The following is a 55,802-nucleotide window of genomic DNA, read 5'->3' as shown; positions in this document are numbered from 1 at the left end:
GATCAGTCTCATCAGCCAACGGCTCCGCCAAGGCGGACTCCATTTGGCGCTCTAGGCTGGATACGTCAGTAGCGTAGCGGGTCACGTGGGAGGTAATGGAGTCAATTTTTTCCTGTCTCGTGCCTTCAAACAGTCTCACAAGCTCATCCATGAACCCATGAGGCAGGCCTCGTTGGCAGAAAGGACATTGATCGCCCTGAACAAAGGACCGACCCTTATCAACCCAGTCTCCATTCTTCAGCGTTTCAATGAGCGCAGAGAGGCTGCTGTCATTGGAGACCTCCACCGCCTCCTGCCAAACATCATCGGCCTCTATCAACGAGAAACCACTTGTGGAGAGTGAGTGGTTCGGCTTTGATTGCTCGTCACCGGAAACGTCAGTCAGCCGCTTGATCAGCTCACCTATGTCGTCCAACTCCTCGTCGGGCGAGACCTGCAGCTTCCGCAGATCTTCAAAGAACTTGGGTTTTCCGCGCCCATACCCTTTCAAGTAGCCCGCAAACTCGCCAGCATCATAGGCCTTATAGGCCTTCCACGTTTCGTCTTGTGCAGCAATCAGCGCCTTATCAAGGCGACCATCAATGGCCTCGATACCGACGCGAGCAGCTTCAATCGCTTCGTCCGCATCCCTGCTTATCTGCTCTTGCCGCTCTATTTCCTTTTGGGTTGCTCCATCCGTCTCGCCAATAGTAAAAATCCCTGGCATGCCATCCGCTTCGCCAATCACAGACTGGACGAACTCGTGGTTGTAGATATGAAACCTAAACCGACCTTCCCCTACCGTGGTGACCTGGCAGCCGGCGAATTTCGGGTCACCGACAGCCAGTCCGCGTATCACTTCACCGATTGCCGTCTTTCCGGCCCCGTTCTGGCCATAGAAGAACACAGGCTTTCGGCCCTCAGTCTCTAAAGAGATGCGTGTCGGCTGAGTTGGGTGAAAGCTCTTGTGGTTAAGGATCGATATCTCGCTAATCATTGCACTCCCCCCGAAGCTGTTGCGGAGAGTATGACGTTGACTGTCACCGAGCAGCTAGCCTGCGAAGAGCTACTAGCTAAGGCAGGATTGAAAACATGCCAACAATAAACCCACCTCGTTTAACTTTAATTCAGGTAGCAGAAAGAGGGATTAAAGCGTCTTGTTAGCTAAAATCCTGCAAACAGTACACAATTGACTGCGATAAATCGGCCTCAATTCGCTGCGAACCTTTGGCCCATAAGGCTTCTCACCAGATAACAGATTGGCGAGTCTGGGAAGCATCCCAGCGGCGATTCCTCAACGCCTAAGGACTCAGCCAACACTGCAAGTTTTTGCATCGACCCCATTGACGGATTTTCGTCCTGTCATATCCCTACTTCCATCTCCGATGGAAGTGACCCATGACCGCTCTACCCTCCGCAGCACTCAACGATTACATCGCATCGCCCTTCGGCCTCCTGCATTTGGAAGGCATCCACGTTGGGCGGTTCCACATCGACCGCGCCATCATCCGGGGACGGGAAGCGGCCATCAATCTCCAAGAATGTATTCTCGCCGCGCTCGACGAAACGGGACGAAAGAGCGGCCTTAAGAACAGCACACGCTATCCGGCCCAGCTCCCTATGGGCACCCCGTCGCGCCCTCTGGCCAAGGAGATCGAGGATCATCTGGAGGACATGCGTCGCCGCCAGCTTGACCCGAAGACCGTCCAGTCCACCGAGCGCACGTTGAAGCTGCTCCTGCTGACCTGCGGCAATATCTCCGCAGCTCGTGTGGACTACCACCACATCCAAGCGCTCTGGACGCTGCTGCGTTGGGCTCCGAGGAACCTGGTGTCGGATCCGCTGCTCAAGGATCTCACCTTCGACGAAGCCATCGCCATGGGGAAGGAGCAGGATGTGCCGCCGCTGGCGCCTGCCACCGAGGAGCGACACCGCCGGTTTTTGGTCGCCTTCTTCAACCACTTGGTCAACGGACAAGCCATCGACGTGTCACCGATGAAAGCCTTCCGGAAACCCAAAGAAGATCACACCATCGATCCCGACAAGGCCATCCGCCTCTTCGAGGACGCAGACCTGCAAGCCATTTTTGACCCCGCGACATTCATCCCCTGGGCAAAAAAACCGCAGTATTGGTGGGCACCGATGATCGGCCTATATACCGGAGCCAGGGTCAATGAAGTCTGCCAGCTGAAGCTGGCCGACATCATCGAGGAACGCGGGGTTTGGTGCATTGCTTTCCAGAAGACGTTGGACCAAGACTTGGCCGCAGACCCAAAGCGACGACGGCGCAGCAGGCAAAGCATGAAGGGCGCGGGCTGCATGCGCATCATCCCCATCGCTAAGCCGCTATTGGAGGCAGGCTTCCTCGAGTTCGTGGAGGACATGAAGGAGACGGGCCACCCCCGGCTGTTCCCGCTGCTCTCTGCTGGGGTGAACCGCACCACCGGGGAGACCAATGCGCGTTACAGCCAGCAGTTCGTGGTGGACTTCGGGCGCTACCTGAAGAGCCTGGGCTTCGCGAAAGGAATCGGCTTCCACGCCTTCCGCCACACCCTGGCTACCGAGCTTGATGTCAACGATGTTCCAGAGAAGGAGATTGCCCTGGTCACGGGCCACAGCACCGATCCCCGCGACCGGGTCCAGGTCTTGCGCCAGCACTACCTGCACAAGAAACCGCAGGTGACGCGAAGCAAGCAAATCAGCGCCTTGGAGCTGTATCAGCCCAACGTCGAGCTGCCGCGCTACCAGCGGGGGCAATTCCACGTATTGTTGTCCGACGCCAGCAAGTTCTATCCTTGATGAGATGGAAGAATCTTTGAAGGATGGCGACATGGCTGAAGATCCAATCTACCGCAATGCCCTCAACGCTATCCAAGTTGGCGTTGAGGACTTTAACGATGGCTCACCTGCGCGCCTCTCTTCCGCAGTGCGCAACCTAACCGCAGGCATCCTGCTGCTTTGCAAAGAAAAGCTTCGTCGATTATCACCCGACGATGAGATATTGATTTGGAAGCAACTGAAGCCACTACTTAACGATGACGGACATGTTGTCTTTGGGAAAGCAGGAAATACGACAGTGGACGTCAACGATATCCTTGAGCGGTTTAAATCCTGCAAGATTGATGTGGATGCCCAGCTCTTGCGGCAAATCACCGCCATTCGCAACAAGGTAGAGCATCACCACATTGATGATGTTGGTCAGATTCGAGGTGCTTTCGCTGATGGATTGCTGTTCCTCTCTCAATTCATGCCGACGCATTTAGGTGTCGATCCACAGGAAGAAATAGATGAGGACGCGTGGGCTTCACTGGTCGAAGAGAAGGAAATTGAAGATCATCTTCGAGCAGAGTGCCGATCATCCTATGAGAATATGGATGGACCGGAGGCACTCTTAGAAGCAGTTAAGAAAGAGGGGTGCCCCCAGTGTAGCTCGCAGCTTGTCAGACAGCTTGATCGTCAAAACACGAATCCGTTCGAAGCTCAGTGGGCTTGTAGAGCTTGCGGTCATAGCAGCTCAAATCAGGAGTGGCTTGGACGGATACTTCCCAATCACTTTGCCGGAGCAAGCTTTCTGGCCGTGAAGCATGGCGGGCCTGATCCGCTGGAAACATGCCCCGAATGCGATGAAGAGGCTTACGTTTATGAAGAGCAGATGTGCCTTGCTTGTGGCTACGAACATCAGGCTAGAGAGTGCTTGGTTTGCTCAGTGCCCCTTGGACTGGACGAATATGATGAGGTGATATGTTCATATCATCGGCATATTGCCGAAAAGGAGCGTGACCGTTGACATGTCCGGCTTCAAATTCGTTTCTAGCTTAGATATGTCATAAATAGCGTCTTGTGTGTCTTCTAAGCGCTGAGCGAGGCAGGAGCATTGATCTTGCGCTACGTCGAGCGATTGATGCTGCAAGGTAGGCTGTCCCGGTTTCGATTTGGTCGTGCGACAACGAGATGAGGTGAATAGACGGATCAGACTTTTGGCGCTGAACCGTTAGGCTTCCAAGAAGCGAAGCCATCTCATCATTTGCATCAAACCCTCCCCTCAATGCACGTCGCCACGCTGACGCCAAGAGGTCAGCTACTTGGACACCAGGAAAGTCATGTGATCGGACGAACTTCGAATCGCGGAACACGGCCCCCAGATTTACCGCTGACTCAATAGGTCGCCCAGCAGCTTCTTGAACGTAGCTTGGCACGTCCGCGGTGGCGTAGCGGAAATTCTTTTCGAAGTAAGAATAGTCAAACTCTTCAACGAAGATGCCAGGAGCCTCCAAAGATTTAGCTTGAATGAGCGGCGAGGCCATGTGAGACAGCGTCTGCTCAAAAAGGGGCCGCGCCGAGTTCTTCTCATCTATTCGCCACCTAAAACTTCCCAAAGTGGCCGGCAATCTTTGAGCATAGTAAAGCGTGGATGCTCGAAAGACCTGATCAATTAGATCAACCTGTACAACTAACTGCGCATACAGCTGAGGGGAAAGCCGCTCAAGCCGTCCGGACAAATCATCTATCAAGGCCCTTCCCTCTTCATAGAGCATCTTGGGCCTATTTACGCGGACACGCTGGACTTGGTCTGCCTGATGGCGAACGATACTCTCGGTGTCCTCGTGCCCTAGATCAATTCCTGAAACGAAGAGGACCGATTCGAACTCGCGAAGCTGAGCCAAGAAAACTTTAAATTCCGATTCCGGCACATCCTTCAGCTTGACTTCGTCACGATAGCCGCAGCCAAGACGCCGTTTGAGTGCCTTAAGTGCACCCTCGACCTGCTTTCGGCTTATCTCAGGCACCACGTAGGCAGCGACTACAGACCAGCTCCCAGAACTGCTCGAGGGAACAAAACTGCCTGACTCATCGACATAAATAAACATAAACGATCCCTGGTCAGACGAAGCACGGCCGCTCTGACAATAGCTAACGCTTGAACTTCTTTAGCCATGCTGTGGCCTTTCTCCGGTCTTCTGGCGTCATTTCTCCCAAAGCCAGTATTGCGTCAGCCATATCGCTGTCTTGGGCGACCAAGTAGGCCATTGGCACACCCAACGTGTCGGCCAGCTTCCCCAGCCCATCCAAGTCGATGCCACTGGTCTCGTTCTCGTATCGATTGACCCGGCTACTGGCCAACTTCTTATCGAGCCCCATCAGCACCCCCAACGCTCGCTGGCTTGGGATGCCTTGCAGTTCCCGAGCCTGTTTCAGGCGGGCAGCAAAGAGAGCTCGGGGAGAAGCCTTCGGCACGTGAACGGATGTTGAAAAGTTGGCCGGACAGCATGACTTGCTCCTCCACTGCATGGCAGACTCTTCATGAAATGTAGCACCCTCCAACAACACACGGGGATTTCATGAAGACCGCAAGGATTGCAGGCGCCGCCCTGCTCGCATTGACCGTGGCCGGCGTTGCCCAGGCCCAGGACACTCAGCCCCAAAAGCCCGGCTTCTTCCGCCAGCTTGGAAAGAGCCTCGCCGATTCGGGCAAGCAGATGGTCGGCATCCAGCCGAACGCCAGGGGCAAGCCTGGCAATCAAGGGACTGGCTCGATCTACGTGCCTCTCGGCGGCGCCGGGAAGCTGCCCGGGCTCTTCAAGGGCGACAACCACCAGCAGGCCCAGCTCGGGAAGCTTGAGTGGCCCCGGGTGGCGCTCACGTTTCAGGAATGGGGCGCCTCCCTGCCCTGCTGGACTGTGGAAGCGCGCATCTGGACCAGCCCCGCAGCTTCGACCACCGAGACCTTCCGCACCTGCTTCGATGCCGCTGTAGTGGAGACCGACGACCTGGGCGAGACGGCCGAGCTCAACACTGCGGCGCTGTGGAAAGGCCGGGATACGCTTAGCGGCATCCGGGTGGCACCCAGCAAGCCCAATACGGGCGCCCAGCGATCCACGGGCCCCAACCCGCCGAGCCAACCGTTCGTGGTCAATGTGAGCCGGCCCGGCGTGGCTGACCGCGCCGTCGATGTCGCCCTGCGCGTCGCCTGGGTCTCGGGATTGCTCCAGACCGCGGACCTGCATCCGGGACCCTCCGGCCTCCTGACGCCCTTCAAGGACACCAGGCTCTGGATCGCTGGCTTCAAGCCCGACGGGAACCGCGACAAGTAACTCCGCCTCCTCCTCCCCACTCCCTCTCGCTCTCAAAGGACAGACATGAAACACGCAACGATCGGCCTGGTCGCGATGACCATGGCCCTGGGCCTGACCGCCTGCGGCGGCAAGCCTTCGTCTGACAACGCCAAGGAAGCCTTTGTCCGACTGCTGAAAGAAAGCGGTGCGGGCCAAGTCACCAACGTCCAAAACTTCGAACTCACCGGCTGCGTGGAAGCGGAAAGCGTAGACGGCTACCGCTGCGACACGCGCGGCCAGGCCGTGCTCAACATCGAGGGCCGGCAGGTGCCCATCCCGGTCAGTAAAAATCTTCGCTATGCGAAGGCCGACGGCACGTGGAGGGCCTATGCCAAATGAAGACCCGACCCGATTCGATGGCAGGAACGTCCGCTGACACCGTGGGTGGGCTTGGTGGGGACGGCGCATTGTGCGCCGCTCCCAAGAAAGTCCTGACGCCGCACACGCGCTTCTTCCGGTGGTTCTCGCTCAGCTTGCTCTTCCTGGGCCCGTTCGGCTTCATCGTCGGGCCGTTGATGGCTTGGCGGGGACTGCGAAAGGCGGAACGGTTGTATCCGCAGGAGGCCTACGCGGCTCGGCAGCGCGACCAAGGCTTCTCTTGGGGTCAGTGGTGGGTCATGACGCCGCTGACTGTCATGGGGGCTTTCTGGGTCAGCTCGGTGCTCAGCGGGCTCCCCATGGTCATGCTGGTGTTGTGGCTGCAGCTGACTAGCTAACAAGACGTCTCAACGATGGAATTAAGGATGTCAGTCCAGCCGGCCCAATCGAAAGAGGAAGCAAGCTGTCGCTCCTAAACACTTATATGCAGCTGCGAAACCTGGCCGGATTTGGCCGGATTTGGCCGGATACTCGACAGAGAACACAACAGGTCAAGATGGGTAACCTTTCAAAATCAAAAACTTACTTGGATGACACGGGCGCCATACTGACACCGAATCGGCCAAATACGTGGCCGGATTTGGCCGGATTTGGCCGGATACTCAGATCGTTCTACCGGTTCGCTGGTAAATTGTCGCACGGGCACGACCTGATCGCTTGAGGAAGCCAGCTTCTTCCAAGCTCTTGAGATCGCGTCGAGCTTGTCGCTCGGAGACCTCGTAGTCCGCGATGTAGTCCGCGAGGCGAAGTGTGTCGCCTGGACGCAATTTCTCCATGACCAAGGCCTGCCGGGGACTTAGCTCCGCAGCCTCGGCATCTAGTGCCGAATAAAGAGTGAGAGTCACGCCCGAAGGACTATCCTGCCATTTGGGAGGCTTGGCGCCTAATTCTTCACAAGCAGCTATGATCTTCTGCGTTCCTCGCCCGACGCGCTCCATCAGACGTCTCAAGTATAGAACGTGAGCAATATCAGGATTTATAGGAATAGATGGATGAAGCTTTCCAAGGTCACCAACCTTGATCCCTCGCGGTAAGCGGCCCGAATTCCAAACCTCAATTCGACTGGGATAAATAGACACCGATAACCCACCAGAAAACGAAGAGTAGTCTCGGTGAGCTAGTGCATTGACTATCCCTTCACGCAGAGCTTCAATGGAATAATTGGCAATATCCTTACGGACATGCTCGCCTCGTGCAAAAAAAGCTTGAACGCGGACTTGCGCACCAACCAGATCCATCATTTCCATATATATTTTCACCAAAGGCCCTTCAAGCCATTGGTCGCTACTATACCTTACGCCAATTTTATCAGACTCAAATTGTATAACCCGCACTCTGCACTGAGGATGCCGGACGGGCGGACGTCGAGAATAAAGAACATCGCATGCGTTAGTTAGACTACCCCGTATCGTTAAGCCTAGCTGCTGCAAAACTGAATAAATATCATTCGGTTTCTCATAGGCAAAACGGCTCGTCTCTTCAGAATCCTCTACTGTGGATCCAATCTCAGAATTATCGAGGTCCTCTTCACCTAAGCCCATAGAAGGACGGCGTTCCCAGCGCTCAGCTTCAATAGACCGCACCTGAACCAACTTTCGAAGCCTTGCGGGATCGGCCACGACCGTGGCTTTACCGTATCGAAGAAACACACGCCCCTCGACTACGTAAGGAACATCTCGACCTTGAGGAACCTCGATCGAAATTATCGAAAGATCATGATGAACATCAACGCTAAGTGTAAAAAGTGCTGTTGGAGCAATCATTTCTTTTAGCTGCGACTCCAATCGACGACGCACGCTTTCAGGATCTTCTCCAACTCCAACAATTTCACCAGCCTGGTTTGCACCAACAAAAATAACCCCACCGCGCGCATTTAAAAAACCGCATACCGTGGCAGAGATTTCATCAATCTCCATCGGGTCTTCAATAAAATCTACGCCACTCTGTTTCCCTTTCATGATTTGAGATTGGACTGTCGCGGTGATCATGTAACCCCCCCACTAACAATCTCCATTACACGCCTTGAATCGCCAAGCTGCTCTTTGAGAAATCTCTCAACTTCTTGAAATCTGTAGAATTGTGCGGTTGCGTATCGAAGCGCGTCGGAATCACTTACAAACTTTTGAACCCAGTTCCCCTTGCGATCCACAAATTCAATCTCATTACGAATAGCGGCTTCATACATGTCTATCACTCGTAGGTCGTCCAGAACTTGGGATCCCTTAAAATTTAGCTCGGAGCGCTCTTTTGGGTTTTTGTGACCAAGACCGGCTAAAATTGTGCGCGCAAATATCACATGATCATGAGCCAGCAACCAACGAGGCTTATTTAGCTCAATCGCCTTAATGATCTCTTGGTGAGTAATAGAGATTTCACCTTTTACAACTCCAGATCCATATTTTGGCGTAATTAGAGCGAAGAAAAGATCACAATCCTCCACCGCCTTTAAACAGCTCTCAAAAGCATTTAAACTGGAATAAACAGGAAGAGTGCCTATGTGTGAGCACCATACGTTGTAGCCAAATTCGGTCAGGAGCGCATAAATGCGATCCAGCAGCTCCTCAAACCCATATACAGTCGAGCTGATCATGATAGTTGGCGGCTGCGTGCCCGTTGCCTTTTTGCTGGACTTTGACATAGCTAATACATGACTTCCGTTGTCCCACTCGGGGTCATCATCTCATAGTTCACATCCGCCCACTGCTGAGGTGGAGCCGGCCTCATGCAGCCCTCGCCCTGACCTTATCTAGCAGATGGAAACGGACGCAGACAAATGTCAAGCTTTAGATTTCCAGCGGAGGCAGAGGGTTGGCTACAATCAGTCAGTTTCCCTCTGAAATGCTGCTTAAGATAGATGCTCTAGCAAAACTGCTTCAGCTTGTAAGCGAGGAGCGAGAGCGTCAGTTAGGGTCTAGCGAGAAGTCCGGCAAGCCCGCCCCTCCCGATAGATGCAGGAACTCTCCAGCACGGTCTGTCCCGTGCCTTGGCTCCTAGCCCCTCGACGTTACCTAGATTTTGAATAGGGACTCGTGCAAAAGAGAGAAAGCATCTGTCCACTTTGAGGCTAGCGGTGAGCGTGCCAGACCCGCTACAATGGCGGACCACAAAGCAGGACACCTTCCTGGTTTGCGTGGCTGTAGGAGAGCCAGGACGTTCGAGCGGGATCAGTACCTCCCCCTCTCTCCGCCAGTTTCATGATTTGCGCAATGACACCAATGCCGCAAATCGCAGGGCCATGCCAATGGTCCACGTCTTATGGTGGCCCCGTCGGTCCCTCGCGACGCTAGATCGAAAATCCCGCCAGGGCTGGAAGGCAGCAACGGTATCGATTGATGCGGGCGCCGAGGTCAGCCGGCGGGGACACCACCCTCATTCTCAGAAGTCCGCCGCAGCGCCTGATTCGCAAGCGCGCATTACTGCGCTTGCGGCTCCGGATGCAGCCAGCCCGCATCGCCTTCCAGGTAATGTTCGTACTTCCAGATCGGCACGCGCGCCTTGACCTCATCGATGATGTAGCGGCATGCATCGAAGGCCGCGCCACGATGCGCCGCACTGACGCCGACCCACACCGCCATGTCGCCGATGCGCAGTTCGCCCACGCGGTGCACACAATGCGCGTGCACGATGGCGAATCGTTGCATTGCTTCGTCGAGAACGCGCTGCCCTTCAGCGTGCGCGAGCGCGGCGTAGGCTTCGTAGCGCAATCCAGCCACGCCGCGACCTTCGTTGTGATTACGCACCCAGCCTTCGAAACTGGCGAACGCACCGGCCTGCGGATGTTCCGCACCGGCGCGTAACTGATCGACCGGTAGCGGCACGTCGGAAAGCGCAAAGACCGCTGCAACCTGCTCGCTCATGCTCAACCTCCCGACACCGGCGGAATAAACACCACTTCGCTGCCATCGCGCAGCGCATCCTCCCAGCGCGCGAATGCACCATCCACGGCCACGCGCAACTGCGCGGGCGTCCAGCGCAGGCCGTGCCGCGCATCGAGCTCTGCATACAGGCTGCGCAAATCCTGCGCGCCGGTCTGCACGCGCTCGTCGGCAATGCCCGCGGCCTCGCGCAAGCTGGCGAAGTACAGCACCGTGACCGTGACCGTCATTGCGCCGCTCCGATATCGCGCTTGCCGCCGCGCTTGGACACCAACTTGGTCGGGCCGATGCGCATGCTGTGCGACAACGCCTTGCACATGTCATAGACCGTCAACGCAGCCACGCTAGCACCCGTGAGCGCTTCCATTTCCACGCCGGTGCGATGCACGCAGCGCACCGTGCAACGGATGTCCAGCACCTGCTCGCCTGCCCAGTCGATCTCGAAACGACATGCATCGATCGGTAGCGGATGACAAAACGGAATCAATTCGTGCGTGCGCTTGACCGCCATGGTGCCAGCGATCACCGCCGTCTCCACAATGCCGCCCTTGGCGCTCCGCAAGCCATTGGCGCGCAGCTGCCCGGCCACGGCAGCCGGAAAGTGCACGCGGCTTTCCGCGGTGGCGCTACGGGCGGTGACCGCCTTGCCCGAGACATCCACCATGGTGGGAAGCCCGGCATCGTCGAGGTGGGTCAAGCGTGCGGAACGGGATTTTGCAGGCATGGGAAACGACACAAAGACAGGCGATCAGGATGCGGCATTCTCGGTGAACGGGGTGCCTCGGTGGAACTGTAACTACCCTCCGTCAGCGTTCCTGTGCCACAGCGAGCTGCGCAAGGCCTGCCGCTCAACACCTTGACGGCGATCCATCGACCGATCACGCACTGCACCAGATCCCGCGCCAGCCGCATGCATTCGAAGCCATCGGCCTGGTCATCGGCAGCAACACCGGACGCGCTCAAGGCCACGATCACTTCGCTGCGCATGTAGCGACGGCCCGACGTACCGAACTCGACAAACGGCGGATCGAGCAGCGCGTCCAACACCTGCACATCGGCACGCAGCTGAGGATCGAGCAGACGCAGTTCCAGCGTGCGCAGCTGCGCCAGCAGCGCGTCCTCGCTCATCCGCCGATCAAGAACATCTCGACCGGCTTGCCGCGCCGTGGCACCGAGGCACGTACTTCGCTGTAGCGGTCGCCACGTGCGCTCCAGCGCTGACGCAGATGCGTTGCCAACGCAGGCGCGCCGTCGGCCAATGCCGGCTTGAGATCGTGACCCTGGCTGGCGAACAGGCAGGTATACAGATGTCCGTCGGCAGAGACGCGCGCACGTTGGCAATCGCCGCAGAACGGCACGCTGACCGAACTGACGAAGCCCACTTCGCCGGTGCCATCCGCAAACGCGTAGCGCCGCGCCACTTCGCCGGTGTAATTGGCGTCCAGCGCCACAAGTGGCCAGCGGGCGTGGATGCGCGCGTGCAGCTGCGCGGACGTCACCACCGCATCCGGCGTCCAGCCATTGCAGCTGCCCACATCCATGAACTCGATGAAGCGCAGCACGTGTCCGGTGCCGCGGAAGTGCTCCACCAGCGGCAGCACCTGATCTTCGTTGACGCCACGCTGCACGACGCAATTGATTTTCAGCCGTTGGAAACCAGCCTGTTCGGCGGCGGCAATGCCGGCCAGCACCTGCGCAATGTCGCCGCGCTCGCCGCTCATGCGCCTGAACAACGCCGGCTCCAGCGCATCCATGCTGACGGTGATGCGGCGCAGCCCGGCCTGCCGCAGCGCAACGGCCTGGCGGGCAAGCAAGGTGCCGTTGGTGGTCAGTGCCAGATCTTCGATACCCTCGATCGCGGTCAGCCGCGCAATCAGGCTCGGCAGGTCGCGGCGCAGCAACGGCTCGCCGCCGGTCAGGCGCACCTTGTTGACGCCGAGCGAGACGAACGCACGCACCAGGGTTTCCAGCTGATCGAAGCCCAATCGCTGCTGCGCGTCGAAGCCGTAATCGTCCGGTACGCGATCGGCTGGCATGCAGTAACCGCAGCGGAAATTACAGGCTTCGATGACCGACAGACGCAGATCGCGCAACGGGCGTCCATAGCGATCCTGCATCGGTGCAATCGCAAGATCCGGCAGCAGCAAGGCGCCCATCAGGGCACCATCGCGGCGGTCGGGTGCGCCAGCGCGAGATATTGACCGGGCACCGCAACGCGGTGGCCACGTGCACGCAGCACATCGCCGTCGGCGTCGCTGGCGTAGTGGTACAGCAGCATGCGGCTCAACAGGTCCTGCGGGTATTCCCGCTCCAAATCGTCCACGCCAGTATGCGACGGGTTGCCGTGAACGCCGCAGTCATGTGCGATGAGCTCGCTATCGTCCGCATAACGCTTCAGCATCTCCGGAATCGGGCGGGTATCGCCGGTCCAGACCAGCGCGCCCTTCAAACGCAAGCCGTAGGCCGTCTCGGGCCAGTGGTGGCGTACCGGGAACACTTCCAGCCGTACGCCCTCGTGCCAGAACGCATCGCCGACCGGCACCAGCTGAAACGCATCCCAGAAGTTCGCCCCGCCCTCGGCAAGCACATTCGGGTAATCGGCGATGCGCCGCTGCAGCAGCGGCACAACCGGCGCCGGCACATACAGGCGCGTGCGCCCGCGGCGCTCGGAGAAATAGCTGTCGACGAACACCCGCTCCAGCCCACCGACATGATCCAGATGCACATGGGTGATGAAGATCGCCTGCGGCAAGTGACCGTAATGGGCCTGATAGGCGGTGAGCCCCTCGCTGCCGCAGTCGATGGTCAGCCACGGCGCACCGGCGCGCTCGAGCGTGGCCATCGGCGAGCCGAGCGCCACCGCCGACGCATTGCCGACTCCCTGCACCCGCAAGGCCCACTCCATCAGTAGCCCCGGCCCCAGGCCAGTTCGTAGGCGCGATGCAGCCGCTCGTAATCCTTGTCGACGTCCTCGCGACTGCGGTTGCCGCGCAGCTTCAGCAGCGAGCGATGCAGGCGCTTGAGATTGCGCTCGCGCCAGCGCGTGGCCGGAATGCGCAGCACGCCGCGGTCGAAATCGATCAGCCAGCCATGCCCGCCGGCATCGAACAGGATGTTGTGCGCGTTGAGATCGGCGTGATCCAGGCCGGCGCGATGGAAGCGCGCGATCAATTGCCCGGTCGCCTCCCACGGCGCACCGCGGCCGGCGACCTGGGCGTGATCGGCCAAGGAGCGCACGTTTTCCAGTCGTTCCATCAACAGCGCAGCGCGATAGCACATGCCTTCGCGTAAATAGCAGGCGGCCAACGGGCGTGGCACCGGCAACTTGCGTTTGATCAGTTCGCGCATCAGCCGGAACTCGGCAAAACTGCGCGTCCGCCCTGCCCCTTTCCACAGATAGCGATCGCGGCTCACACGGGCGGCCATGCCGCCACGCAGGTACTGCCGCAACACGCTGTGGCCGAACGGCGCATCCACGAACCACGCACCGCCACGCCCGCCGGCGTCCACCGGCCGTGCCCTGTCGCCCCACGATTGCGGCGAAAACAGACTGGCGTCGGCTTGCCGCAGCCGCTCGCGGTCGAACAGAATGGCGCCATAGCCGCCTCCTTCGCGGTACGGCGCCAGCGCTTCGGTGGCATCGAAAGAAACCATCTATCGAGTCTAACAACACCATGGCTGTAACGCCCGCATCGCTGTGTTTGCTGCGCTTGTCCGCCCTGGGCGATGTCACGCATGTGGTGCCGCTGGTGCGCACGTTGCAGGCCGGGTTTCCGGCAAGCGAACTGCATTGGATCATCGACAAGGCCGGGCTGAAATTGCTCGACGGCCTGCCCGGCGTGCACTTCCATGCCTACGACAAACGCAGCGGCCTGGCCGGTATGCGGGCGCTGCGCCGATCGCTGGCCCCATTGGGGCGCTTCGAGGCCTTGCTGCAGATGCAGGTGGCCTTTCGCGCGAATGTGCTCTCCGCATTCGTGCCGGCGCGACGACGCATCGGCTACGACCGCAGCCGCTCCAAGGACCTGCATGGCCTGTTCGTCAACGAGCGCATCGCCGACCGTCCCGGCATCCATGTGCTCGACGCCATCGGCAGCTTTGCCGAGCCACTGGGCCTACGCCAGACCCAGGTGCGCTGGGACCTGCCGGTCCCCGATACGGCACACGCCTGGGCGCGCGCGCAATGGGACGACGATGGTCGCCCGGTGCTGATGATCTCGCCCTGCTCCAGCCACGTACGGCGCAACTGGTACACAGACCGGCATGCCGCGCTTGCCGATCATGCAGCGACCCAAGGCTGGCGTGTGGTGCTGTGCGGCGGCCGCAGCGACCTGGAGCGCAGCACCGCCGATGCCATCGTCGCGGCAGCACGCACGCCAGTGCTGGACCTGGTCGGTAAGGACACGCTCAAGCAGCTGCCTGCCCTGCTCGCCCGCGCGAACCTGGCGGTCACGCCGGATTCGGGCCCGATGCACATCGCCAACGCGATGGGCACCAAGGTGCTGGGCCTGCATGCGGCCAGCAACCCGCGGCGTAGCGGCCCGTATTCGGACGTGCGCTATTGCGTGGACCGCTACGACGCCGCCGCGCGTAAGTTCCTGCACAAACCGGCCGACCAGCTGAGCTGGGGAACGAAGATCGAATTCGACGAGGTGATGTCGCTGATCACCGTGGACGATGCGATCGCCGCCTTTGAGCGTTATCGCGCCGATCACGCGCGCTAGGGATTGAGAACTGCGACCATCGGCACACGGGAGATCACCCGAAAAATGCGCTAGCCCGGCGGCTCCTCGCACAGAGACAGGCAGATGCCGCCGATCAACTCAAACATCACAACCGCAGGCACCGCGCCAGCGGCCTAACGCAAGCCACCCTCACTCAGCGACCGCGCCTCCCACGCGGCCAGCGCGATCGGCCAATCGGCGCGCTCAGGCGCCGGTAGCGCGATAGTCCTGATAGGACTTTTCTTCCACGTACGAAGACCCCAGCGCCAGGTTGATCTCTTTCTTGAGACGCGCGCGCTCATCGTTTTCGATATACACGCTGCGCGCCAGCTGCACGAAGGTGTCGTCGAAGGTCTGCGCTTGTTCCTTGAGGCGGATGTCGTCCTCGATCACCCACAGCCGCTCATTGACGGCCTTGAGTTCGGCACGCAGGCGCACGATGTCGTGCCCGGCGGCCGGATGCGCCATCCAGCTGGTTTCCAGCGCAGATAGCTCATTGCGCACATTGGCCAGCTTGGCGGGGTCGCGCATGCGCTCGGACTTGATCTGCAGGATCGCGATCTTGTCGAGCAGTTCACCAAAGGACACGGGCACCAGGATCTCGGACATGACAGGCCTCCAACGGGAATCGAGCGGATTGTAGTCATCGCCGCAGGGGCGACTGCCACACATAAACAAAAGCCCCCTTGCGGGGGCTGATGCGAATCTGGCGACAGAGTGGATTCACTCGGCACTGCGTGCCTTCGCCCTGCGGGCGGCTTCGCCGTGCAGACAGCGATGCTGTCTGTCGAACCCGGGGCTTCTCACCCCCCAATGACGCCGGCAAAACGCGCGCGTCACTGGCACAACTTATCGCCTCAATCTGGCGGAGAGGGGGGGATTCGAACCCCCGAGGCGCTATAAACGCCTGCCTGATTTCGAGTCAGGTACATTCAACCGCTCTGCCACCTCTCCAGATGGTCCCCGGTGTCCCGGGGCCGTGCATCATACGGGCACACGGTCCCCGCCACAAGCGGCCCGGGCCGGCGCCAGCGGAGGCGCCCCTCGCCCAGGCGTGAACCGGCACTACGACGCCCGTGCGGGGTGTGTTGCCGCTAGCCGGCCAGGCCGCGATGATGGCCGCGCATCTTTTCCTTGGCGACCCGGCCCCATGCTCGAATTCGGACACCTTACCCACGTCGGTCTGCGCCGTGACCTCAACGAGGACACGTATTACGGCGACAGCGAGCTGGGATTGTGGCTGGTGGCCGACGGCATGGGCGGGCATGCCTGCGGAGAAGTGGCCAGCGCACTGGCGCGCGAAACCATCGTGCGTGAAATCCGCGCCGGCACCCCGCTGGCCCAGGCGGTGCGCATCGCCGACGAAGAGATCATCAAGACCTCGCGCCGCTGCAACGACACCTTGCCGATGGGCACCACGGTGGTCGCCGCGCGCGTGCTGGGCCAGCGTTTCGAAGTGGCCTGGGTCGGCGACAGCCGCGCCTACCTGTGGCGCGATGGCCGGCTGGCCCAGCTGAGCCAGGACCACAGCTATGTGCAGGAACTCATCGCTCAGGGAACGCTCACCAGCGAGCAGGCACGCGCACATCCGCATCGCAACGTGGTGACCCAGGCGTTGGGCGTGACCGACCCGGCGCATCTGAATGTCGCCACCATGCAGGGCGAACTCAAATCCGGCATGCAGCTATTGCTCTGCAGCGACGGCTTGACCGAAGAAGTGGACGATGCCGCCATCGCAGCCACCTTGTCGCAGGCCGATTGCAGTGCACAGGAATGCGTGGAATGCCTGGTCGCCGCAGCGCTGGATGGCGGCGGTTCCGACAACATCACCGCGATCCTGGTGCGCAGTTACTGACGTTGTGATCGGCGAACGACGTGAGCCGACAGGTGCGCAGCGGATGCACGCCCCCCTTGGCTAGTGTTTAGCCCGGCAGGACCGCTTGGTTTCTGCCGTTAAACGTCACACGCGTTTGCAACACCATGCCAATCGATCGAACGACAAGCGAGGTGACGCCTTGCGCGACCCTTCGCAGATCGCAACAGGCTGACGTGTTCTGCGCGCATGGTCATCGCCGAAAAAAGGCGACTCAGACACCTTGGCGCCGTCGCTGCTCTTCAACAACGGCGATGCATCTTGCGTCACACCTTATCCGGCAACAGCGACTTCCTCGACCGGCGGATCCCACAACGCCCGGCCGGCCTTTTTGCGTAGTTGCGCCAGGCGCGCCTCGTGCGCCTGCGCTTCGGAGGCGGTCACCGCGACGCGCGGACGCGGCAACAGCAGCGCCGGGTCGAACGCAATCATGCCGCTAGCAGTGTCGGTCTGCTGGCCGGCGTCAGCGCTGGCGAAACCGATTTCCTCCTGCCCCGAGGTCAGCGCGATATAGACATCGGCCAGGATCTGCGCATCGAGCAAGGCGCCGTGCAGCTGGCGATGCGAGTTATCCACGCCCAAGCGCTTGCACAAGGCATCCAACGAATTGCGCTGTCCCGGATAGCGCTCGCGCGCCATCATCAAGGTATCCACCACCGTGGCGCGCTCGACGATGCGCCCGTAGTTGTCGCCCAGCAGCGCCAGCTCGTTGTCCAGAAACCCCAGATCGAACGCGGCGTTGTGGATGATCAATTCCGCGCCGTCGATATAGGCGAGAAATTCGTCCACCACATCACCGAACAACGGTTTATCGGCCAGAAATTCCAGGGTCAGCCCGGTCACTTCCTGCGCACCGGGCTCGAAGTCGCAATCGGGCTTCAGATAGCGATGGAAATTATTGCCGCTCGGGCGCCGCTCCAGCAGCTCCACCGCACCGATTTCCACGACGCGGTTGCCCTTGCGCCATTCCAGGCCGGTGGTTTCGGTATCGAGAATGATTTGACGCATGTGTCCTCTTACGATGTTGCACGGCCATCGCGCTGGGCGGTGGCCTGATTGCGGGCGAGCACGTCGACGCGCTCGTTGTCCGGGTCGCCATTGTGGCCTTTCACCCAACGCCAATCGATGCTGTGGCGTTGCGTGGCCGCGTGCAGCCGCTCCCATAATTCCCTGTTCTTGACCGGATCGCCGCCGGCGGTTTTCCAGTTGCGCCGCACCCAGCCCGGCATCCACTCTGTGATGCCCTGGCGCACGTACTGCGAGTCGGTATGCAACACGATCTGGCACGGCTCGGTCAGCGTTTCCAGCGCCATGATGGCCGCCATCAGCTCCATGCGGTTGTTGGTAGATACCGCTTCACCGCCGGCCAGCTCCTTCTCGCGCCCGTTGTAACGCAACAAGGCCGCCCAACCACCCGGCCCAGGGTTGCCGAGGCAGGAGCCATCGGTATGCACTTCAATAGATTTCATCAGGTTCCAGGGTTGAACGTAAACAGGTCAGATCGTGGCCACCGGCTGCGGCCAGCGCGACGGCAGCGCAATCGGGGTCGGCGCGATCGGCGCGGAAGCGCGCTTTTCCACTTCCAGCAGATACACCGCACGCCAGGGCGCGCGACTGTGGTCGGACGATCCACGCCCGGTACGCCAGATCGGCCCGAGGTAACACTCAGTCTCCACGCCCTGCAGGCCGGCGCGCTGCGCCAGCACCCGCCAGCGATCCGGGCGCAGCGCCACCGGGCCGCAGCGTGCCCAACGGAAGCGATAGGGGCTCAATGGATTGAGGGTGAACAGCCACAGCCGGCCACCCGGCATCAACAGCCGCTCGCACTCAGCCAAAAAATCCGCCGCCCCGCCAACCACCGCATGCTGCACGATGATCGCCTGCAGGCTTTCGGTCGGCAGCGGCAACGGCATCGCGCAGCGCGCGTCGCCGGCGAAGCGCCCGGCACTGCGATGCAACCGCAGACCGCGACCTTGCAGCGCCTCGCGCGGCGGCAACTCGGTCGTCGGCGTCAGCCATAACCAGGGTTGCGACGGACGTGTCTGCAGCGCCTCCAACGCCAAACGACGCTCCAGCTGAAGCAGGCTGCGTCCCGCACCGGTTTCAAACCAGGATGAGACGCCAGCTTGACGGGAGAATGGCGTGGAAGGCATGGTCCCAATTCTATGCGACTGATCGCCCTGCCCGCATTCGACGACAATTACATCTGGGCATTGGTCGCCGCCGATGGCCGCGCCATCGTGGTCGATCCCGGGCAGGCCGAGCCGGTGATCGACGCTGCAGAACGCGACGAATGGGTCCCCAGCGCAATCTTGCTGACCCACCACCATGCCGACCACATCGGTGGCGTGGCGGCGCTGCAGGCGCGTTGGCCGCAGCTGGACCTATTCGGGCCCGCCGATGAGCGTATCTCAGCAGCAGCCCGTCAGGTGGGACAGGGCGAGCGCTTGCGCCTGCTCGGAGCCGCATTCGACGTGCTGGAGGTTCCCGGCCACACCCGGAGCCACATTGCCTTCGTCAGCGGAGGTCATCTGTTCAGCGGTGATACCCTGTTCAGCCTAGGCTGTGGGCGGATGTTCGAAGGTACCGCACCTCAGATGTTCGACTCGTTGCAGCGCCTGGCGTCCCTGCCTGGCGAAATGCTGGTGTGTTGCGGCCACGAATACACCCTGGCCAACGCGGCGTTTGCGCTGCACGTCGATCCCACCAACGCTGCCTTGCAGCGCCGTCAACAGGAAGCCCAGGCCATGCGTCACGCAGCCCGTCCTACCCTGCCGATTTCGCTCAAGAGTGAACTGGCCACCAATCCGTTCTTACGCACCGACCACCCCGAGATTCGCGCCGCAGCGGCATCGCACGCAACCGGTGCACTTTCCTCCGAAGTCGATGTTTTCGCCGAACTTCGGCGCTGGAAAGACGAATTTCGCGCATGAGGCGCCTGGTTTTAGCAGTACTGGCCGCCTGTTCGGCCATTGCACCGGCAGTCGCATCGCCTAACGACGCAGCAAGCTCTACAACCGTGGGCGCCGCCGCCGCGCAGACCAGCGCACCCGTCATCCGCAACGGTCGTGAGATTTTTTCGTCGTTCCTGGAGGGGCGCGCCGACCCGGGCTGCGACAGCGCACATAGCGACACCCGTTGGGAACAGCATTTTTCACGAGCCCCTTCGCGCCTGGCAGACGATGCCCAGGACGTCTTGCCGCTGTTCGGTTACGTGGTCGATGAGTTGCGCAAAGCCGACATGCCGACCGAATTCGCGCTGATTCCGTTCGTGGAAAGTGGTTACCGTCCCGGCGCACGCAACGGCAGCGGCCCCGCTGGCCTGTGGCAATTTGTCGCCACCACCGCGCGCAATCACCGGGTGCCGGTCGGCGCGCAGTACGACGGGCGCTTGTCCGCAGTGGACTCCACGACGGCGGCGGTGCGCTATCTCAAAACGCTTTACGGCATGTTCGGCGGCGACTGGCGACTGGCGCTCATGGCCTACAACGCCGGCGAGTACCGCGTGCTGCAGGCAATGCGCAGTGCCGGGATGAACGCACAGAACGCGCGCCCGTCAGAATTACCGGGCATGTCCAAGGTCACCTACGACTACGTTGAAAAACTGCACGCCCTGGCCTGCGTGCTCAATCATGCGCAGCAGCAGGGTAACTTGCTCACCTCGCTGGATCGCCCGGTACCGGTCCTCACCGAACATGCGCTGCCGGCGGGCACCAGCCTCAACGCCTGGGCCGGGCAGCGTGCGATCGAGCCGCAGCTACTCGCCCGCCTGAATCCCGCTCTTGCCGGCGCACGCACCGCACCGCGCGGCGTGCACGTGCTTGCGCCGATTGCGCCGGCGCAACCCGGTTCCAATGGCGCCGTGGTCGCAGCCGCCGATACGGGAAGTGGCGCCGACAGCAACGATGGCGCACCGACCGTCGTCGCCAGGTCAGCCAGCAAAGCCTCGACCTCGCCAACACGCACCCACACCGTGCGCGATGGCGAATCGGCCTGGGCAATTGCCCGCCGCTATGGCGTGACCGTCACGACGCTGCTCGCCAGCAACGGTCTGGACAAGAGCGCTATCCTGAAGCCTGGCATGGTGCTGTCGTTCGACGACACGCCTTGACGCACTGAGGTGTGTGCCGAGCCCCGCGTGCCGCCGTAATGCACTGCGAACAGGCATTTAGCGGTGCGCTCCCGTCGAATAGTGGAGCTACGCTCACCAAACGCGCCTTATTGCTCAAGTCGCTTGGATCCTGAGAGGTGGGTGACCGAAATGTATTGGAGCACGAAGGGCGCAGTTAGGTGCCGTCACACCTATTTAGCGCTTACCACGCGTCACTCCCCATAACGGACCTGGCCGTTGCACCTGCAAGCCGAGCTTCGGCAAAAAAAAGCCTGCACATTCTGACCCAGCGTGAGCCATGACGTTAACGACGCTTCCTGCCGAGTCAATCATGCATCACCCTCCCGCTGATCCAGTGTTGGCAGGTCACCAGCAGGACACCGCGCGTGCACCTTCAGCATCCCTTCCCCGCGCGTCGTCGCAGCGTCGGGCGTCAGCAGCTAGTAGCTGACAATGGTTAGGCGACCGCGCTGACAGTCCAGCGATGGGCAAGCCAAAAGCGCAACTGCCGTCAGCCGGCAAAAGCAGGCACACAGCGACGGCAACACGATACGTGCCGGATGTCGGATTGACGCCCACGACCTATCTTCTCCACAACAAGCACCCACAGAAAAAGCCCGGTTACCCGGGCTTTTTCTGTCACCAATCGCTTATCCAGCCTTACAGCTGGGCTTCTTCGATCTGGATCTTGTAACGCTTGCGCATTTCCTTGACGTACGCCTGCGCGGCGTTGTTTCCGTCGATCTGGCTCAGCTGTTCGCGCAACATCGTCTGCTGCTCGGCCGGCATCTGCTTCAAATCGCCCGGAGTGGCCTTGCTGATGACGAAGACAGCAAAGCGCCCGCCGTCCAGTTCCACCTTGCCAACCGACGGCTTCCCTTCGGTCGGTCGCGGTGCGCTGAAAATCGTACGGTTCGCAGCCGGCGTCGGGATTGGTGCCGTCCGCGGCAGTCCCGGGATCGGCTGCACCTGAAGCTTCTCGCTTGCAGCCAGCGCCTGAAGCGTTTCGCCCTTCTGCACGCGTGCCAACAGGGCATCTGCAGCAGCGGCGGCGGCCTTCCCGGCACGGTCCGCACGGATCGCCGCCGTCACCTTGTCGCGCACCTTGTCCAAGGGCAAGGCCTGTTCGGCAGTGTGACTGGTCACACGCAACACCACGCTATGGTTCGGTGCGATGGTGATTGGATCGCTCACCGTCCCGTCCTGCACCAGCGTTTCGGAAAACGCCGCACGCAGCACGGCCGGATTGGCGGCAACGCCGCTGGCATCGCTGCGCGAGAACGGCCCCAACGTCTGCACCGGCAGGCCGACCTGCTTGGCCGCCGGCTCCAGTGCGGTCGGGTTCTTGTACACCTGGTCTACCAGCTTGCCGCTGACATCGGCAAATGCCTTGTCGGCATCGGCCCTGAGCTGCTCGGCGGCCAGCTGGTCGCGCACTTGCTCGAACGCCTTGCCCTGCCCCCCCTTGACCTCACGCAGCCGGATCACGTGGTAGCCGAACTCGCTCTTGATCGGGCCCACCACATCGCCAGCCTTCATCGAGAACAGTGCGTCCTCGAACGGCTTGACCATCGTGCCCTTCTCGACCCAACCCAGATCGCCACCGGCATCCTTGGAGCCGGGATCCTGGGAATTTGCCTTCGCCAATGCAGCAAAGTCGGCGCCCGGCTGCTTGGCCTCTGCGGCGAGCTTTGCGGCCTTCGCCTCGGCAGCCTTCTGCGCCGCCGCATCGCTACCGGTACTGATCAGGATATGCGACGCAAGACGCTGTTCCGGCTCGACGAAGCGTGCCTTCTCGTCTTCATAGCGCTTGCGCAATGTGGCCTCGTCCGCAGCGGTTGCCGGCGGCATCTTGGCGGCATTGAGCTCCACATATTCGATGGCGACGGTTTCCGGCTGACGGAAATCCTGCGTATGCCCGTCGTACCACTGCTTGATCTGCGCGTCGCTCACCGGCGCAGTATCTGCGGCCGGTGGCGGCAGCATGGCCAGCTGCACGTCGCGCGTTTCGCCCATCAGCTTGAGCAGACGCTCGAACTCTGACTTGGTGGCGAAGCCCGATTCGGCAATGGCCTGCGGAATCACCGACTGTTGCAGGCTATCGCGCACCAATGCGTCGAACTGGGCCGGCGTCCGCGGCGGTGTGCCTTGCGCAAGCGCGGCGCGGTACTGGTCGGGACTGAACTTGCCATCGACCTGAAACGCCTGGATGCTGCCGATGTAATCGCGCACGGTGGTATCGCCAATGACGATTCCGGCATCTTCCGCGCCCAGTCGCACCACCTGTTCGTCGACCAGCTGGTCGAGCACCTGCAGCTTGTTTTCGCGGGATTCGAATGTCCGCGGATCGAATTTGTCGCCCTGACGCTGACGCTCCTGCATACGCGCCTGCTCGAAACGCGCGCGGAAATCCTGCGTGCTGATTTCATGGTGCTGCCACAGCAGCGAGACCGGCCACCACGACGGTGCCGATTTCCACCAATTCGGCGGCGCCTGCACCTTGGCCACGTTGTTGGCGCCAATGCCGCCGAGGTAGCTGTTGTCGATGACGAACAGGAACGGAATCATCAGCAACCCCAGGATGGCGGTAGCGATCCAGCCTGACGTCTTGTCGCGAAGTTTCTGCAGCATTGGCAAATCACGGCCTGTGGGCGAGCCGCGCAGTGTAACGCGCTTGACGCCAAGCACCCAGCCCAATGCCCGCTACCACGGTGTCGTTGCACAGCAACAGGCGTCAAGGGTGAACGCCGCCAGCGTGTGCTTGGTATCGAAAGCCCCCGAACGCGCAGCGACAGGATGCGTGACACTCCATCAAACTGCCGATGGAAGGACCCGCAGCAATGAATCAAAGCCAAAAAAAAGCCCCCGGCACAAGGCCGAGGGCTTTGATATAACTGGCGGAGCGGACGGGACTCGAACCCGCGACCTCCGGCGTGACAGGCCAGCATTCTAACCAGCTGAACTACCGCTCCGCTTTAAACTTGGACATCTTCCTCTGCTCCATTCGCAACGCGAATGTCGTGGAGAAAACAAAGCCCCCAATTGCTCAGGGGCTTCGGTGTAACTGGCGGAGCGGACGGGACTCGAACCCGCGACCTCCGGCGTGACAGGCCAGCATTCTAACCAGCTGAACTACCGCTCCGCGCTTGAAACGTTTGCCTGGTGCTTAATGGTGGGTGCTGAGGGTTTCGAACCCCCGACCCTCTCCGTGTAAGGGAGACGCTCTACCGCTGAGCTAAGCACCCTAGCGAGTCGGTTAGTTTACTGCATCCTTCAGGGCTTTACCAGCCTTGAATGCAGGATTCTTCGAAGCGGCGATCTTGATGCTGTCGCCGGTCTTCGGATTGCGGCCGGTACGCTCAGCGCGCTCGCGGACCTGGAAGGTGCCGAAGCCAACGAGGGTGACGGCGTCGCCCTTCTTCAGCGCCTTGGTGATTTCGCTCACAACCGCGTCGACAGCACGGCCAGCTTCAGCCTTGGAGATGTCAGCAGCAGCGGCAACGCCATCGATCAATTCGGTTTTATTCATTCTTGAAACTCCCTTTGCGGCAGATGCCGCGGAATCGACAATCGGCGCTCTTGCCGTTAGCGAAGAACCCGACACAAGTGGTATCGCGTGACGCATCACATTTTGCCGCGCCCACGAGTCGTGCAGTTATACCAGCGCCCCCAACTGCACGCAAGCCAAAACCCAATAACGACGCGGGTTTTGGCTTGTTTTACCAGGATCCAGACAGCCCCCGTTAGTGCTTGACGCGGGTGCCCGGTGTGCTACGCGACTTGCCGCGCACGGCGACGCGCGACGCTGTCTTGCGCGCTTTTTCCTTGCTGGCCTTCTTCGGCGCCAGCGGACGCTCCAGTGCCAGGTCGAGCACCTCGTCGATCCACTTCACCGGCACGATCTTCAGGTCGCGGGTGACGTTGGCCGGAATGTCGGCAAGGTCCTTGCGGTTCTCGTCGGGGATCAACACGGTGCGAATGCCGCCGCGCAGGGCAGCCAGCAACTTCTCCTTCAATCCGCCGATCGCAGAGACCCGCCCACGCAGGGTGATCTCGCCGGTCATCGCCACATCGGCACGGATCGGCACGCGGGTCAACACCGATACCAGCGAGGTCACCATCGCGATACCTGCGCTGGGGCCGTCCTTCGGCGTGGCGCCATCGGGCACGTGCACATGCACGTCCTGCTTCTGCAGGAAATCCACATCGATGCCGAGACGCTCGGCGCGCGAACGCACCACCGACAACGCGGCCGATGCCGATTCCTTCATGACATTGCCGAGCTGACCGGTGAGGATCAGATTGCCCTTACCCGGCACCAGCGTGGATTCGACCTGCAGCAACTCGCCGCCGACTTCGGTCCAGGCCAGACCGGTGACCAGACCGATTTCGTTTTCTTCCTCGGCGCGGCCGAAATCGAAGCGACGCACGCCCAGATACTTGTCCAGATTCTTCGCGTTGACGGTCACCAGCGCCTTCGGCTTACCCTTCTTGGCCACCAGCTTCTTGGTCGCCGGCTGCGGACCTGCGAGCGCGATTTCCTTGACCACCTTGCGGCAGATCTTGGCGACTTCGCGTTCGAGGTTACGCACCCCCGATTCGCGCGTGTAATACCGCACGATGTCCTGGATCGCGTCGCTGCCGATTTCGATCTCTTCCGGCTTCAAACCGTTGGCCTTGATCTGCTTGGGCACCAAGTAGCGCATCGCGATGTTGAGCTTCTCGTCCTCGGTGTAACCGGGGATACGGATCACTTCCATGCGGTCCAGCAGCGGGCCGGGGATATTGAGCGAGTTGGAGGTGGCGACGAACATCACCTCCGACAGATCCAGATCCACTTCCAGATAGTGATCGTTGAAGGAACTGTTCTGCTCGGGGTCGAGCACCTCCAGCAACGCCGACGACGGGTCACCGCGGAAGTCCATCGACATCTTGTCGATCTCGTCCAGCAGGAACAGCGGATTCTTGCTGCCGACCTTGTTGAGGTTCTGCACCAGGCGACCCGGCATCGAACCGACATAGGTACGGCGGTGGCCCCGAATTTCGGCCTCGTCGCGGATGCCGCCCAGGCTCATGCGCACGAACTTGCGGTTGGTCGCCTTGGCGATCGACTGCCCGAGCGAAGTCTTGCCCACGCCCGGCGGGCCGACCAGGCACAGGATCGGGCCCTTCATCTGCTTCACCCGCGACTGCACCGCCAAGTATTCAAGGATGCGCTCCTTGACCTTGTCCAACCCGTAGTGATCGGCGTCCAGGGTGTCTTCGGCCACCTTCAGATCCTTGCGGACCTTGGTGCGCTTTTTCCACGGCACGCCTAGCAGCCAATCCAGATAGTTGCGCACCACCGCCGCCTCGGCAGACATCGGCGACATCTGCTTGAGCTTGTTGAGCTCGGCCTTGGCCTTGGTCTCGACCGGCTTGGGCATGCCGGACTCGGCGATCTTGCGCGCCAACTCTTCCAGCTCGCCCGGCGCGTCATCCAGATCGCCCAGCTCCTTCTGGATGGCCTTCATCTGCTCGTTGAGGTAGTACTCGCGCTGGCTCTTTTCCATCTGCGACTTGACGCGGCCGCGGATGCGCTTTTCCAGCTGCTGCACGTCGATTTCGCCGTCCACCAGACCGACCAGCAATTCCAGCCGCTCGCCGATGTCGGTGATTTCCAACAGGCGCTGCTTGTCGGCCAGGCGCACGCCGATGTGGGCGGCGATGGTGTCGGCCAGGCGACCCGGCTCGTCGATGCCGGCCAGGGTTTGCAGCAACTCCGGCGGCAGCTTGCGATTGGTCTTGACGTACTGTTCGAACAGCGACATCAACGAACGGGCGATCGCTTCCACTTCGCGTGGCTCGCGCGCATCGCTGGCGTCCACTTCGGCGCCCTGCCCCTGCAAAGCGCCGTCCTGCTCGACCACCTTGTCGACGGTGACCCGCGACAGGCCCTCGACCAACACCTTGATGGTGCCATCGGGCAATTTGAGCAGTTGCAGCACCTGCGCCAGGGTGCCGACGGTATACAGATCAGCCGACGCAGGGTCGTCGGTCTCAGCCGATTTCTGCGCCACCAGCAGGATGCGCTTGTCCGCCTCCATGGCCTTTTCCAGCGCGCGCATCGACTTGTCGCGGCCGACGAACAGCGGGATCACCATGTGCGGAAACACCACCACGTCGCGCAGCGGCAACACTGGCAGATCGAGAACTTCTGGTTGGGACTGGGCCATGGGGCGCTCCGCAGGAAGTGGGAATTTAAGGCGTAAAAAAAGCCGATGGCTCCGTTATGGGGCCATCGGCTGGACGTTGCAAGTAGCGGTCGGAAACCCTTTATCCGCCAGCGAGGACACTGCCTGGCCGGCCGGCTGGCAGGGCTCAGTCCCCGGACGCGGCCTTGGCCGGTGCCGGTTGCGCCTGATAGATCAGATACGGCTCGGATTTGTGCTCGATGACCGACTCGTCCACCACCACCTTGCTGACATTTTCCTGCGACGGCAGCTCGTACATGGTGTCCAGCAGCACCGATTCGACGATGGTGCGCAGGCCACGTGCACCGGTCTTGCGCTTGAGCGCCTTCTTGGCGATCGCCGACAAGGCGTCCGCGCGGAACTCCAGCTCCACGCCTTCCATATCGAACAGCTTCTTGAACTGCTTGGTGATGGCGTTCTTCGGCTCGGTCAGGATCTTGATCAGCGCCGGCTCGTCGAGTTCCTCGAGCGTGGCGACCACGGGCAGGCGGCCGACGAACTCCGGGATCAGGCCGAACTTGATCAGATCTTCCGGCTCGACTTCAGCCAGGATCTTGCCGACTTCCTGCTTACGCTCGCTACTCTTGACCTTGGCACCAAAACCAATGCCGCCGGCATCGTTGGAACGCTGCTGGATCACCTTGTCCAGACCGGCGAACGCGCCGCCGCAGATGAACAGGATGTTCTTGGTGTCGACCTGCAGGAATTCCTGCTGCGGATGCTTGCGGCCGCCCTGCGGCGGAACCGATGCCACCGTGCCTTCGATCAGCTTCAACAGCGCCTGCTGCACGCCCTCGCCGGACACGTCGCGGGTGATCGATGGGTTCTCGCTCTTGCGCGAGATCTTGTCGATTTCGTCGATGTAGACAATGCCCTGCTGCGCTTTCTCGACGTCGTAGTCGCACTTCTGCAGCAGCTTCTGGATGATGTTTTCCACGTCCTCGCCGACATAGCCGGCTTCGGTCAGCGTGGTGGCATCGGCGATCGTGAACGGCACATTGAGCAGGCGCGCCAGCGTTTCGGCCAGCAGCGTCTTGCCCGAACCGGTCGGACCGACCAGCAGGATGTTGGATTTGGCGAGTTCGACGTCGTCGTTCTTGCTGCGGCTCTCGATGCGCTTGTAGTGGTTGTAGACCGCCACGGCGAGCGTGCGCTTGGCGCGCAGCTGCCCGATCACGTATTGATCGAGCACTTCGAGGATCTCGCGCGGCTTGGGCAGGCTGGAACGGGCCGACTGCGCCTTTTCTTCGAGTTCTTCGCGAATGATGTCGTTGCACAGCTCAACGCACTCATCGCAGATGAATACGCTGGGACCGGCAATCAGCTTGCGGACTTCATGCTGACTCTTACCGCAGAAGGAGCAGTAGAGAATCTTGTTGCTGTCGCCGGAACGACCTTGGCGGTCTTCGCTCATGCTTCTGTTACCCAGTTACCCCACCCGATGCACGGGGGTTCGATTTCGAGAATAGCACAGGGTCGGGAGGAGGTTCGCCCCACCCGACCCTGCCGGATTTTCCTGCAATTTCAGCGACCTGGCGATCAAGACGGCTGGATCGACTCTTCCGGACGACGCTCCAGCACCTGATCCACCAGCCCATAGGCTTGCGCATCGACCGCGCTCTTGAAGTTGTCGCGCTCGGTGTCGCGCGCAATGGTCTCAAGGGATTGGCCGGTGTGCTTGGCCAGGATCTCGTTCAGGCGCGAGCGCAAGGTCAGGATTTCGCGCGCATGGATGTCGATATCGGTCGCCTGGCCCTGGAAGCCGCCCAGCGGCTGATGGATCATCACGCGCGAATTCGGCAGCGCATAACGCTTGCCGGCGGCACCGGAGGCCAACAGCAGCGCGCCCATCGAGGCAGCCTGGCCGACGCAGATGGTGCTCACGTCCGGCTTGATGTACTGCATGGTGTCGTATATCGCCATGCCGGCCGTGACCACGCCGCCGGGCGAGTTGATGTAGATGCTGATGTCCTTTTCCGGGTTATCCGCTTCCAGGAACAGCAGCTGGGCCACGATGACGTTGGCCATATGGTCGTCGATGGGACCGACCAGGAAGATCAGACGCTCCTTCAGCAGACGCGAGTAGATGTCGTACGCACGCTCGCCACGACTGGTCTGCTCGACCACCATGGGCACCAGGTTCAGGGCTTTGGTCACAATGCTCATCAGTCTTCCTGTTGTGGCAACGGCCTGTGCCGATGCCCGTGTTCGACATCCGCGCCCCGGACTGCAGGCGCGGCTCTTCTCTTACTGTAGGGTCAGACGCGGATGGCGTCCTGGAACGATAGCGACTGCTCGGTGTGCTGGGCGCGCTCGGCGATCCAGTCGATCACCTGCTCTTCCATCACACGGCTCTGCAATCCATTCATCAGTTGGGGATCGTTGCGGTACATCTCAATGACCTGTTCCGGCTCTTCGTAGGTCGAAGCGATCAGACGCAGCGTTTCGCTGACGCGCTTGGATTCCAGGCGCAGCTCGTTGCGACGGGCCACTTCACCGACCAGCAGACCGACCAGCACGCGCTTGGCGGCGGCGTCCATGAACCCCTGATGCGCATCGGCCGGCACCTGGCCCGGATCGCGGCCGCTGCGGCGGACCTGCTCGACCTGCTGGGCCAGCATCGAACGGGCTTCGTTCTCAACCAGGCGCGGCGGCATTTCGACATGCGCGTAGGCGGCGATCAGCTGCTCGCCCACTTCGCGGCGCAGACGATTCATCAGCGCACCCTTGAGCTCGCGCTCCAGGTTGGTGCGGATGTCGGCGCGGAACTGCTCGGCATCGCCACTCTTCACGCCGAAGCTCTTGATGAACTCCTTGTCCACGACCGGCAATACCGGCTCGGACACTTCAACTGCCTTCACGTGCACCTGCACAGTCTTGCCCGCCAGTTGCGGCACGCGCCACTCGGCCGGGAAATCGACGGTCAGAGCCTTCTCTTCGCCCTTGGTCAGGCCTTCCAGACCCTTTTCGATCTGGTCGAACATCACGCCCGAGCCCAGCACGCTGCTGCCGGTCTCGACGCCTTCGGCGGGCAGACGCTCGTCGCCGGCCTGCGACCAGGTCTCCAGCGCCACCAGATCGCCGACCTGCGCGCCGCGCTCGACCGGGTTCCAGGTGCGGCGCTGCAGACGCAGATTTTCGATCATCTGGTCGATATCGGCATCGGTCACTTCGGCAGTGGCACGCACCACCGAGAGCTTGGTCACGTCAATGTCGCCGAAGTCCGGCACGACTTCGAAGGTCGCGACGAAGTCGAAATCGGTCTCGCCTTGGTCGATACGCGGGTTGCCGGCCAGACGCAGCGAATGCTCGCGCACCGCCGAATCGAAGGTCTCACGCAGCAGGCCTTCCATCGCCTCGGCACGCACCTGCTGACCGAAGCGCTGCTCGATGACCTTGGTCGGCACCTTGCCGGGACGGAAGCCCTTGATGCGCGTGGTCCGCGCCAGTTCGCGCAGGCGGCCACCGACATGGGTCTCCAGACGCTCCTGTGGCAGGGTGAAGGTCAGGCGGCGTTCCAGATTGCCGGTGGATTCGATCGATGCTTGCATGTTGACTCCTGCCACCGACAGCGCACAGCGTCGGCACGAGATGGAAGATGCGGGTTGACGGATGGCGAGAATGCCGCCGAGCCTTGTAGTTTCGCCGATAACGGTGGCGGCTACCAGCGGGACGCGCGCAATAACGTCCGCAGCGTGAAGCCGGCTTGCAGAAGCTGCAGCGGCCGGAGCACTCACGGCCGCACTGCATTGGTGCGAAAGGGGGGACTCGAACCCCCACGCCTTGCGGCGTCAGAACCTAAATCTGGTGCGTCTACCAATTCCGCCACTTTCGCAATGCCGCAGATGCCGCAGATGCCGCAGATGCCGCAGATGCCGCAGATGCCCAGGTATTGTTGCAGGGATGCCCGCAAAGAAAAAGCGTTGCAATTGGCTGTTGCGTATCACCAGGGTGGCGGAGCTTCCTACGACGGCGCTGCTTCACCAGCGGATTGGAGACTCCACGCCGTGCGAGAGCGTGAAGAATGAACCCTCCGGCTGAATCCAGACCAAGCTCTTACTTTCTGGATGGACATCTCAGCAGAAGGATTTGCGAAAATTCCGTTAATTTCAGTTGAGGGGCAGCAGTCGCGATGAGAGACCGATATCGCCAGATCGTGGCACTGTCGCGCGATTGCATCAAAGAAATCGATCTTGAGGGGCGGATTACGTCGGTCAACGTCAATGGGCTGGCCGGACTTGGCGCCACATCTGCAGATCAAGTGATCGCCCGACCCTGGCGCGAGCTCTGGCCGAGCGAAGCCGCCAACGCGGTGGATGTGGCCATGGCCGAGTCGGCGAAAGGCGCAATCCATGAATTTGAAGCCATCTGCGTGAACCTGGCCGGCGTGCGCCAGACCTGGCAGGTCGTCACCAGCCCGTTGTTCGACGAGCAAGGCAACGTCGAGGCGGTCTTGGCGGTCAGCAGGAACGTCCCCGACCGCCGCGCGCTGGAGTCAGCCTTTCATACCCTGGACAGCACCCTGGTGGCAGAGCGCGCCTTTTCCACCAGCGCCCTGATGCTGGCGCGCGCACGCGAACATTCTCTGTCGACCGAGCTGCACAGCTTGCGCGACCTGCGTGAGCGCATCGAAGGCGATCTGGACATTGCGCGCGCCGCACAGGACGCCGCCGAAAAGATCTCCGAGCAGGCGCAGAAAGGCGAAGCGGTGGGACAACTGCTGGCCGGGGTGGTCCATGATTTGAACAACGTGCTGCAGGCAGCCACATCGGCGATCGACCTGGTCGTGCAGCGTGCGCAGATCGACAGGCACGACGCCAAGCTGCTAAGTGTGGCCGATGCCGCACTTCAGCACGGCTCGGTGATGGCGCAGCGCCTGGTTGGTTTCTCGCGCCAATACCCCTACAGCCCCGAAGCGGTGGACCTGGCCGAACTGGCAGAACAGCTCGGTCCGCTGCTGGAACAGGTTGTCGGCGCAGAGCTGCGCTTGCAGCTTCGCACCGCAGAGGGCGGATGTTGCGCCATGGTCGACCGTCACACCGTGGAGCGCGCCATCCTGAATCTGGTGATCAATGCGCGCGATGCCTGCGCCAGCGGCGACACTATCAGCGTGGAAACCGGCGAAACCTTCGTCAACGAAGAAGACGCGCAGCTGACAAAACCGGCAGGGCATTACATGACCATCGCCGTCGCCGATACCGGGCACGGCATGGACAGCACGGTACAGGCGCGCTTGTTCGAGGCTTACTTCACCACCAAGCACGCGGATAAGGGCGCCGGCCTGGGATTGGCGCAGGTCTATAGCGCGGTGCGCCAGGCGGGAGGCTTTGTGGGAGTCACCTCGGGCCCGGGCCAGGGCGCACGCTTCGTGCTGGCATTTCCGCGCCTGCAGCAAAGCTAGACGGTTGCGTTGGTGGCCTTGCGTAAGTGTGCGTGACATGGCTGATTTCTGCACTGCTCGCAGATTGCGCAAGGCATGCAGCACGATGGCCTGACTATCCGTCGTGACGTGGCGCCGAAATGGCGCAACGTGGTGCTCTTGGCGTGACTGGTGATCTGGTCAGAATTGGAACCGTGCCAATGCCTGCGAGAAGCGCGCGTAGAACAAGCATTCCGGCGTAGATACTTGCCTGAGAAATGCTTGAGAAAGCCATCTGCGCGAGACCATGTCCACGCATCTGCGATGCAGGCGATATCGCCACACTGCAGCGACATCGCAACACAGATCTATCGCTGGCCTGACTCGTCTACAGCAAGCACAACGCGCGCCCTTCTGTTTTGAATGCCGGAAAAAAGAAAAGCACCTAGACAGTTGCCTAAGTGCTTTTATTTGGTGGGCCGTCAAGGATTCGAACCTTGGACCTATTGATTAAGAGTCAACTGCTCTACCAACTGAGCTAACGGCCCTGAAACTGGTCGCACATTGTATGCGCATTTTTGCTTGGTTGCAACACCCGGTGATACATCGGGTCGAACATTCCAACAATCGCGTGTGATCAGTGGGGTGGCTGAGGGGACTCGAACCCCCGACATCTGGAATCACAATCCAGTACTCTAACCAGCTGAGCTACAGCCACCACTGAAAACCTGCTTCCTACCGTACCGCCGATGGCGCGCCCGACAGGACTCGAACCTGTAACCGCCGGCTTAGAAGGCCGGTGCTCTATCCGGTTGAGCTACGGGCGCCCGGACCGAACTTCGCATTCCCACGCCGCTAGGAGCTCGGAATGGTCGGGGTAGAGGGATTCGAACCCCCGACATCCTGCTCCCAAAGCAGGCGCGCTACCAGACTGCGCTATACCCCGGCGGGACCTTTCAATCCCGAAGGCTGGAAAGGTCGGCTATTTTGGGAACGATTGGACGCGCTGTCAATCATTCTGTGTAAATCGGGCGATCAGCTATCCTCGCAACAACGCTCGCCAGTACGGTGAGCACAACTTTCATGGAGAACACGCATGCGTAGCGGTAACCCGGCTCTTCGGGAATCCACATTCCTCGACTCTGGCTCCGGCTCGGTGGTCACCCGCGACGGTCAGGCGATGACCCTCAACGGCACGGTCAACAAGACCGGTGCGCTGTTGCTGATGGCGGTGGTCACGGCCGCTTTCGCTTGGTCGCAATCGATCGGTGCCGACGGTATGCCACTACCTGCCGCGCGCCTGTACATGATCGCCGGTGCGATCGGTGGCTTGGTGTTCGCACTGGCCACCAGCTTCAAGCCCACCTGGGCACCGGTCACTGCGCCGCTGTATGCGTTGGTGGAAGGCTTCTTCCTCGGGTCGATCTCGGCGGTCTATGAGGCACGTTTCAACGGCATCGTGTTCCAGGCGGTGCTGCTGACCTTCGGTACGATGTTCGCGCTGCTGTTCGCCTATCGCAGCGGCATGATCAAGGCCACCGAGAACTTCAAGCTTGGCGTGGTCGCGGCCACCGGCGGTATCGCGCTGGTGTATCTGGCCACCATCGTGCTGGGCTTCTTTGACGTGCGCATCCCCTTCATCCACGATTCGGGCCTGATCGGCATCGGTTTCAGCCTGTTCGTGGTGGTGGTGGCGGCCTTGAACCTGGTGCTGGACTTCGACTTCATCGAAAGCGGCGTCGAACAGGGCGCTCCCAAGCACATGGAGTGGTACGGCGCGTTCGGCCTGATGGTGACGTTGGTGTGGCTGTACATCGAGTTCCTGCGTTTGCTGTCGAAGCTGCAGTCGCGCAATTAAGCGGGGAATCGGGATTGGGGAATCGCAAGAGCAGTCCCCCGGCCATCCGGATTTTGAGCAAAAGAAAAGGGCGCCTAGGCGCCCTTTTCTTTTTGTGCGATCAACCAGTGTGCTCAAAGACGGCTGGCGATGGCCTTGGCGAAGCCCATGGTGTTGCCGGTGCCGCCCAGGTCGGGAGTCAGCGAGTCCTTGGCTTCCAGGGTAGCCACGATGGCTTCGCGCAGGCGCTCGGCGTTCTGCGGCTGGCCGATGTGGTCCAGCATCTGCGCGGCGCCCAGCAGCAGTGCGCACGGGTTGGCCTTGCCCTGCCCTGCGATGTCCGGCGCCGAGCCGTGCACGGCTTCGAAGATCGCCGCGTCCAGACCGATGTTGGCACCCGGAGCCAATCCCAGGCCGCCGACCAGACCAGCGCACAGGTCGGAGATGATGTCGCCGAACAGGTTGGTGGTCACGATGATGTCGAACTGCTCCGGACGCATCACCAGCTGCATGCAGGTGTTGTCGACGATCATTTCCTGGAATTCGATTTCCGGGTATTGCGCGGCGACATCGCGCGCAACTTTCAGGAACAGGCCCGAGGTCGACTTGATGATGTTGGCCTTGTGCACCGCAGTGACCTTCTTGCGGCCGGTGGCGCGTGCCAGGTCGAAGGCGTAGCGCACGATGCGCTCGGAGCCCTTGCGGGTGATCCGGGTGCCGGAGAACGCGGTCTCGCCATCCTCGGACACGGTCTGGCCTTCGCTCAGGTAGGCGCCTTCGGTGTTCTCGCGCACCGTGATCAGGTCCACGCCGTCGGCGAAACGCGACTTGGTGTTCGGGAACGACTTGGCCGGACGCACGTTGGCGTACAGGTCGAACTTGCGACGCATGGCGACGTTGATCGAACTGAAGCCCTCGCCGACCGGTGTGGTCAGCGGGCTTTTCAGCGCCACCTTGTTCTTGGTGATCGAGGCCAGGGTGGACTCGGGCAGCAGATCGCCGTGCTTTTCCAGCGCGACCAGGCCGGCGTCGGCGTACTCGTAGGTCAGGCCAGCTTGCAGCGCGTCGAGCACGAACAGCGTGGCATCCATGATCTCCGGGCCAATACCGTCGCCGCGGATGACCGTGATTGTCTGCGTCATAACGTTGGGTTTCCGAACTTGAGGGGGGAGCGCCAGCCGTCAACCCGGCAGATCGGCGCAATGAGGTTTCACCGGGAATTATGCCCGATGCCGGTGAAGGCGCCCAAACCGACCTTGGTCTAAGGGCCACCATCAAACGACTGCGCGGCCAGGCTACCGCAGCCGGTGCTCGGAATCGGCATGTGTCCGTCCTCCGTGCACTGCGGTTCCTGCGTGCCGCCCACACCGCCTGACGACTGCCCGCTATGTCTTGGTAACCCTCCAAGAGCCCCCGGCGCCCAAACGAAACGCGCCGCCTCATTGGGCGGCGCGTGTCTTGCTCGCTTGTACGAATCCCCAATCCCCACTCCCGTGCGTCAGCACCACACTCAGTCGTGGGCGTGCTGGGCAGGCGCCTGCGCGCCACCTTCGAGTTGGTCGAGGAAATCCACCGCGCGGCGCAGATGCGGGATGACGATGGAGCCGCCGACCACCAGGCCGACCGAGAAGGTTTCGAAGAACTCTTCCCGGCTCACGCCGGCTTCTTTGCACTGGGCCACGTGGTAGCTGATGCAGTCGTCGCAGCGCAGCACCATGGAAGCGACCAGGCCAAGCAGTTCCTTGGTTTTCACGTCCAGGGCGCCGGCCTGGTAGGTCTGCGTGTCCAGCGCGAAGAAGCGTCGCACCACCTGGTTCGGCTCGGCCAGGATGCGCTGGTTCATGCGCTGACGGAATTCGGTGAACTCGCGCAGGCGATCGGCGCTACCGTCGTCGGAACCACTCATGCCTGACCGCCCGCGCTGCCGGCCAACAACGACTCGAGCTTGCCGGCCCGGTGCATGGCCATCATGTCGTCGTAGCCGCCCACATGGACGTCGCCGACGAAGATCTGCGGCACGCTGGTGCGCTTGGCCAGAGCGATCATCTTGTCGCGCTCGACCGGGTCCAGATCGATCCGCACCTCGGTCCAGGTCTTGCCCTTGCTCCTGAGGAAGTTCTTGGCCGCCACACAATACGGGCAGATGGCGGAGGAATACAGGGTGATCTGCGGATCGGAGGCCGCGTGCTGATCGGTATCGTCTTGGCTCACGGGAAACTCCGTGGTGGGTGTGATGTCTGACACATGGTACCGGGCGACTGGAATTTCCATGTCGTCACCGCAACACTGTGGGTTAACCGATGATTCACGCCACCGCGCCGCGCTGCCCGCATGCTCCGCGCATCACCTGGAGTCTCCCTTGCGCCTGCTACCACTCGCTACTGCCTTCACGCTGGCTGTTGCCATGGGTGTGACACCTGCGCAGGAAAACCGCCTGCCCGACATCGGCTCGTCGGCCGGCGAGTTGCTGACCCCGGCGCGCCAGGCCGAGTACGGCCGGATGATGCTGGCCGAGTTGCGCAACTACGACTACGTGCTGGACGACCCGCTGATCACCGATTGGCTGCAGACCATGGGCACCCGGCTGGGCGCCAACAGCGACCAACCGCAGCAGCCGTTTACGTTTTTCATGCTGCGCGACCGCCAGATCAATGCGTTCGCCACACTGGGCGGCTATATCGCGGTCAACGCCGGGCTGGTGTTGACCGCCGAGCGCGAGGACGAAGTGGCGGCGGTGCTGTCGCACGAAATCGCCCACGTTACCCAGCAGCACGTGCTGCGCGGGGTGGAGCGCGCGCAACGCGACCAGATCCCGATCCTGCTCGGCATGCTGGCTGCGGTGGTGGCGGCGCAGCAGGCCGGGGGCAACTCCAAGGGCGATGCCACCATGGCCACCATCACCAGTGCGATGGGGCTGATGCAGCAGCGGCAGATCGACTACACCCGCTCCAACGAATCGGAGGCCGACCGACTGGGCATCCGCACGTTGGTGCGCAGCGGTTACGACGTCGATGCCATGGCCGGCTTCTTCGAGCGTATGTCGGTGGCGATGCGCGCCAACGAAGGCGGCTACAGCGCGCCGGATTTCCTACAGACCCACCCGGTCACCGTCACCCGCATCAGCGAAGCCAAGGTGCGCGCCGAGCAGATGAAGAAGAACACTGTGGTGTTGACCACCTCGGTGCCGGGCGGAACGCGCCAGGAGCGCGTGGACCCCGCCGACCCGTCGTTGTCGGAGCCGCTGAGCCGCAACGGCAACGCGCTGCTGCCCTACGCGCTGCGGCTGCCGGTGGACGCACTCAGCCACGGTGCCGACCAGCGGGGCTTCGATTGGGCCAAGGAACGCCTGCGCGTGCTCAGCGCAGCCACGCCGGATGCGGCCATTCGCGAATACGAAAACCTGCGCCGCAGTGCCAAACAAGGCTTGAGCGACGCGCAACGCTACGGGCTGGCACTGGCGCGGCTGCGCAACAGCGGCGGTCGACCGAGCGAACCCGTCGCCGAGCTGACCAGTCTGTTAGACGCACACCCGGACAACCTATGGCTGGCGCTGGGTCTGAGCGAGGCGCAGGCGCGTGTGGGCCAGCGCGAGGCGGCCAATGCGCGCTTCGATGTCCTGCTCAAGCAATTGCCGAACAACCGCGCGGTGGCACTGACCTACGCGAGCGCGCTCAACGAGCAGGCCAGCAAGGAGTCCGGCCAGCGCGCGCGCCAGGTGCTGGAACCGCTGCTGCACCGGAGCAGCGACGACCCATTGCTGCAACAAAGCTACGCACGTGCCTGCGAGCTGTCCGGCGACCGCCTGCGCGCCAGCGAAGCGTATGCCGAAGCAGCGTTCTTGAACGGCCGCGCCGAACAGGCGCTGATTCAGCTGGAAGCGCTGAAGAAGAAAGATCTCGACTATGTGACACGGGCGCGCGTGGACGCCCGCATCGCCGCGATTACCCCGACCGTCCTGGAGCTGCGTCGCCAGGGCATCCGCGACCCAGATTTATCCAAGCGCTGAGAGCCGGTGCGTGTTGCAGGTGGTGCAACCATGAAGCAGCGTGTCGAGGGGCTGTCTGCCGACCGGAGCTGCACAGCTCGCTTTACCGAGCTGTCTCCGTCACACAGGTGGCGCCAGCCCTGTCACATTAGAGTCACAAAACCGTAGTCTACTGGCGATCACCAAAACCAGACGGTAAGCCCCGCGTGCAGAAACGCATTCTGATCGTCGATGACGAACCCGCGATCCGCGACATGGTGGCGTTCGCGCTACGCAAAGGCGAGTTCGAGCCCATCCATGCCGGCGACGCACGCGAGGCGCAGACTGCCATCGCCGACCGCGTGCCAGATCTGATCCTGTTGGACTGGATGCTGCCGGGCACCAGCGGCCTGGATCTGGCACGGCGCTGGCGCAAGGAGCAGCTGACCCGCGAGATTCCGATCATCATGCTGACCGCGCGCGGTGAAGAGAACGACCGCGTCGGCGGACTGGAAGCCGGCGTCGACGATTACGTGGTCAAGCCGTTCTCCGCCCGCGAATTGCTGGCCCGCATCCGCGCGGTGATGCGGCGTACCCGCGAAGACGATGAAGACGGCAGCGTGGCGGTGGGACGCTTGCGCATCGATGGCGCCGCACACCGCGTGTTTGCCGGCGATGCGCCGGTGCCGATCGGCCCGACCGAATACCGCCTGCTGCATTTCTTCATGACACACCCCGAGCGCGTGTATACGCGCACCCAGCTGCTGGACCATGTCTGGGGCGGCAGCGTGTATGTGGAAGAGCGCACCATCGACGTGCATATCCGCCGGCTGCGCAAGACGCTGGAACCGTTCGGCCTGGAAAACATGGTGCAGACCGTGCGTGGCTCGGGCTATCGTTTTTCGTCGGCGACCTGACGTGCCGCAAAGCCGCCCGGCCGCAGTCTGGCCGGTGGCTGCCTACCTGACGTTTCGTGGTAATGCCTTCCATGCCTCAACACATCCGTTCCGCCTGGCTCAAGACGCTCGGCACCCTCGCGCTGTTGTTGGGCGCTGCCGTCGTTGCAGGCGTGCTGATCGAGCATGTGTGGATGGCGCTGACGCTCACCGCCCTGGGCGTGCTGGCGTGGCATTACTGGCGGCTGCGCCAGGTGCTGAGACGGCTCACCGCGCGTCAGCGTGCCGAGCCTGCCGCCGGCATCGGCGCCTGGAACGAACTGGACCGGCTGCTGTATCGCAGCCAGGCCGAAATGCGCGGGCGCAAGCGGCGCTTGATCGAGATGTTGCGGACCTACCGCGCCGCGGCGCAGGCGCTGCCGGATGCGGTGGTGGTGGTGGATCGCAACAGCCAGCGCGTGCAGTGGTTCAACAAGGCCGCTGGCGGTTTGCTCGGCCTGCATCATCCAGTCGACATGGGCGTCTCCGTCGTGGAGCGGCTGCAGCCGTTGCCGCTGGCGCATTGGCTGGCGTCCGGGCGCAATGCCGAGCCGATGCTCGATGCCGCCTCGCCGGCGGACCCGGATCTGCGCCTGAATCTGCGCCTGATTCCCTATTCCGACGACTACTGGCTGCTGGTGGCACGCGATGTCAGCAAGCTGCTGCGGCTGGAGCAGGTGCGCCGCGACTTCGTGGCCAACGTCTCGCATGAGCTACGCACCCCGCTGACGGTGGTGCACGGCTATCTGGACATGCTCGACCCGGAAGACTTCCCCGATTCGGGTCCGATGCTGGCGGAAATGCGCAAGCAATCGCAGCGCATGGCACAACTGGTCGAAGATCTGTTGACGCTGTCGCGGCTGGAATCGCAGGAAGAACTGGGCGAAGAACACGTGGCGATGGCGCCCATGCTGTCGACCCTGCGCCGCGAGGCCGAGGCGCACAGCCAGGGCCGCCATACCGTGGAAGTGTTCGACGAGGCCGACGTGGATCTGCTCGGCTCCAACAAGGAACTGCACAGCGCATTTTCCAATCTTGTGACCAACGCGGTGCGCTACACGCCTGGCGGCGGCAAGGTGACGATCCGTTTCGTGCGCGAAGGCGATGGTGCGGCGCTGGCAGTGCGCGACACCGGCTACGGCATTCCCGCCTCGCATCTGCCGCGCATCACCGAGCGCTTCTATCGCGTCTCGAGCAGCCGCTCGCGCGAGAGCGGCGGTACCGGGCTTGGGCTATCGATCGTCAAACACATCCTGGGGCTGCACCAGGCGCGCCTGGACATCGAAAGCGAAGTGGGACGCGGCAGCGAATTCTCGTGTCATTTCGTGGCTGCGCGCGTCGTACAGCGCGCGCCATCGGTGCCACTGTCACGCTCGGCGTGATATGTAGTCAGTGCGCGCCGCATCGCCTGCGCTGCAGCTGCGCGGCAACCACGCACACAACCCGTCTTGATGATCGATTCCATGGGCCACGCCAAAGAACTGCACGACATCACACCCGGCGACGACATCGCCACCGATCCTCTGCGTGATCCGGCGCTGTACATCAACCGCGAGCTGTCGCAGCTGGACTTCAATTTCCGGGTGCTGGCGCAGGCGCTCGATGAGCAGGTACCGTTGCTGGAACGGCTGCGTTTTCTGTGCATTTCGTGCACCAACCTGGACGAATTCTTCGAAATCCGTGCAGCCACCGTGCGGCACGCGCAGGAGTTCGGTCTGCCGCCGGCACCGGATGGCTTGAGCCCGACCGCCATCCTCAATGCCGTGCACGATCGCGCCGCCAAGCTGGTCGAGCAGCAATACCACGCATGGAATGAAGTGCTGCGCCCGGCGATGGAAGATGCTGGCGTTGCCGTGCTCAGCCGCTCGGCCTGGACCTCGCGCCAGAAACGCTGGCTGCGTGCGTATTTCCGCAACGAGATCATGCCGGTGCTGTCGCCGCTGGGGCTGGACCCGGCGCATCCGTTCCCGAAGATCCTCAACAAGACCTTGAATATCGTGGTAGTGCTGGAAGGCCAGGACGCGTTCGGTCGCGCCGGGCATCTGGCCATCGTGCGCGCACCGCGTTCGCTGCCGCGCATCATCCAACTGCCGGCGAGCCTGTCGCCGGAGGGCGCGCAGAGCTTCGTGTTCCTGTCGTCGGTGTTGTCCGAATTCGTCGACGAACTGTTCCCGGGCATGCAGGTCATGGGCTCGTATCAGTTCCGCGTCACCCGTAATTCCGAACTGGTGGTGGACGAGGAAGAAGTCGAAAACCTGGCACTGGCCTTGCGCGACGAACTGGTCACGCGCGGCTACCGGCCGGCAGTGCGGCTGGAGATCGCGCACGATTGCCCGGCGCCGATTCTGCGCACCTTGCTGCAGAACTTTGGCCTGAACGAGAACGCGGTGTATCGCATCGTGGGGCCGGTCAACCTGAGCCGCGTTACGCAGGTCTACGATCTGGTGCAGCGCCCCGAACTCAAGTACCCCTCGTTCAATCCGCGCACGTTGCGCGACAGCGAGGGCATCTTCGAGATCGTCAAAAAAGGCGATGTATTACTGCATCACCCCTTCGATGCGTTCACTGCGGTGCTGGACGTGATCCGCCAGGCGGCGGTCGACCCGAACGTGCTGGCGATCAAGCAGACGCTGTATCGCACCGGCAAGGATTCGCTGATTGTCGATGCGCTGATTCTGGCCGCGCGCAACGGCAAGGACGTCACCGTGGTGGTGGAGTTGCGTGCGCGCTTCGACGAAGAAGCCAACCTGGGCCTGGCCGACAAACTGCAGGAAGCCGGCGTACAGGTGGTCTACGGCGTGGTCGGCTTCAAGACCCACGCCAAGATGCTGCTGATCGTGCGGCGCGAGGGCCGCAAGCTCAAACGCTACGTGCACCTGGGCACCGGCAATTACCACAGTGGCACCGCGCGTCTATATACCGACATCAGCCTGATCACCGCCGATGCCGAAATCGGCAACGACGTGCATATGCTGTTCCAGCAGTTGTCCGGGCTTGCGCCGCGCATGAAGCTGGACCAGTTGCTGCAGTCGCCGTTTACGCTGCATGCCGGCGTGTTGAAGCGGATCGATCGCGAAACGCGGCTGGCCCGCAAGGGTCGCCCGGGGCGCATCATCGCCAAGATGAATGCCCTCAACGAACCGCAAGTAGTGCGTGCGTTGTACCTGGCTTCGCAGGCCGGGGTGCAGATCGATCTGATCGTGCGCGGGGCCTGCACCCTGCGCCCCGGCGTGCCGGGCGTGTCGGACAACATCCGCGTGCGTTCGCTCGTGGGGCGCTTTCTGGAACATAGCCGCGTGTACTGGTTCGGCAACGACGGCGCCGCCGAGTTGTATTGCGCCAGCGCCGACTGGCTGGAACGCAATCTGCTGCGGCGGGTGGAGACCTGCTTCCCCATCCTGGATCCGGACCTGGCCAAGCGCGTCTACCGCGAGGTGCTGCAGAACTATCTGGACGACAATGTCAGCGCCTGGGAGCTGGATCCCGAAGGCGTATACCACAGGCGCACGCCTGCGCCGGGCGAGCCACTACATTCGGCGCAGATGACCTTACTCGATCGGATCTGAGCACTGCGGGTAGTCCGCAAGGTGGGATGCCGTTCGCGAAGGCGTGCGGCACGCCCATCACGTCGATTGACGGCTTGCACCCAGCGATTCCAACCACGGATCGTGCCTGCCCGCGCATGGGCGCACGGATGGCCTCTCACGGGGCCAACGGCCCATCGGCTACCATGCGGCCATGCCAATGCCCTCCCCCACGATTCCGCCCCTGCGCGATGGCGATTTTCTTGCCGCCATCGACCTAGGGTCCAACAGTTTCCACATGGTCATTGCGCGCTACCTGATGGGTCAGCTGCGCGTTGTCGATCGCCTGCGCGAGACCGTGCGCATGGCCGATGGCCTGGATGGCAAAGGTGGTCTCTCCAACGAAGCGCGTCAGCGCGGGCTCGAATGCCTGGCGCGTTTCGGCCAACGCATTCGCGACGTGCCCTCGCTGCGCGTGCGCGCCTTGGCCACCAACACGGTGCGTCAACTGCGTTCGCCGCAAGCGTTCCTGATGCCGGCCGAAACTGCGTTGGGCCATGCGATCGAAGTGGTCAGCGGGCGCGAGGAAGCGCGCCTGATCTATCTCGGCGTTGCGCATGCGCAACCGCCCAAGCCAGACCAACGCCGGCTGGTGATCGACATCGGCGGCGGCTCGACCGAGTTCATCATCGGCCGCGGGTTTCAAACGTTGGAACGCGAAAGTCTGCAAGCTGGCTGCATTGCCAGCACGCGGCGGTTTTTCCCCGGCGGCAAGTTGTCGAAGAAGAAATGGAAGGACGCGCTGACCGAGATCGGCGCCGAGTTCCAGCAGTTCGCCGGCCAGTACCGGGCGCTGGGCTGGCATGAAGCGATCGGCTCGTCCGGCACGCACAAGGCCATCGGCGAGATTTGCGCGGCGATGAAGTTGACCAAGGGCGCGATCACGGCGCTTGCACTGGCGGCGCTGCGCGATGAACTGCTCAAGGCCAAGCGCCTCGAAGACATCCAGTTGCCGGGCCTGGCGGCCGAGCGGCGGCCGATCATCGCCGGCGGCATTCTGGTGCTGGAAGCGGCATTCCAGGCGCTGGGACTGGAGAAACTGATGGTCAGCAAGGCGGCGATGCGCGAAGGCATCTTGTACGACATGCTCGGCCGCGGCGGCGAGAACGATCCGCGCGACAGTTCGGTGACCTCGCTGATGCAGCGCTATGGGATCGATGATGTGCAGGCGCAGCGCGTGGAAGCCACTGCCTGCCGCCTGTTCGATCAAGTCTGCGAGTCATGGCAACTGGATGGCGACGATGCGCAGGTGCTGCGACGTGCCGCGCGCCTGCACGAGCTGGGACTGATCATTGCGCACAGCCAGTACCACGTGCACGGCAGCTATATCCTGGAGCACTCGGATATCGCCGGGTTCTCGCGGCAGGAGCAACAGGTGCTGGCCGCACTGGTGCGTACGCATCGGCGCAATGTGCCCAAGACCGCGTTCGATGCGCTGCCCGACCGCCTGCTGCTGCCAACCCGGCGCAAGGCTGCGCTGCTGCGGCTGGCAGTGTTGCTGCACCGCGCGCACGAAGCGGACCCGATTCCGACCCTGGAACTCACCGCCGACGACACCCGGCTGTCGTTGATCCTGTCGCAAAGCTGGATCGACTCACGCCCGCTGCTGCGCGCCGACCTGATCGGAGAAGTCGACAGCATGGCCGGGCTGGGAATTGCGTTCAAACCGTTTGTGGCCTGAGGCCGGAGGCCTCAGGTGGGATTTGGGAGTGGGGATTCGGGATTTGTTGTTCCCGGGGGCGGCAGGGCCTCAGGTAGGGGACGGCAGTAGGGATCAGGAATCTGTCGACTGCGATGTACTGATGCGTGCGCCCCACTGTCAGCGTTGCGTCACACGCAAGCTGCGGCGCGTGTGCAAATCCCGAATTTCGAATCCCGACCAACAAATTCCCAATCCCGTCGCGCTTGTCACCACGACGTCTTATCGGCGCAACGTCAATGCCATCGCACTCCCTGAAGCTAGCGGAAACGGGAGAACGGGCATGCGCTACGCGATCGTTACCGAAACCTATCCCCCCGAGGTCAACGGTGTTGCGTTGACCGTGCACGGTCTGGAAACGGGTCTGCGCGCGCGCGGACACCAGGTGGATGTGGTGAGACCACGCCAAAGCGCCGATACCGCAACGACCGATGCGCTGCTGGTGCGTGGTGTATCGCTGCCGCGCTATCCGGGGTTGAAATTCGGCCTGCCGGCAACGCAACGCCTCGTGCGTCATTGGCGCAGCACGCAACCGGATGCGATCTACGTGGCCACGGAAGGTCCCCTGGGCTGGTCGGCGATGCGTGCCGCCCGCCAGCTGGGCATTCCGGTTGCCACCGGCTTTCACACTCGATTCGACGAATACCTGCCCGACTACGGCGCTGCCTGGCTGCAAGGTACCGCGCTGCGCTGGATGCGGCGCTTCCACAACCAGGCCGATGCGACCCTGGTGCCCACGCGCGAACTGCAACAGTTCCTGCGCGATGAAGGTTTCGAACGCGTGCAACTGCTGGCGCGCGCAGTGGACAGCCAGCAATTCGATCCGAGCCGTCGTGATCTCGCATTGCGCGCCGATTGGGGCATCGAAGACGACGGCTTTGCCGCCATCTACGTTGGGCGCATCGCCAGCGAAAAAAATCTGCCGCTGGCCGTACGCGCCTTTCGCGCGCTGCAGCAGGTCCGCCCGAAGGCGCGCTTCGTCTGGGTGGGCGATGGCCCGGCTCGCGAGAAGATCGCCCATGAAAATCCGGACTTCATTTTCTGCGGCGTCCAACGCGGCGATGCATTGGCGCGTCACTTCGCCAGCGGCGATCTGTTCCTGTTCCCGAGCCGCAGCGAAACCTTCGGCAATGTGACGCTGGAAGCGATGGCCAGCGGTGTAGCCACGGTTGCGTTCGATTACGGCGCGGCACGCGAATATCTACGCAATGGCCATAACGGCGCGGCGGTGGACACCGACGAGGCATTCGTCCAGGCCGCCGTCGCGTTCACCGAAGACGATGCACTGCGCCAGCGCATGGGCACGGCGGCGGCACAGGCCATGAAAAAATTGCATCCAGACAATGTAGTTTCCGCTTTCGAAGCGTTGTTGTTTGAAATCAGCACTGCACGGGGGCGTTATGTCGTCAACGCGGCTTGAGGTGTTGCGCGGCCACGAAGCGCGCTGGTGCCGACGCGCCAATCATTGGTGCCGACGCAACTCGGTTCGGCGTGTGTTTGCCACCATCAGTCGCCTTGGCGACGGCGTGTTCTGGTACGCCCTGATGGGGTTGCTGGTGGTGCTCGACGGCATGGACGGTGTACGTGCGTCCGCGCACATGGCCGCCACCGGCGTGCTTGCATTGACGCTTTACAAGGCCCTCAAACGCTGGACGCGTCGCCCACGCCCGTATGCGGCGGACGTGCGCATTCGCGCCTGGGTGGCACCGCTGGACGAGTTCAGCTTCCCCTCCGGCCACACCCTGCACGCAGTGTCCTTCAGTATCGTGGCGCTGGCCTACTATCCCTGGCTTGCCCCTTTGCTGGTGCCATTCTCGGCCGGCGTGGCACTCTCGCGCGTGGTGCTGGGGCTGCACTATCCCAGCGACGTGCTGGCCGCCACGGTGATCGGCGTGCTGCTGGCCGGCCTGTCGCTGTGGGCTCTGCCGTTGGTGCTGGGGTAAGCGCTGCGGTCTGCGGCAGCGTGGCGTCGTAACAGACATGACGGCTGTGCTTCAGGAAGAGACGCCCTCCAGGGGCGAATGCGGGTGCGTGCGAAGCCTCACGCACCCGCCGTCGATTGTTCTTCCACGAAGATCGATAGAAAGCCAACGCGCAGCAAGTGCGACGTCGGCAGGTAGCTTCGCGCGGTACACCACTCCTGCCCCGCCCCCGGCCCGCGCTTGCGGTGCGTGCGCACCATTGCGTGCGCGCCACTGGTAGGCATGCAGTGCATTGGCGGCCGGCGGTGAGAGACGCAAGCTCCAAGTGCTGCGCGCTTCATTGGCGCTGAAGGCCGCTTGGCGCACCGGCGTCGTGGCGAGCAATGCTCACAAGCGGCAAGCCTGCACGATCAACGATCAGTGGACTCAGGCCTTGAGTCTCGATTCTCGAGCGTTGCGACGCGGGCAACTGCCCACTCAAGCTGATCACCGGTTCCTTACTGGGCCAATGACTGACGCATGCCCACCCGTCGCTGGTCGCTGATTGCCGATCACTGCGACCGATCGCTGATCGACAATCCTGAGCTTCTTAGCCCCGCATCAACAACGCCCCATCTCACATCCCAATCCGAATCTCAAATCCCGAATTCCCGCGTCCCCTGCCCCTGACCGCACCGCGCTCCCGCCGTACAATGGCGTCATGACCACCCTGTTCATTTCCGACCTGCATCTGGATCCGGCCCGGCCGGCGATCACCCAGTTGTTCCTGGAGTTCCTGCAGACGCAGGTGCCCGATAGCGATGCGCTCTACATCCTGGGCGATCTGTTCGAAGCCTGGATCGGCGACGACACCCCGTCCACCGCCACCGCCGCCGACGCGGTCGCAGTGGCGTTGCGCGCGGTGGCCGATGCGGGCGTACCGGTGTTCTTCATGCCGGGGAACCGCGACTTCCTGGTGGGCGAGACCTACGCGCAGCGCGCGGGCTTCCGCATCCTGCCCGATCCCACCGTCATCGATCTGTACGGACACACCACACTGCTGCTGCACGGCGACCTGCTGTGCACCGACGATACTGCTTACCAGGCCTTCCGCGCGCAGACGCGCGACCCGGTGTTCCAGGCGCAGTTCCTGGCGCAGCCGCTGGCCGCGCGCGTAGCGTTCGCGCAGCAGGCGCGTGCGGCAAGTCAGGCCCGTTACGCCGAACTCAAGCAGGGCGACCAGGCGCAGCTCGACACCGTCACCGACGTGTCGCCGGCCGAAGTGGAAGCCACCTTCGTGTGGTACGGGGTGGACCGCCTCATCCACGGCCACACCCATCGCCCTGCCATCCACACCCTGCAGGCCGGCGGCACCACCTGCACGCGCATCGTGCTGGGCGACTGGTACGCACAAGGCTCGGTGCTGCATGTAGACGCCGACGGTGTGTCGCTGGAGCAGTTGGCGCTGTAACCCGGCCGATCCGCGTGCTCTGCCTGCCATGGCAAGGCGCAGTGACGCGACGCGATGCTGCATTCAAGGCGCGCAGGACCATCCCGGGCGTGTCCTATGCGATCGCCTCGCGGCTGCGCGGGGCCATCTGAGCGGCTCTTACTGAAACAGAGCTGCACGCACGTCGATCAGTGACCGTCACGCATCACTGCACGCTGCGCGCACGCTCGGCGTAGCCGACGAAATCCGCATTCACCACGTCGTACCACAGCAACGTGCCATCGGTCTGCACGCGGAAACGGTCGCGTACCGGGCTGGTCCGCGGGTCGCCAGGGCAGCCGTCGCCGTGGCGTTCGTGCACCGCAAATTCGAACGCGTCCGGCGAAGGCGGATCGGCCTGTTCGGCCATGATGCTGATGCAGTTGTCCGGATACACATGGTCGCTCTGCAAGCGGGCTTCGAGCACATTCAGTGCGCGGGCTTGCGCGTCGCCGGCGGCTGGTGCGGGCGCGGTAACGGTGGGCTTGGGCTGCGTGGCAACGGGATCGGCCGGTTGCTGTTTGCATCCGGCAACCGTCAGCGCCGCCAGGAAAACAAGCGCATAGCGCAGGGACGTGGACATGAGGGCTCCGCTCGACAGGACAGGGCCGGCACAGTCACCGGCGGTGCGCCTAGTGTGCGCGATCCACGTGCGCAGGTGTCGCCCAAAAAGCCCGGCACTTGCGGTGCCGGGCCGGGCTTGGATCACTCAACAACACTCAGCGGAAGGCGGCAATCGTGGCCTTGGTATTGACCAGCACGCGCTGGTTGTCGGCGGTGCTGGCATTGCCCATGGGCACGCCGTTGTAGCTGATGTTGGGATTGGACCAATAGTTCAGACGCGGGCAGCCGCCGGAGCAGTCGTAGGCCATGATGGTGCGCCAACTGTTGCCGTAGCGGTAGCCGTGCCCATAGGCGTACGGCGAGGTGCTCGGGTCGTTGGTGGCGTCGTGGCGTGCGCTCTGCAGATGCCCGATTTCATGCGCGAAGCTGTAGTAGCCGGTAGCGCAATCCCAGTAAACCGAGGCGAACGCGCTTGCCGCGTTTGAGCCGATACCCGAAGCCAGACCGCAGTAGCTGCTGTTGTCCAGCACGATCACGCCCACATCGGCGGTGTAGGTGTTGCGGCTGGTGTGGATGCTGTCCATGTAGCCGTCGTTGGTCACGCGGAAGCGCTGCAGATCGGTAGTGAAGTTGCCGGTCTCGGTGTAGCTGGTGGTCTCGTAGCGCGCCAGCTGCAAGGTGATGCCGACATTGCTATTGATATAGCCCTGGTTGGCCTCGGCCACCGCCAGCTGCACCAGCGATTGCATGTTTCCGCCGTACGCGGTCACGGCCTTGTTGGTGGCCACCACCAGCACGCGAATGGTCGCCGGGCTACCCGATGAGACGGTGGCGGCAGTGACGCGTCCGTCGCTGGGCATGTCTAACTTGGGCAGCAGGCTGTATTCGGCCGGATGCTCCTGCGGCATGCGTTGCTCATCCACTTGCACCAGCACGTGGTGGCCATCGGCGAGCGGACGCAGGCGATACAGCTTGCCGGCGTAACGAATGGTGCCGGTGACGGTGTCGCCGCTGCGCACCAGGATGGCCGAGTTCAGCGGGTCTACGCCCGAGAGCGTCCGCGCGCGGGTACCGGCACGCGGGCCGAGGTTGCCGTACCACACGCTATCGCCGCCCTCCAGGGCATCCACCTTGGCCTGAATGGCGGTAACGGTCTGGCCATCCAGCTGCAATTCCAGCAGTTTTTCACCGGCGGTCACCGCTGCGGCATCGAGCTGGACCACCTGTGCATTGGCCGTGGATGGTGCGCTCAACAAGCGTTGCAGCGAGGGCTCGGCGGTGACGGTGGCAGCGGCGCTGCGGCTGAGCGCCGGGCCGGTTTGGTACAGGGGCTTGCCGGCAGCGGCGGCCGACCCGGCCAGGCACATGGCAATCAACCCAACCGTGGTGCACATCGACTTCGACTTCATCGTCTCTCTCTCCTAAGACATGGAAGCAACGGGTGCAAAACACCGGGCCCCTGTCCCCGGGACGCCATTAGGGCGCGCAGGAAGGTTCGGATTGCAAGTTATTACAACGGAAAATTACATTTCTGTGATGCCTGCCGGTACCTGGATGCAACTTCAGCTGCGATCGAATAGGAACCAGCGCACAGTCCTGAGGAAAGAACGCGCGCTCTCTAGAGAGCGTGTCGGACAAGCCCAGGCCACATGCGTGCCTGACAGGGCGATAGCGCGTCGCAATACAGATCGATCTGCGTGCACGTGATTGCCTGCGCAACGCGATTTACTGCGTCAATGTTCACCTGCGTCACAAGACACCGCGGCGCCATGTCGTATCGGTACCGGCAGATTTCATGGCGTCGTCTTCGATACGTAGCAGCGCGTGGGGCGACGCACGCGCAACGGCTATCCGTGCTGATCAGGGCAACGTAAATCTATCCAGTCGCACACGGCGCGTGTGGGCGACACGGAGTCAGCCCACGAATGCGTCAGACAGATTCAGACCACACGCCACGGCAGCCATTTGCGCCGCAGACATCGAGACCACACTCAGCCGGCCTGCTCCACCAGATCGGCCAGCTCGTCTTCGTCGAAACCGGCGAGCAGGCGCGCCTGCAGATTGAACGGCCCATGCAAATAACCGCCGGCATATTCGCCCAGCAAGGCCTTGAAGCGTGCACGCGGCTCGACGCCGGTCTGTTCGCAAAACCAGCGGTACCACCGCGAGCCGGCAGCCACGTGCGCCACTTCTTCGCGCAGGATGGTTTCGAGCACCTCGGCAGTGGCGGCGTCGCCTAGCGAACGGAGTTTGACGATCATCGCCGGGGTCACATCCAGGCCGCGCGCTTCGAGCACGCGCGGCACCAGCGCCATGCGCGCCAGGCCGTCGTGCGCGGTTTTCTCGCACATCTCCCATAGGCCGTTATGCGCGGCGAAGTTGCCGTAGTCGTGATCGTGCGCCTGCAAGCGCGCACGCAGCAGCATGAAATGGCGCGATTCGTCGTCGGCCACCGCTACCCAATCGGCGTAGAACGCATCGGGCAGCCCACGAAAGCGATACACCGCATCCCAGGCAAGATCGATGGCGTTGAGTTCGATATGCGCAATGGCGTGGATGAAGGCGGCACGCCCGTCCGGCGTGCCCAGCCCGCGCCGTGGCAGCTCGCGCGGATGCACCAGGATCGGCGTGGCAGGACGGCCCGGCATGCGGATCGGCGCCGGCGCCGGCGCGGCCGGATCGATGGTCAATCGGCCATCGCGAAACGCCGCTGCGTACTGCTGCGTCAACGCAACTTTTTGCAGCGGATCGGCCGCGTCCAGGCACGCGCATGCGGCGTCGAACAGATCCGTGATCACGGCACCGGCCGCAGTGGTTGCTGGCTTGGTGCTAGGAGCGCGGCCTGCTGCTGCCAGTCCAATTGCATGTCCAGCGTGGTGCGCAGCGCCACGGGGGGTTGTCCATTGCGCAGGTGCGGGTCGTCTACCGAGCGAACTGGCGCAGCGTCATTGGCGGCGCAGCCCGCCAGCTGCACCGCCACCCCGGCCGCGAGCACGGCCGCGAGCACGGCCGGGCGGCCGCAGTGCGGTCGGACTTCAGGCGCGGCGACGCTTCTTGGCATCGTCCGAGCGCAGCTGCTGGATGCGTTCGAAATACCCCGGTTCGATGCCGGTGATGTACTCGCCGTTGAAGCACGAGGAATCGAACTGCTTGATGTCTGGATTCCCTTCGCGCACCGCTACTTCCAGGTCTTCCAGGTCCTGGTAGATCAACCAATCGCAGCCGAGAAACTCCTGGATCTCCAGCTCGCTGCGGCCATGCGCAATGAGCTCTTCGGCGGCCGGCATGTCGATCCCGTAGATGTTGGGATAGCGCACCGGCGGCGCGGCCGAGGCCAGGTACACCTTGCGCGCGCCCGCGTCGCGCGCCATCTGCACGATCTGCCGGCTGGTGGTGCCGCGTACGATGGAATCGTCGACCAGTAGCACCACGCGGTTGCGGAATTCCAGATGGATCGGGTTGAGCTTGCGTCGCACCGATTTCTGCCGTTCGCCCTGCCCCGGCATGATGAAGGTGCGGCCTACGTAGCGATTCTTGACGAAACCCTCGCGGTACTTCACCCCGAGCACATGGGACATCTCCAGCGCCACATCGCGCGAGGTGTCCGGAATCGGAATGATGGTGTCGATGTCGTGGTCCGGGCGCAGGCGCAGGATCTTCTCGCCCAACTTCAGGCCCATGCGCATGCGCGCCTTGTGCACCGAGATGTTGTCGATCATCGAATCGGGACGCGCGAAATACACGTACTCGAAAATGCACGGCGCATTGTTGGTCGGTGACGCGCAGACTTCCGAGAACAGCTCGCCGCGCGCGGTGATCACCAGCGCTTCGCCCGGGCGCACGTCGCGCACGCGCTGATAGCCCAGGATGTCCAGCGCCGCCGATTCGGACGACACGATGTATTCGGTACCTTCGGCATGCTCGCGCTTGCCCAGCACCAGCGGGCGGATACCGTGCGGGTCGCGGAAGGCCACCAGGCCCAGGCCCAGCACTACGCTGACCACTGCATAGCCGCCCTTGCAGCGGCGGTGCACGCCAGCCACTGCGCGGATCGCCGCTTCGGGGGTGAGCATGCGCTGCGCGTCCAGCTCGTAGGCGAACACGTTCAGCAGCACTTCGCTGTCCGAATCGGTATTGATGTTGCGGCGGTCGGCTTCGAACACCTGCTGGCGCAAGGCCTCGGTGTTGATCAGGTTGCCGTTGTGGGCAAGTGCGATGCCATAGGGCGAGTTGACGTAGAACGGCTGCGCCTCGTCCATGCCCTCCGAGCCGGCGGTCGGATAGCGGCAATGCGCGATGCCGACACGGCCTTCCAGCACCGCCATCTTCTTTTCGTCGAACACGTCGCGCACCAGGCCGTTGGCCTTCTGCACACGCAAGCGCGTGCCATCTGCGGTGGCGATGCCTGCAGCGTCCTGCCCACGATGCTGCAGGACGGTCAGGCCGTCATACAGTTGCCCGGCGACGTTTTGGTTGCCGACAATACCGACGATGCCACACATGGTGCGCGTTCTCCGCTTCGGCTTGCGCCGTTACTGTGAAGGTGGCCGTGCCTGGCCGTGGGATTCGACCCGAGCCGGGTCGCTTTCTCCGCCGCGAACCTGCGCCGGATCGATATTGGCCGGCATCGCCTGCGTCGGATCGCGTCCGTCGCTGGCGGGATTGCCGGGTTTGCTGGGTTTACCGAGCGCCCGCGACACGCTGTCGCTCAAGCCAGACCCGGACAGCATTTTGCCCAGATCGGTATTATCGCCTGCCGAAGGCAACTTCCCCAACTCCCTGGGCAAGTTGCCAAGTTCCATGGATGGCATCTCCATCGACGGCATCCGCCAGGCCGGCAGTTGCGCGCGCATCCAGCCGGCACCGGGCTGCAGGATCGGCAGCAGCACCGACTGTCGCCATGCCGGCTCGCGCGGCAGCGGGGTGAAGCCCATCAGCAGCACCAGCACGCTGGCCAGCAACCCGCCACGCACCACGCCCAGGCCGAACCCGAGCATGCGGTCGGTGCCGCCGAGCTTGATCGCATCCACGCCCGCACGGATCACCATGCCGATCACCGCCACGGTGATCAGCACACCGACGAACACCATGGCGTAACCGCCGAACGATTCGGTGGCAGACGGATGCTTGCCATCGGCGAGCCAGCGCGCCGCCGCGCCGCCGAACATGAAGGTAGCCCAGCCGGCCAGCAGCCAGGACAAGGTGCCGACCACGATGGCGACAAAGCCACGCAGCAAGCCCAGCAGGGCCGACACCAGAATGATGGCGCCCAACACCATGTCGATCATCGGCAACCTCTCCGCGCGACGTGCGCATCATTGGTGCAATCTGGCTCGTTGTTCATTGCCCTCCCCTCCATGGGTGCGAGGCGTTTGGAAATCCGGTGGCTGCAAGCTGCGCACTGCGGGCAGCTGGCGGACACATGACAGTGCGCGCGCAGTGCAGTGTACGAGCGGCTGCCGCAAGCAGCGGCCGTGTTTGCTTGCGGCCGGGCCAGACCTTAAGGATGTGGCCGCACCATGCCGGAGATACCGACCTTGGCTGCAACCTGGGCACGCAACTGTTCGGCATCGCTGCGATTGGCGACCGGGCCAACCCGCACACGGTTGAGCGCGCCCTTGTCGGTGCGCACCTGTTCGACGAAGGCGCTGAAACCGGCGGCGCGCACGCGGTCGCGCAGGGCATCGGCATCCTCGGGGCGACCAAACGCACCCAGCTGCACGGCAAAACCGACCGAACTGGCTGCAGGCGCTGCCGGCGCGGTAGCAGCCGGCTTGGCAGGTTCAGGCTTGGCAGCAACCTCGGGCTTGGCAGTTGCGGGCTTGGCAGTTGCGGGCTTGGCGACCTCGGGCTTGGCGGGCACGGGCTTGGGCACGTCGGCAGGCTTGGGCGCGGTGGCCGCCGGCTTGGCGGGCTCCGGCGGCAGGCTTTCGGTCTTGGCCGGTGCGGTGGTGCTGACGGCGGCCACGCTGCTGGCAGGTTTCGCGGCAGGCGCGGGCGCTGGAGCCGGCGTGCTAACTGCTGGCGCAGCAGCGTTGGCATCCAGCGTCACCACCTGGGCATTGACGTCGCCGCGCACCTTCACTGCCTTCAGGCGCGCCGATTCGGCCTGGGCCTGGTCGGCATACGGCCCAACGCGCACGCGCCAGGCCGGGTGGCCGTTGATCTGGGTTTTTTCGCTGAAGCCGGGCAACTGCGCCTGCTTGAGCCGCGCAATCACTGCATCGGCATCGGCACTGGTGGCGTACGCACCGAAATTGACCGCGTAGTTGCCAGCGGCCACTTCCGGTGCGGAAGGCGTGCTGGACGGAGCGGCCAGATCGGCGGCATCGGGGTTGTTCTGCACCGGCGCCGGCGCACCGGCCATGCCCAGCGCGCCACCGGCCGGCGCGTTGCCCGGGGTGACCAGCGGCAATTCGCGGGTCTGGAACTCGCCATTTGTGGGTGCTGCGGGCGCCTCGAGCGGCACATCGGCCACACCGCTCGACGGCGCGGGGCCCTTGACCAGCATCGGCAGGAAGATCACGGCGAGCGCCACCAGAACGATGGCGCCAATCAGTCGCTGTTTCAGAGCAGTATCCACGGAAGAGACGAGAGGCGGCGTGGCGGGGTGCCGCGGCGATTATAAGGCCGGCGCCACCTCGACGACCTCAGCGGGCTGAATGAAGTGCTTCAAGTGCGTCGGCCACGGTGTAAAACGAGCCGAAGACCAGCACGCGGTCGCCGGGACTGGCTGTGGCCAGGACCGCGTGCACTGCAGTGGCAACATCACGATGGCACGGCGCCTGCGCGGCGGCACTGCCGTGCAGACGGGCTTGCAAGGCCTGCGCCGATTGCCCGCGTGCGCCCTCCAGCCCGGCCAGCGCCCAGTGGTCGATCTGCGTAGCGACCGCCTCCACCACGCCCAAAACGTCCTTGTCGGCCAGTGCAGCGTAGATCGCGTACGTGCTGCCGGCGTGCGCCCGCGCACCGAGCGCGGCGGCCAGCGCGCGCGCGGCCTGCGGGTTGTGGCCGACATCCAGCAACACCTGCACGCCCTCGACCTCAAGGCGCTGCAACCGCCCGGCCACTTGCGCGTTGCCGATGCCCTGCGCCCAGGCTGCAGCGGGCACTTCCACCGGCAACGCCTGCAATGCGGCGATTGCGGCAGCGGCATTGGCCAGCTGCACCGGCGCGTGCAATGC

General features: G+C 62.6%; 51 protein-coding genes, 9 tRNA genes, 2 other RNA genes and 1 pseudogene (2 of these 63 only partly in view). 21 read left to right on the top strand and 42 right to left on the bottom strand.

Annotation, left to right across the window (positions count from 1 at the left end; genetic code table 11):
- Window positions 1-976, bottom strand: partial view of an AAA family ATPase gene (locus XBLMG947_RS02020; RefSeq protein WP_065466145.1) — the 5' portion only. It extends 1,259 nt beyond the left edge of the window; the window shows 976 of its 2,235 coding nt (coding positions 1-976); it begins with the start codon at window positions 974-976; its stop codon lies beyond the left edge, outside the window.
- A gap of 401 nt (window positions 977-1,377) precedes the next feature.
- Between XBLMG947_RS02020 and XBLMG947_RS02015 the strand changes: the two genes are divergently transcribed.
- Complete coding sequence (locus XBLMG947_RS02015) at window positions 1,378-2,778, top strand: site-specific integrase (RefSeq protein WP_065466144.1); 1,401 nt, start codon at window positions 1,378-1,380, stop codon at window positions 2,776-2,778.
- Between the two features lie 4 nt (window positions 2,779-2,782).
- Complete coding sequence (locus XBLMG947_RS22375) at window positions 2,783-3,766, top strand: hypothetical protein (RefSeq protein ID WP_139074342.1); 984 nt, start codon at window positions 2,783-2,785, stop codon at window positions 3,764-3,766.
- A gap of 37 nt (window positions 3,767-3,803) precedes the next feature.
- On the opposite strand, the gene XBLMG947_RS02005 is transcribed toward XBLMG947_RS22375, so the two are convergent.
- Both XBLMG947_RS02005 and XBLMG947_RS02000 read right to left on the bottom strand, forming a co-directional pair.
- Window positions 3,804-4,847, bottom strand: coding sequence for a DUF3800 domain-containing protein (locus XBLMG947_RS02005; protein WP_065466142.1), 1,044 nt, complete (start codon window positions 4,845-4,847; stop codon window positions 3,804-3,806).
- Between the two features lie 43 nt (window positions 4,848-4,890).
- A complete protein-coding gene (locus XBLMG947_RS02000; RefSeq protein ID WP_209437460.1) occupies window positions 4,891-5,214 on the bottom strand; it encodes a helix-turn-helix domain-containing protein in 324 nt (107 codons plus the stop codon).
- Window positions 5,215-5,318: 104 nt separating this feature from the next.
- Between XBLMG947_RS02000 and XBLMG947_RS01995 the strand changes: the two genes are divergently transcribed.
- The 3 genes from XBLMG947_RS01995 to XBLMG947_RS01985 are packed head-to-tail and all read left to right on the top strand — an operon-like array spanning window position 5,319 to window position 6,808.
- Complete coding sequence (locus tag XBLMG947_RS01995; RefSeq protein WP_065466141.1) at window positions 5,319-6,071, top strand: hypothetical protein; 753 nt, start codon at window positions 5,319-5,321, stop codon at window positions 6,069-6,071.
- Window positions 6,072-6,116: 45 nt separating this feature from the next.
- A complete protein-coding gene (locus XBLMG947_RS01990; RefSeq protein WP_065466140.1) occupies window positions 6,117-6,431 on the top strand; it encodes a hypothetical protein in 315 nt (104 codons plus the stop codon).
- Complete coding sequence (locus XBLMG947_RS01985) at window positions 6,428-6,808, top strand: hypothetical protein (RefSeq protein ID WP_065466139.1); 381 nt, start codon at window positions 6,428-6,430, stop codon at window positions 6,806-6,808. Before XBLMG947_RS01990 ends, XBLMG947_RS01985 begins: the two co-directional genes overlap by 4 nt.
- A gap of 264 nt (window positions 6,809-7,072) precedes the next feature.
- Here the strand turns inward: XBLMG947_RS01985 and XBLMG947_RS20985 are convergent, their stop codons facing one another.
- Window positions 7,073-8,458 (bottom strand): ATP-binding protein, encoded by a 1,386-nt coding sequence (locus XBLMG947_RS20985; protein ID WP_083992791.1) that lies wholly within the window; start codon window positions 8,456-8,458, stop codon window positions 7,073-7,075.
- Entirely contained in the window at window positions 8,455-9,108 is a 654-nt protein-coding gene (locus XBLMG947_RS20980; protein WP_209437459.1) for a DUF4062 domain-containing protein, read from the bottom strand. The genes XBLMG947_RS20985 and XBLMG947_RS20980 overlap by 4 nt, the downstream gene beginning before the upstream one ends.
- A gap of 626 nt (window positions 9,109-9,734) precedes the next feature.
- Between XBLMG947_RS20980 and ffs the strand changes: the two genes are divergently transcribed.
- An RNA gene (gene ffs, locus XBLMG947_RS01975) (signal recognition particle sRNA small type) lies at window positions 9,735-9,831 on the top strand.
- Between the two features lie 52 nt (window positions 9,832-9,883).
- Here the strand turns inward: ffs and XBLMG947_RS01970 are convergent.
- From XBLMG947_RS01970 to XBLMG947_RS01940, 7 genes and pseudogenes are all read right to left on the bottom strand, one after another.
- Entirely contained in the window at window positions 9,884-10,333 is a 450-nt protein-coding gene (locus XBLMG947_RS01970; protein ID WP_065466137.1) for a molybdenum cofactor biosynthesis protein MoaE, read from the bottom strand.
- Window positions 10,330-10,575, bottom strand: coding sequence for a molybdopterin converting factor subunit 1 (moaD, locus tag XBLMG947_RS01965; RefSeq protein ID WP_065466136.1), 246 nt, complete (start codon window positions 10,573-10,575; stop codon window positions 10,330-10,332). Before moaD ends, XBLMG947_RS01970 begins: the two co-directional genes overlap by 4 nt.
- Entirely contained in the window at window positions 10,572-11,069 is a 498-nt protein-coding gene (gene moaC / locus XBLMG947_RS01960) for a cyclic pyranopterin monophosphate synthase MoaC (RefSeq protein ID WP_065466135.1), read from the bottom strand. Before moaC ends, moaD begins: the two co-directional genes overlap by 4 nt.
- 72 nt (window positions 11,070-11,141) lie before the next feature.
- Window positions 11,142-11,473 (bottom strand): annotated as a pseudogene (locus XBLMG947_RS01955) (nuclear transport factor 2 family protein).
- On the bottom strand, window positions 11,470-12,501 hold the full coding sequence (moaA, locus tag XBLMG947_RS01950) for a GTP 3',8-cyclase MoaA (RefSeq protein WP_065466134.1): 1,032 nt from the start codon (window positions 12,499-12,501) through the stop codon (window positions 11,470-11,472). The pseudogene XBLMG947_RS01955 and the gene moaA overlap by 4 nt, the downstream one beginning before the upstream one ends.
- Complete coding sequence (locus tag XBLMG947_RS01945) at window positions 12,501-13,250, bottom strand: MBL fold metallo-hydrolase (protein WP_065466133.1); 750 nt, start codon at window positions 13,248-13,250, stop codon at window positions 12,501-12,503. The genes moaA and XBLMG947_RS01945 overlap by 1 nt, the downstream gene beginning before the upstream one ends.
- Window positions 13,250-13,999 carry a 3-deoxy-D-manno-octulosonic acid kinase gene (locus tag XBLMG947_RS01940; protein WP_065466132.1) on the bottom strand — a complete coding sequence of 250 codons (750 nt, stop codon included), beginning with the start codon at window positions 13,997-13,999 and terminating at the stop codon, window positions 13,250-13,252. The genes XBLMG947_RS01945 and XBLMG947_RS01940 overlap by 1 nt, the downstream gene beginning before the upstream one ends.
- A 20-nt stretch (window positions 14,000-14,019) precedes the next feature.
- Here XBLMG947_RS01940 and XBLMG947_RS01935 point away from each other — a divergent pair, with 20 nt between their 5' ends.
- Window positions 14,020-15,069 (top strand): glycosyltransferase family 9 protein, encoded by a 1,050-nt coding sequence (locus XBLMG947_RS01935; RefSeq protein WP_065466131.1) that lies wholly within the window; start codon window positions 14,020-14,022, stop codon window positions 15,067-15,069.
- Window positions 15,070-15,273: 204 nt separating this feature from the next.
- Here XBLMG947_RS01935 and XBLMG947_RS01930 read toward each other — a convergent pair whose 3' ends face one another.
- Both XBLMG947_RS01930 and XBLMG947_RS01925 read right to left on the bottom strand, forming a co-directional pair.
- Complete coding sequence (locus XBLMG947_RS01930; protein WP_065466130.1) at window positions 15,274-15,678, bottom strand: DUF6165 family protein; 405 nt, start codon at window positions 15,676-15,678, stop codon at window positions 15,274-15,276.
- Between the two features lie 254 nt (window positions 15,679-15,932).
- Window positions 15,933-16,023 (bottom strand) — tRNA-Ser (locus XBLMG947_RS01925).
- Between the two features lie 196 nt (window positions 16,024-16,219).
- Here XBLMG947_RS01925 and XBLMG947_RS01920 point away from each other — a divergent pair.
- Entirely contained in the window at window positions 16,220-16,924 is a 705-nt protein-coding gene (locus XBLMG947_RS01920; RefSeq protein ID WP_019302615.1) for a PP2C family protein-serine/threonine phosphatase, read from the top strand.
- Between the two features lie 291 nt (window positions 16,925-17,215).
- Here XBLMG947_RS01920 and dnaQ read toward each other — a convergent pair whose 3' ends face one another.
- The 3 genes from dnaQ to XBLMG947_RS01905 are packed head-to-tail and all read right to left on the bottom strand — an operon-like array spanning window position 17,216 to window position 19,095.
- Entirely contained in the window at window positions 17,216-17,950 is a 735-nt protein-coding gene (gene dnaQ, locus XBLMG947_RS01915; RefSeq protein ID WP_065466129.1) for a DNA polymerase III subunit epsilon, read from the bottom strand.
- 8 nt (window positions 17,951-17,958) lie between these two features.
- Entirely contained in the window at window positions 17,959-18,411 is a 453-nt protein-coding gene (gene rnhA / locus XBLMG947_RS01910; protein WP_065466128.1) for a ribonuclease HI, read from the bottom strand.
- Between the two features lie 27 nt (window positions 18,412-18,438).
- Complete coding sequence (locus tag XBLMG947_RS01905; protein WP_065466127.1) at window positions 18,439-19,095, bottom strand: hypothetical protein; 657 nt, start codon at window positions 19,093-19,095, stop codon at window positions 18,439-18,441.
- 12 nt (window positions 19,096-19,107) lie between these two features.
- On the opposite strand from XBLMG947_RS01905, the gene gloB reads away from it, so the two are divergent.
- Together gloB and XBLMG947_RS01895 are read left to right on the top strand one after the other, a co-directional pair.
- On the top strand, window positions 19,108-19,875 hold the full coding sequence (gloB, locus tag XBLMG947_RS01900; RefSeq protein ID WP_065466126.1) for a hydroxyacylglutathione hydrolase: 768 nt from the start codon (window positions 19,108-19,110) through the stop codon (window positions 19,873-19,875).
- A complete protein-coding gene (locus tag XBLMG947_RS01895) occupies window positions 19,872-21,053 on the top strand; it encodes a transglycosylase SLT domain-containing protein (protein ID WP_065466125.1) in 1,182 nt (393 codons plus the stop codon). Before gloB ends, XBLMG947_RS01895 begins: the two co-directional genes overlap by 4 nt.
- A 660-nt stretch (window positions 21,054-21,713) precedes the next feature.
- On the opposite strand, the gene XBLMG947_RS01890 is transcribed toward XBLMG947_RS01895, so the two are convergent.
- The 10 genes from XBLMG947_RS01890 to XBLMG947_RS01845 form a co-directional block, all read right to left on the bottom strand.
- Window positions 21,714-23,684 carry a peptidyl-prolyl cis-trans isomerase gene (locus XBLMG947_RS01890; RefSeq protein ID WP_065466124.1) on the bottom strand — a complete coding sequence of 657 codons (1,971 nt, stop codon included), beginning with the start codon at window positions 23,682-23,684 and terminating at the stop codon, window positions 21,714-21,716.
- 264 nt (window positions 23,685-23,948) lie between these two features.
- Window positions 23,949-24,025: transfer RNA gene (locus XBLMG947_RS01885), tRNA-Asp, on the bottom strand.
- A gap of 93 nt (window positions 24,026-24,118) precedes the next feature.
- Window positions 24,119-24,195: transfer RNA gene (locus tag XBLMG947_RS01880), tRNA-Asp, on the bottom strand.
- Between the two features lie 28 nt (window positions 24,196-24,223).
- Window positions 24,224-24,298 (bottom strand) — tRNA-Val (locus XBLMG947_RS01875).
- A gap of 11 nt (window positions 24,299-24,309) precedes the next feature.
- Window positions 24,310-24,582 (bottom strand): HU family DNA-binding protein, encoded by a 273-nt coding sequence (locus XBLMG947_RS01870; RefSeq protein WP_002806049.1) that lies wholly within the window; start codon window positions 24,580-24,582, stop codon window positions 24,310-24,312.
- A 214-nt stretch (window positions 24,583-24,796) separates the two neighbouring features.
- A complete protein-coding gene (lon, locus tag XBLMG947_RS01865; RefSeq protein ID WP_065466123.1) occupies window positions 24,797-27,268 on the bottom strand; it encodes an endopeptidase La in 2,472 nt (823 codons plus the stop codon).
- Window positions 27,269-27,413: 145 nt separating this feature from the next.
- The gene (gene clpX / locus XBLMG947_RS01860) at window positions 27,414-28,700 is read right to left on the bottom strand and encodes an ATP-dependent Clp protease ATP-binding subunit ClpX (RefSeq protein WP_011257881.1); all 1,287 of its coding nucleotides are present in this window, start codon (window positions 28,698-28,700) and stop codon (window positions 27,414-27,416) included.
- Window positions 28,701-28,825: 125 nt separating this feature from the next.
- A complete protein-coding gene (clpP, locus tag XBLMG947_RS01855; protein WP_002806026.1) occupies window positions 28,826-29,452 on the bottom strand; it encodes an ATP-dependent Clp endopeptidase proteolytic subunit ClpP in 627 nt (208 codons plus the stop codon).
- A 92-nt stretch (window positions 29,453-29,544) separates the two neighbouring features.
- Window positions 29,545-30,837, bottom strand: coding sequence for a trigger factor (gene tig / locus XBLMG947_RS01850; protein WP_065466122.1), 1,293 nt, complete (start codon window positions 30,835-30,837; stop codon window positions 29,545-29,547).
- 199 nt (window positions 30,838-31,036) lie between these two features.
- A tRNA-Leu gene (locus XBLMG947_RS01845) sits at window positions 31,037-31,121 on the bottom strand.
- Between the two features lie 297 nt (window positions 31,122-31,418).
- Between XBLMG947_RS01845 and XBLMG947_RS01840 the strand changes: the two genes are divergently transcribed.
- Complete coding sequence (locus tag XBLMG947_RS01840; protein WP_065466121.1) at window positions 31,419-32,687, top strand: two-component system sensor histidine kinase NtrB; 1,269 nt, start codon at window positions 31,419-31,421, stop codon at window positions 32,685-32,687.
- A gap of 430 nt (window positions 32,688-33,117) precedes the next feature.
- Here XBLMG947_RS01840 and XBLMG947_RS01835 read toward each other — a convergent pair.
- The 4 genes from XBLMG947_RS01835 to XBLMG947_RS01820 all read right to left on the bottom strand — a co-directional run bounded on the left by XBLMG947_RS01835 (window position 33,118) and on the right by XBLMG947_RS01820 (window position 33,591).
- Window positions 33,118-33,193: transfer RNA gene (locus XBLMG947_RS01835), tRNA-Lys, on the bottom strand.
- 93 nt (window positions 33,194-33,286) lie between these two features.
- Window positions 33,287-33,363 (bottom strand) — tRNA-His (locus XBLMG947_RS01830).
- Between the two features lie 32 nt (window positions 33,364-33,395).
- Window positions 33,396-33,472 (bottom strand) — tRNA-Arg (locus XBLMG947_RS01825).
- Window positions 33,473-33,514: 42 nt separating this feature from the next.
- A tRNA-Pro gene (locus XBLMG947_RS01820) sits at window positions 33,515-33,591 on the bottom strand.
- 150 nt (window positions 33,592-33,741) lie between these two features.
- On the opposite strand from XBLMG947_RS01820, the gene XBLMG947_RS01815 reads away from it, so the two are divergent.
- On the top strand, window positions 33,742-34,503 hold the full coding sequence (locus XBLMG947_RS01815; RefSeq protein ID WP_065466120.1) for a Bax inhibitor-1/YccA family protein: 762 nt from the start codon (window positions 33,742-33,744) through the stop codon (window positions 34,501-34,503).
- Window positions 34,504-34,616: 113 nt separating this feature from the next.
- On the opposite strand, the gene XBLMG947_RS01810 is transcribed toward XBLMG947_RS01815, so the two are convergent.
- Window positions 34,617-35,624: an isocitrate dehydrogenase gene (locus tag XBLMG947_RS01810; RefSeq protein ID WP_010368534.1), complete on the bottom strand. Its 1,008-nt coding sequence runs from the start codon at window positions 35,622-35,624 to the stop codon at window positions 34,617-34,619.
- A gap of 180 nt (window positions 35,625-35,804) precedes the next feature.
- Here XBLMG947_RS01810 and XBLMG947_RS01805 point away from each other — a divergent pair.
- A non-coding RNA gene (locus XBLMG947_RS01805) (sX9 sRNA) lies at window positions 35,805-35,883 on the top strand.
- A 109-nt stretch (window positions 35,884-35,992) separates the two neighbouring features.
- On the opposite strand, the gene XBLMG947_RS01800 is transcribed toward XBLMG947_RS01805, so the two are convergent.
- Both XBLMG947_RS01800 and grxC read right to left on the bottom strand, forming a co-directional pair.
- On the bottom strand, window positions 35,993-36,388 hold the full coding sequence (locus XBLMG947_RS01800; protein ID WP_017158115.1) for a carboxymuconolactone decarboxylase family protein: 396 nt from the start codon (window positions 36,386-36,388) through the stop codon (window positions 35,993-35,995).
- Window positions 36,385-36,693, bottom strand: a complete 309-nt coding sequence (gene grxC, locus XBLMG947_RS01795) for a glutaredoxin 3 (RefSeq protein WP_065466119.1) — start codon at window positions 36,691-36,693, stop codon at window positions 36,385-36,387. The genes XBLMG947_RS01800 and grxC overlap by 4 nt, the downstream gene beginning before the upstream one ends.
- 148 nt (window positions 36,694-36,841) lie before the next feature.
- On the opposite strand from grxC, the gene XBLMG947_RS01790 reads away from it, so the two are divergent.
- From XBLMG947_RS01790 to lpxH, 8 genes are all read left to right on the top strand, one after another.
- Entirely contained in the window at window positions 36,842-38,488 is a 1,647-nt protein-coding gene (locus XBLMG947_RS01790; protein ID WP_065466118.1) for a M48 family metalloprotease, read from the top strand.
- Window positions 38,489-38,673: 185 nt separating this feature from the next.
- Entirely contained in the window at window positions 38,674-39,363 is a 690-nt protein-coding gene (gene phoB / locus XBLMG947_RS01785; RefSeq protein ID WP_002806631.1) for a phosphate regulon transcriptional regulator PhoB, read from the top strand.
- A 71-nt stretch (window positions 39,364-39,434) separates the two neighbouring features.
- Window positions 39,435-40,763 carry a phosphate regulon sensor histidine kinase PhoR gene (phoR, locus tag XBLMG947_RS01780; protein ID WP_065466117.1) on the top strand — a complete coding sequence of 443 codons (1,329 nt, stop codon included), beginning with the start codon at window positions 39,435-39,437 and terminating at the stop codon, window positions 40,761-40,763.
- Window positions 40,764-40,844: 81 nt separating this feature from the next.
- The gene (ppk1, locus tag XBLMG947_RS01775; protein ID WP_065466190.1) at window positions 40,845-42,947 is read left to right on the top strand and encodes a polyphosphate kinase 1; all 2,103 of its coding nucleotides are present in this window, start codon (window positions 40,845-40,847) and stop codon (window positions 42,945-42,947) included.
- 178 nt (window positions 42,948-43,125) lie between these two features.
- Window positions 43,126-44,646, top strand: coding sequence for an exopolyphosphatase (gene ppx / locus XBLMG947_RS01770; protein WP_181093137.1), 1,521 nt, complete (start codon window positions 43,126-43,128; stop codon window positions 44,644-44,646).
- A 301-nt stretch (window positions 44,647-44,947) separates the two neighbouring features.
- On the top strand, window positions 44,948-46,084 hold the full coding sequence (locus XBLMG947_RS01765; protein ID WP_065466115.1) for a glycosyltransferase family 4 protein: 1,137 nt from the start codon (window positions 44,948-44,950) through the stop codon (window positions 46,082-46,084).
- Window positions 46,065-46,607: a phosphatase PAP2 family protein gene (locus tag XBLMG947_RS01760; protein ID WP_065466114.1), complete on the top strand. Its 543-nt coding sequence runs from the start codon at window positions 46,065-46,067 to the stop codon at window positions 46,605-46,607. The genes XBLMG947_RS01765 and XBLMG947_RS01760 overlap by 20 nt, the downstream gene beginning before the upstream one ends.
- Before the next feature lie 679 nt (window positions 46,608-47,286).
- Window positions 47,287-48,036: a UDP-2,3-diacylglucosamine diphosphatase gene (lpxH, locus tag XBLMG947_RS01755; RefSeq protein ID WP_065466113.1), complete on the top strand. Its 750-nt coding sequence runs from the start codon at window positions 47,287-47,289 to the stop codon at window positions 48,034-48,036.
- Between the two features lie 184 nt (window positions 48,037-48,220).
- Here the strand turns inward: lpxH and XBLMG947_RS01750 are convergent, their stop codons facing one another.
- The 8 genes from XBLMG947_RS01750 to folC form a co-directional block, all read right to left on the bottom strand.
- Entirely contained in the window at window positions 48,221-48,637 is a 417-nt protein-coding gene (locus tag XBLMG947_RS01750; RefSeq protein WP_065466112.1) for a hypothetical protein, read from the bottom strand.
- 136 nt (window positions 48,638-48,773) lie between these two features.
- Window positions 48,774-50,027, bottom strand: a complete 1,254-nt coding sequence (locus XBLMG947_RS01745) for a zinc-dependent metalloprotease (protein ID WP_065466111.1) — start codon at window positions 50,025-50,027, stop codon at window positions 48,774-48,776.
- 582 nt (window positions 50,028-50,609) lie between these two features.
- On the bottom strand, window positions 50,610-51,416 hold the full coding sequence (locus XBLMG947_RS01740; protein WP_065466110.1) for a ferritin-like domain-containing protein: 807 nt from the start codon (window positions 51,414-51,416) through the stop codon (window positions 50,610-50,612).
- Entirely contained in the window at window positions 51,413-51,625 is a 213-nt protein-coding gene (locus XBLMG947_RS23325) for a hypothetical protein (RefSeq protein ID WP_065466109.1), read from the bottom strand. Before XBLMG947_RS23325 ends, XBLMG947_RS01740 begins: the two co-directional genes overlap by 4 nt.
- A gap of 28 nt (window positions 51,626-51,653) precedes the next feature.
- Entirely contained in the window at window positions 51,654-53,120 is a 1,467-nt protein-coding gene (purF, locus tag XBLMG947_RS01730) for an amidophosphoribosyltransferase (protein ID WP_065466108.1), read from the bottom strand.
- 30 nt (window positions 53,121-53,150) lie between these two features.
- Entirely contained in the window at window positions 53,151-53,906 is a 756-nt protein-coding gene (locus XBLMG947_RS01725; RefSeq protein ID WP_065466107.1) for a CvpA family protein, read from the bottom strand.
- 212 nt (window positions 53,907-54,118) lie between these two features.
- Complete coding sequence (locus XBLMG947_RS01720) at window positions 54,119-55,201, bottom strand: SPOR domain-containing protein (protein ID WP_065466106.1); 1,083 nt, start codon at window positions 55,199-55,201, stop codon at window positions 54,119-54,121.
- A gap of 67 nt (window positions 55,202-55,268) precedes the next feature.
- A protein-coding gene (folC, locus tag XBLMG947_RS01715; RefSeq protein ID WP_065466105.1) for a bifunctional tetrahydrofolate synthase/dihydrofolate synthase crosses the window boundary here: on the bottom strand, window positions 55,269-55,802 show its 3' end. Its footprint extends 783 nt past the window's final position; the window shows 534 of its 1,317 coding nt (coding positions 784-1,317); its start codon lies off the right edge, out of view; it ends in the stop codon at window positions 55,269-55,271.

Origin of the sequence: Xanthomonas bromi (assembly GCF_900092025.1) — a bacterium.
Taxonomy (GTDB): domain Bacteria; phylum Pseudomonadota; class Gammaproteobacteria; order Xanthomonadales; family Xanthomonadaceae; genus Xanthomonas; species Xanthomonas bromi.
This window is presented reverse-complemented; position numbering and strand designations above follow the sequence as displayed.

Bases quoted from the DNA above. Each gene is read 5' to 3' on its own strand.
- XBLMG947_RS02015 (WP_065466144.1), top strand. From the start codon at position 1,378: ATGACCGCTCTACCCTCCGCAGCACTCAACGATTACATCGCATCGCCC.
- XBLMG947_RS22375 (WP_139074342.1), top strand. From the start codon at position 2,783: ATGGAAGAATCTTTGAAGGATGGCGACATGGCTGAAGATCCAATCTAC.
- XBLMG947_RS02005 (WP_065466142.1), bottom strand. From the start codon at position 4,847: ATGTTTATTTATGTCGATGAGTCAGGCAGTTTTGTTCCCTCGAGCAGT.
- XBLMG947_RS01995 (WP_065466141.1), top strand. From the start codon at position 5,319: ATGAAGACCGCAAGGATTGCAGGCGCCGCCCTGCTCGCATTGACCGTG.
- XBLMG947_RS01990 (WP_065466140.1), top strand. From the start codon at position 6,117: ATGAAACACGCAACGATCGGCCTGGTCGCGATGACCATGGCCCTGGGC.
- XBLMG947_RS01985 (WP_065466139.1), top strand. From the start codon at position 6,428: ATGAAGACCCGACCCGATTCGATGGCAGGAACGTCCGCTGACACCGTG.
- XBLMG947_RS20985 (WP_083992791.1), bottom strand. From the start codon at position 8,458: ATGATCACCGCGACAGTCCAATCTCAAATCATGAAAGGGAAACAGAGT.
- XBLMG947_RS20980 (WP_209437459.1), bottom strand. From the start codon at position 9,108: ATGTCAAAGTCCAGCAAAAAGGCAACGGGCACGCAGCCGCCAACTATC.
- moaD (WP_065466136.1), bottom strand. From the start codon at position 10,575: ATGACGGTCACGGTCACGGTGCTGTACTTCGCCAGCTTGCGCGAGGCC.
- moaC (WP_065466135.1), bottom strand. From the start codon at position 11,069: ATGCCTGCAAAATCCCGTTCCGCACGCTTGACCCACCTCGACGATGCC.
- moaA (WP_065466134.1), bottom strand. From the start codon at position 12,501: ATGGGCGCCTTGCTGCTGCCGGATCTTGCGATTGCACCGATGCAGGAT.
- XBLMG947_RS01945 (WP_065466133.1), bottom strand. From the start codon at position 13,250: ATGGAGTGGGCCTTGCGGGTGCAGGGAGTCGGCAATGCGTCGGCGGTG.
- XBLMG947_RS01940 (WP_065466132.1), bottom strand. From the start codon at position 13,999: ATGGTTTCTTTCGATGCCACCGAAGCGCTGGCGCCGTACCGCGAAGGA.
- XBLMG947_RS01935 (WP_065466131.1), top strand. From the start codon at position 14,020: ATGGCTGTAACGCCCGCATCGCTGTGTTTGCTGCGCTTGTCCGCCCTG.
- XBLMG947_RS01930 (WP_065466130.1), bottom strand. From the start codon at position 15,678: ATGTCCGAGATCCTGGTGCCCGTGTCCTTTGGTGAACTGCTCGACAAG.
- XBLMG947_RS01920 (WP_019302615.1), top strand. From the start codon at position 16,220: ATGCTCGAATTCGGACACCTTACCCACGTCGGTCTGCGCCGTGACCTC.
- dnaQ (WP_065466129.1), bottom strand. From the start codon at position 17,950: ATGCGTCAAATCATTCTCGATACCGAAACCACCGGCCTGGAATGGCGC.
- rnhA (WP_065466128.1), bottom strand. From the start codon at position 18,411: ATGAAATCTATTGAAGTGCATACCGATGGCTCCTGCCTCGGCAACCCT.
- XBLMG947_RS01905 (WP_065466127.1), bottom strand. From the start codon at position 19,095: ATGCCTTCCACGCCATTCTCCCGTCAAGCTGGCGTCTCATCCTGGTTT.
- gloB (WP_065466126.1), top strand. From the start codon at position 19,108: ATGCGACTGATCGCCCTGCCCGCATTCGACGACAATTACATCTGGGCA.
- XBLMG947_RS01895 (WP_065466125.1), top strand. From the start codon at position 19,872: ATGAGGCGCCTGGTTTTAGCAGTACTGGCCGCCTGTTCGGCCATTGCA.
- XBLMG947_RS01890 (WP_065466124.1), bottom strand. From the start codon at position 23,684: ATGCTGCAGAAACTTCGCGACAAGACGTCAGGCTGGATCGCTACCGCC.
- XBLMG947_RS01870 (WP_002806049.1), bottom strand. From the start codon at position 24,582: ATGAATAAAACCGAATTGATCGATGGCGTTGCCGCTGCTGCTGACATC.
- lon (WP_065466123.1), bottom strand. From the start codon at position 27,268: ATGGCCCAGTCCCAACCAGAAGTTCTCGATCTGCCAGTGTTGCCGCTG.
- clpX (WP_011257881.1), bottom strand. From the start codon at position 28,700: ATGAGCGAAGACCGCCAAGGTCGTTCCGGCGACAGCAACAAGATTCTC.
- clpP (WP_002806026.1), bottom strand. From the start codon at position 29,452: ATGAGCATTGTGACCAAAGCCCTGAACCTGGTGCCCATGGTGGTCGAG.
- tig (WP_065466122.1), bottom strand. From the start codon at position 30,837: ATGCAAGCATCGATCGAATCCACCGGCAATCTGGAACGCCGCCTGACC.
- XBLMG947_RS01840 (WP_065466121.1), top strand. From the start codon at position 31,419: ATGAGAGACCGATATCGCCAGATCGTGGCACTGTCGCGCGATTGCATC.
- XBLMG947_RS01815 (WP_065466120.1), top strand. From the start codon at position 33,742: ATGCGTAGCGGTAACCCGGCTCTTCGGGAATCCACATTCCTCGACTCT.
- XBLMG947_RS01810 (WP_010368534.1), bottom strand. From the start codon at position 35,624: ATGACGCAGACAATCACGGTCATCCGCGGCGACGGTATTGGCCCGGAG.
- XBLMG947_RS01800 (WP_017158115.1), bottom strand. From the start codon at position 36,388: ATGAGTGGTTCCGACGACGGTAGCGCCGATCGCCTGCGCGAGTTCACC.
- phoR (WP_065466117.1), top strand. From the start codon at position 39,435: ATGCCTCAACACATCCGTTCCGCCTGGCTCAAGACGCTCGGCACCCTC.
- ppk1 (WP_065466190.1), top strand. From the start codon at position 40,845: ATGGGCCACGCCAAAGAACTGCACGACATCACACCCGGCGACGACATC.
- ppx (WP_181093137.1), top strand. From the start codon at position 43,126: ATGCCCTCCCCCACGATTCCGCCCCTGCGCGATGGCGATTTTCTTGCC.
- XBLMG947_RS01765 (WP_065466115.1), top strand. From the start codon at position 44,948: ATGCGCTACGCGATCGTTACCGAAACCTATCCCCCCGAGGTCAACGGT.
- XBLMG947_RS01760 (WP_065466114.1), top strand. From the start codon at position 46,065: ATGTCGTCAACGCGGCTTGAGGTGTTGCGCGGCCACGAAGCGCGCTGG.
- lpxH (WP_065466113.1), top strand. From the start codon at position 47,287: ATGACCACCCTGTTCATTTCCGACCTGCATCTGGATCCGGCCCGGCCG.
- XBLMG947_RS01750 (WP_065466112.1), bottom strand. From the start codon at position 48,637: ATGTCCACGTCCCTGCGCTATGCGCTTGTTTTCCTGGCGGCGCTGACG.
- XBLMG947_RS01745 (WP_065466111.1), bottom strand. From the start codon at position 50,027: ATGAAGTCGAAGTCGATGTGCACCACGGTTGGGTTGATTGCCATGTGC.
- purF (WP_065466108.1), bottom strand. From the start codon at position 53,120: ATGTGTGGCATCGTCGGTATTGTCGGCAACCAAAACGTCGCCGGGCAA.
- XBLMG947_RS01725 (WP_065466107.1), bottom strand. From the start codon at position 53,906: ATGATCGACATGGTGTTGGGCGCCATCATTCTGGTGTCGGCCCTGCTG.